We start from the raw sequence: 56,474 nt of genomic DNA, 5'->3' as shown, positions 1-56,474 counted from the left end.
TGCTGGAAGACAAGGGGGCGGCCATCGCGCTGCATTACAGGTCCGTTCCCCATCTGGAAGGCGCGCTGGAGGCTTATCTTGCGCGTGTTCTGACCGGGCTGCCGGATCTGCATGTCCTGCGCGGCAAGATGGTGATGGAAGTCAAACCCGCGACTCATGACAAGGGGCTGGCGCTGCGCCAGTTCATGGAGCAGCCGCCCTTCCGCGGGCGGGTGCCGGTCTTTGCAGGCGATGATGTGACGGATGAGGATGCCATGGCGGCCGCGCTCGCCCTTGGCGGCAGCGCGCTCAAGGTGGGCGAGGGGCCAACCTGTGCTCCGGCACGCTTGCCGGATGTGGCTGCGGTGACGGACTGGCTGGCGCAGCAGGTGCGCCATCTCACGGCTTAACTCCGGTAAACGGCGGTTTCAGGGTGTCTGGAACAGCCATTGCGGGAACTCTTTGCTGCCTTGACTGTTCAGTCAATGGCGTTGTGCGCTGCATAAGTAAGGTCAAGGCGTGATGCGTCAGCATCCCGGAACCTTGGTTTCACTGTGTCTTGAGAGGGCATTTCATCTGCTGCCTGCCTGCTGTCAGGCTTCCGGCACATCAATCAGAGCAAAGGAGGCGAAGGCCATGGGACGGCTTGTTGTGGTATCAAATCGGGTGGGCCCGATGAAGGACACAGGCAAGGCTGGAGGGCTCGCCGTGGCTCTGGTCGATGCGCTCACGAGTTCCGGCGGACTGTGGTTCGGCTGGAGCGGCAAGATCTCCGAGGAAGGCACCTTCGGCCCCTTTCAGCAGCAGAAGACAAAGTCGGTCCAGCTGGTGCAGATCGACATGAACCAGGCCGACCATGACAGTTTCTACGCCGGCTATGCAAACCGGACGCTCTGGCCGGTGCTGCATTACCGGCTTGATCTGGCTGTCTTCGACCGGGCCTTTGAAAATGGCTACCGGCATGTGAACGAGCGCTTTGCCTCCCGGCTGCATCCGCTGCTGCAACAGGATGATTTCGTCTGGGTGCATGACTATCACTTCATGCCGCTGGCCGCGACGCTGCGCCAGATGGAGGTGAAGGTTCCCATCGGCTTCTTCCTGCACATCCCGTTCCCGGCGCCGGAGGTTCTGGCGGCGCTGCCCAATGCGGGCGCGCTCATCCGCACCATGCTGGCCTATGACGTGATCGGCTTCCAGACCTCACGCGATGCCGCCAACTTCCGCCGCTTCGTGGTGGATGAGCTGGGGGGCACCAAGGGTGCGGGCGGAGTGGTGAAACTGCAGGACCGGCAGGTGCTGGTGAAGGCCTATCCCATCGGCATCGACGCGGAGGCCTTCGCTCAGTTCCCCGCGACGCCGGATGCGCAGCGGAACTCCGCCCGCCTTGCCAAGCAGCTGGCCGGGCGGCGCCAGATCGTCGGCGTGGACAGGATCGATTACACCAAGGGCCTGCCGGAGCGCTTCCGTGCCTTTGCCCGGCTGCTGGAGGATTATCCGGAAAATCAGGGGCAGGTGTCGCTGATGCAGGTGGCGCCGCCGTCCCGGGCGGAACTCGATGCCTATATCGATATTCGGCGGGAGCTGGAGGGGCTGACCGGCCATGTCAACAGCCGCTTCTCGCAGCTGGACTGGACGCCGATCCGCTTTCTGGCGCGGGCCTTTCCGCGCCGGGTGCTGGCGGGGCTCTACCGGTCGAGCCATGTCGGGCTGGTCACGCCGCTGCGCGACGGCATGAACCTTGTGGCCAAGGAATATGTGGCGGCGCAGGCGCCGGAGGATCCGGGGGTGCTGGTGCTGTCCCGCTTTGCCGGTGCGGCAGAAGGCATGCCGGAGGCGATCAGCGTCAATCCCTATTCGGATGAGGACGTGGCGCGCGGGCTGCAGCGGGCTCTGACCATGCCGCTGGACGAGCGCCGCGCCCGCTGGCAGCCGATGTTTGACCGGCTGTGCCGCGACGACGCGAAGACCTGGTCTTCTTCCTTTGTCGCAGATCTTATGGCGTCCCGGCGGGAGGTTGGGGCCTCGTTGACGGCGGCCTGATGCCAAGGCGGGTGCCGCCGCCACATCCCTCGTTAAGTTGCGCTGGCCCCGCCACCTTCCGGCAGCGGGGCGCTTGGGCTCAAGTTACTCCGCAGCATCCACCTTGATGACGCCGCGGCGGATCTGGTCTTCCTCGATGGATTCAAACAGGGCGCGGAAGTTGCCCTCGCCGAAGCCTTCATCGCCCTTGCGCTGGATGAATTCGAAGAAGATCGGCCCGATGACGGTCTTGGAGAAGATCTGCAAGAGGATCTTCGTCATGCCGCCGTTCACAACGCCTTCGCCGTCGATCAGGATGCCGTGCTTCTTCATCCGTTCCAGCGGCTCGTCATGGCCGTTCACGCGGGCCTTGGACATCTCGTAATAGGTGTCGGGCGGGGCGGGCATGAACTTCAGGCCGTTGTCCGCCAGAAGGTCGGTGGCGCTGTAGATGTCATCCGTGCCCACCGCGATGTGCTGGATGCCTTCGCCCTTGTACTTGCGCAGATATTCCTCGATCTGGCTGGTGTCGTCCTTGGACTCGTTCAGCGGAATGCGGATCTTGCCGCAGGGCGAGGTGATGGCGCGGCTGACAAGACCGGTGATGCGCCCGTCGATGTCGAAATAGTGGATCTGCCGGAAGCCGAAGAGGTTGCGGTAGAAGTCCCACCACTTGTCCATGTTGCCCCGGTAGACGTTATGGGTCAGGTGGTCGAGGTAATAGAAGCCGACGCCTTGCGGCTTCGGATCCACCGGCCCCAGCCACTCGAACTCCGCTGAATAAGCCGAGCCCTTGGCGCCATACTGATCGATGAAATAGAGCAGCGAGCCGCCGATGCCGATGATGGCCGGCACGTCCAGCGTCTTGCCGTCCCCTTCATAGGGCGTTGCGCCCATCTTCACGGCATGGTCAAACGCCTTTTGTGCATCCACCACGCGCCAGGCCATGGCCGGTGCGCAGGGGCCGTGGGCCTCGACAAAGCGCATGCCGTAGGAACCGGGCTCGGCATTGAGGATGTAGTTCACGTCGCCCTGACGGTAGACGGTGATGTTTTTGGTCCTGTGCTTTGCCACGGGGCTGTAGCCCATGCGGCGGAACAGGGCATCCAGCTTCTCGGGCTCCGGATGGGCAAATTCCACGAACTCGAAGCCGTCGGTGCCTGCCGGGTTGTCAGCCGTGATGGTGGCGGGCGGTGCGTCGTGCGGGAAAGGTCCCATGCTGTCCTCCTCTTGATGGTGAGACAAGCTTGCGCTCTGGCGCGCGCAATGTGTGTGCAAAGGACGTAAAATCCCGTAAGATGATGCAAGTTTTATGCGCTCTTTCCCTATTGGATGCATCATCATGCAGGTTGACAGCTTTGATCTGCGGCTTCTGTCCGCGCTTCAGGAAAATGCCGCTCTCACCAACCAGCAGCTCGGGGAGCGGATCGGGCTCTCTGCCAGCCAGATTTCCCGCCGCCGGCAGGCGCTGGAAGCAGAGGGCATCATCCGCCGCTACCGGGCAGATCTGGCGACCGAACGGCTGGGCTTTTCGGTGACGGCTTTTGTCGGCGTCACTCTTGGTGCCCACAGCCGGGAGAATGCCCGCCGCTTCCGCGCCATGGTGCAGGCCATGCCCGAGGTGCAGGAGGCGCATACGCTGACGGGCGACGTGGATTACATGCTGAAGATCGTGGTGCCGGACCTGAAGGCGCTGAGCCGGGTGATCAATGACGACCTGCTGCCGCATGAGGCCGTGCAGAACGTGCGCTCGTCCATCGCCATGGACACGCTGAAAGATGACAATCTGCTGCCTCTGGACAGTGTTCCCGCCGGGCGCTGACTTGCGGCTTGGCAGGCCAGCCACCATCTCAGGCTGACGCAAGGTTTGCCAAGGAGCTTCCAGAGATGTTCGATGCGAAATCCCTTCTCGATCAGGTGATGGGTGCGGCTTCCCGCTCCGGTCTTGCACAAGGCGGCAAGACGGGCGGTTCCGGTGACCTGATGTCCCGCGGCAAGGATTTCCTGTCGTCGAACGCTGGCGGTCTGGCTGCTGGCGGGCTCGCCGGGCTGCTGCTGGGCAGCAAGTCTGCACGCAAGATCGGCGGCAAGGCGGTCACCTATGGCGGCCTCGCGCTGGTCGCAGGCCTCGCCTACAAGGCCTACCGCGATTATCAGACCGGCCAGCAGAACGGCGGCCAGTCCCCCGGCCCGCAGCAGCGCGCCCCGCTGGAACTGGAAGCCCCGCGCGGCACGGCCTTTGACCCGGAGCGCGCGCCCGGCGGCAGCCAGATCGTGGCCCGGACCCTGCTCAGCGCCATGATCGCCGCTGCCAAGGCAGACGGCCATATCGACGCGGAAGAACAGCGCCGCATCTTCGGCAAGATGGATGAGGCCGGGCTTGATTCCGAATCCAAGGCCTTCCTGATGGACGAGCTGCGCGCGCCGCTCGATCTCGACAAGATCGTCAGGAGCGCCACGTCACCGGAAACCGCCGCCGAAATCTACGCCGCCTCGCGGCTTGCCATTGATCCCGATCACGCGGCGGAAAAAGCCTATCTCCAGATGCTCGCTGCCCGGCTGAACCTCGATCCGGCGCTGGTGGACGAGATCGAGATGGCCGTGCGAGAACAGGAAATGGCGTAATCTCATGCCCGCCCTTTGAGGGTCTTGACCGGACCGCGCCTGCGTGTCTCCTCTTGTTCAAAAGAACACGGGTGGAAACATGCAGGATCTGGGCGAGTGGGACTATGTGATCGTCGGCGCAGGCTCGGCGGGTTGCGTTCTGGCGAACCGGCTGTCGCAGGATCCGGACATCCGGGTGCTGCTGCTGGAAGCGGGCGGGCGTGACAGCTATCACTGGATCCATATCCCCGTCGGCTATCTCTATTGCATGGGCAATCCGCGCACGGACTGGTGCTTCCGCACGGCGGCAGAGCCAGGGCTGAACGGGCGTGCGCTCAACTATCCGCGCGGCAAGGTGCTGGGCGGCTGCTCGTCGATCAACGGCATGATCTACATGCGTGGTCAGGCCCGTGATTATGACGGCTGGCGCCAGCTTGGCCTCACCGGCTGGGGCTGGGAGGATGTGCTGCCGCATTTCCGTGCCTGCGAGGACCACTACCAGTGGAACGATGACCTGCACGGGCAGGGCGGCGGGCTCAGGGTGGAGCAGCAGCGCCTGTCCTGGGACGTGCTGGACAGTTTCCGGGAGGCCTGTGCCGAAACGGGCATTCCCAAGGTGGATGACTTCAACCGGGGCGACAATTTCGGCTCGTCCTATTTTCAGGTGAACCAGAAGCACGGCATCCGCTGGAACACGGCCAAGGGCTTCCTGCGCCCAGCGCTGAAGCGGCCCAATCTGCGCGTGGTGACGCAGGCGGAGGTCACCAGCGTTCTTCTGGATGGCCGCCGTGCCTCCGGCGTTGCGCTGACGGTGAAGGGGGTGCCTGCCACGGCACGGGCACGCGGCGAGGTGATCCTTGCTGCCGGGGCCGTGAAGTCGCCGCATATTCTGGAGCTGTCGGGCATCGGCAATCCGGATGTGCTGGATCGCATCGGCGTCACGGTCCGTCATAGTTTGCCGGAGGTGGGCGAGAACCTTCAGGATCATCTGCAGCTGCGCACCATCTTCAAGGTGCATGGGGCAAAGACGCTGAACCAGATGGCGGGCAATCTCTTCGGCAAGGCGCGTATCGCGTTGGAATATGCGCTGAACCGCTCCGGCCCCATGTCCATGGCGCCCAGCCAGCTGGGCGTCTTTGCCAAGTCTGATCCCTCCTTCGAGACGGCCAACATCGAATATCACGTGCAGCCGCTGTCGCTCGACAAGTTCGGCGAGCCGCTGCATCCCTTCCCGGCGATCACCGCCAGTGTCTGCAATCTGCGGCCCGAGAGCCGGGGCCATGTGCATGCGCTGACGGGCCATGCCAAGGACCAGCCGGAGATCCGCCCCAATTATCTCTCCGCTGCGGCTGACCGGCAGGTGGCGGCGGACAGCATCCGCCTGACCCGGCGGATCATGGAAGCCCCGGCCATGGCCCGCTACCGGCCGGAGGAATATCTGCCCGGCCCCTCGCTGCAGAGCGATGAGGAACTGGCGCGGGCAGCGGGCGATATCGGCACCACCATCTTCCATCCCACCAGCACCTGCCGCATGGGTGCGGATGGGGGCAGCGTCGTGGATGGGCGGCTGCGGGTGCGGGGCATCGAGGGCCTGCGTGTCGTGGACGCTTCCGTCATGCCGCTGATCACCTCCGGCAACACCAACGCCCCCACGGTGATGATCGCGGACAAGGGCGCGGCGATGATCCGGGAGGACCGGCGTCAGGGCGCAGCGGTGGCCGCGGCCTGATCTGCATCCGGGGAGGCTATGCCGCGACCGGCCCCACATAGCGCGAGGCGGGGCGGATGAGGCGGCCAGTGGCGCGCTGCTCGGCCACATGGCCGCACCAGCCGATGGCCCGGCCCACGGCGAACAGGGGCGTGAACAGGCTGCGGTCGATGCCCGCCGCTTCCAGCATCACGGCGGTGTAATACTCCACATTGGTCTGCAGGGGCCGGTCCGGCTTGTGCCGGGCGAGTGCGGCAAGCGCTGCCTGCTCAACCCCTTGCGCCAGGATCAGCCGTCCGGCGTTGGAGGGCAGTTCCGCAAGACCTGCCTTCAGCACATCGGCGCGCGGGTCGCGGGTGCGGTAGATGCGGTGGCCGAAGCCCATCAGCCGCTTGCCGTCTTTCAACGCCCGTTCGATCCAGCGCTCCGCCCGGTCCGAGGTGCCGATGGCATCGAGCATGTCCAGCACCGGTCCCGGCGCGCCGCCATGCAGCGGGCCCTTCAGGGCTCCCATGGCGCCGATGACGGCAGAAGCCATGTCCGCGCCCGTCGAGGCAATGACGCGGGCGGTGAAGGTGGAGGCGTTGAAGCCGTGATCGAGAATGGTCACGAGATAGCGGTCGACCGCTGCCGCCGCCCGTGCATCCGGCGCCTTGCGCGTCAGCATGCGCAGCATGTCTTCCGAGCTGCGCAGGCCAAGATCGGGCATCACCGGGGCAAGGCCCTGGCTGATCCGCCAGCCTGCGGCCAGAAACACCGGCAGGCTGCCGCACAGCACCACGGGATCTTCGTCCGCCCCTTCGCTGGCCAGTGCAGAAAGCCCCAGCCGCATCAGCTCATAGGTGCCGAGCTTCGGCGAGGCGGCCTGCAGCACGGGCAGGGCGCGGGCCGCCGTGGCACGGGCCTCGGCAAAGCGGGCCGTCAGCTCCGCGCCGCGCGGCACGCGCAGGATATCGGCCCAGAAGAAGCTGGCTGCTTCTTCATAGCTGAGCTTTCCGGCGAGGTCTTCGATGGGTCTGCCGCGCAGCACCAGCCGTCCGCCTTCGCCGTCCACTTCACTGAGGATCGTGGCGGCAGCGGTGATGCCATCTAGGCCTTCGGCCTGTGCGCCGGTGAAAACCGGGTTGGGGTAAGCGAGCGTCATGGAAAAACTCCCTCCTTTGCCGTCTGAACGGCATGAAAGGAGGAATGCTTGATGTGGTCAATATTGATAGATACAATCAATATATGAGCCAGCCGCTTTATCTCTCCGCCCGCGAGGCCGTCGCCGAACTCGGCATCCAGCCGGCCACCCTCTATGCCTATGTCAGCCGGGGCCTGATCCGCTCCGTGCCGGGGCCGGGCAAGCAGAAACGCTATGATGCCAGCGACATCCGCAAACTGCTGGTGCAGCGCGACAAGCCCGAGCCGCAGGGCGGGGCAAGGCCGCTGTCCGGGGATCCGGTGCTGGAAACCCGGCTCACCCACATTGGCGAGGATGGGCCCTGGTACCGGGGGCACAGGGCGACCGATCTTGCCAAGAGCCTGACGCTGGAAGCCACTGCGGCTCTGCTCTGGGACTGCGAGGAGGACCCTTTCGCCGGGACGGTCAGCATGCGGCTGCCGCTTTTTCCGGACGGGATGGGTGCAGTGGAAAGGCTGATGACGGCGCTGGCCGCCTGGCCCGTGTCTGATCCTTCCGCCTATACCCGCTCGCCGCAATTGCTGCTGCGCAAGGGGGCCGCTTTCGTGCGGGTTGCTGCGGCGGCGCTGCTGGGCCGGGCGGAGGTTTCGAGCCTGCCGGTGCATGAGCAACTGGCGGAGTGCTGGCTGGTGTCTGGCCGTTCCGGTGCCGGGGGAGTTTCAGCTGCAGACGGCGCGGATCTGATCCGGGCCGCGCTCGTCCTCTCCGCCGATCATGAGCTCAACACCAGCGCCTTCACCGTGCGCTGCGCCGCCTCCACCCGTGCGCCCCTGCATGCGGCGCTGATTGCAGGGGCTGGCGCCTTCACTGGACCCCGGCACGGGGCGGCGTCAGACCGGGTGGGGCTGTGGTTCGATCAGATCCATTCAGCAGCGGATGCAGAAGCAGTGCTGCACGAGCGGCTGATGCTGGGAGAGCCGCTGCATGGGTTCGGCCATTCGGTTTATCGCAGCAAGGATCCGCGCGGAGACATGCTGCTGGACATGCTGAAGGCGAAGAAGGGTGGCGGTCCTGCGGCGGAACTGGCGGCCATCGTCATCGATCTGGCGCGCGATCTGTTCGGTCTGGAGCCGAATATCGATTTTGCCTTCGCCGTGCTGCGCCGCGCCCTCGGTCTGCCGCCGCAGGCAGGCAAGACCATCTTCTGCGCCGGGCGCATGGTGGGCTGGATAGCCCATGCGCTGGAGCAATATGCCGCTCCCGAGCAGATCCGCCCCCGCGCCATCTACACCGGCGAACGCCCGCGCAAATGAGAGCGGCCCCGTCCATGGACGGAGCCGCGCCATGCCGTTTCAGGGTCCGGCTTCAGACGATGCTGCCGAGCTTCATGGCAACGGCCATGTTGCCCTCGACCTTGATCTTGCCGGTCATGAAGGCCATCGTCGGGTTCAGCTCACCAGCCAGAAGATCGGCGAGGTTATCCGACGAGATCTTGATGGTGCAGTCGGCGTCCTTGTCCTCGTTGGTGACGGTCGAGCCGTCGAGGAAGATGACGCCATCGCTGCCGCAATCAAACTTCACGGTGTCGTCGATGCCGCCGCCAGCCACTTTTGCACGTACGGCTTCGGTCAGTTCCTGCAGGCTCATTCGTTCCATCTCCCGTGGCGCAGGGCAAATCTTCGCCCTGCCGTTAAAGTCATGAGGCTTCAATTTCCTCTGCGCTGACCCAAGCATACCGTTTACGTAATCGTCAAGTGGGCAATCGGCCAGCGGAAACGACTATGCCACGGCAATGTTGCAAAAGGCTCAAGGCTTCCAGCGCTTCAGCAGGCCCGCGTTGGTGACAACGGAAACCGAACTGAGCGCCATCGCTGCCCCGGCAAAGGCCGGTGACAGCATGCCAAAGGCCGCCAGCGGAATGCCGATGACATTGTAGGCGAAGGCCCAGAACAGGTTCTGCCGGATCTTCGTAAGCGTTGCCTTGGAAACGCGCACAGCCGCCGCCACCATCAGCGGGTCCGAGCGCATCAGCGTGATGCCGGCAGCCTCCATGGCCACGTCAACGCCCGAACCCATGGCAATGCCGATGTCGGCGGCAGCAAGCGCTGGCGCATCATTCAGCCCGTCGCCCACCATGCCGACGGCGCCGCCAGCTTCCGCACGCAGGGCCTCGATTGCCTTGGCCTTGCCATCCGGGCGCACGCCTGCGCGCACCTCGTCAAGACCGGTTTCAGCGGCCACCTTGCGGGCAACGGTCTCGCTGTCGCCGGTGATCATCACCGTGCGGATGCCCATCTCCCGCAGTTCCTGGATCGCTTGCGCCGAGGTGTCACGCAGCGTGTCGGAAAAGGCGATGACGCCGACGGCACGGCCATCCAGGGCGGCAAGAACGCTGGTCTTGCCTTCGCTCTCCAGCGACTTGCGGATGGAGTCTGCGGTCATGCTCTCCACCTTCAGCCGGTCCATCAGGGTCCGGTTGCCGATCACCAGCGAATGCCCGCCCAGCATGGCGGCAATGCCTTCGCCCGGCACGGCCTCGAACTCATCCGGAGTGGACAGCGGCAGGCCCTTGGCCCTGGCTGCCTCCACCATGGCCCGGGCCAGCGGATGTTCGCTGGCGAGCTGCGCAGAGGCGGCGGCGGCCAGCAGGCCGTCATTGTCCCGGTCAAAGGCGATGACATCGGTGACGGCAGGGGCGCCGCGTGTCAGCGTGCCGGTCTTGTCGAAGGCCACGAGCTTCAGCCGGTGCGCCACTTCCAGCGCTTCGATGTCGCGGATGAGAATGCCGGCCCGCGCCGCAGCGCCTGTTCCAGCCACAAGGGCCGTGGGGGTAGCAAGGCCCAGGGCGCAGGGACAGGCGATGACGAGCACGGCCACACTGGCGCCAATGGCCGCATCAAGGCTGCCGCCCCAGATCATCCATCCGGCAAAGGTGAGAAGGGCGAAGACGATGATCACCGGCACGAAAATCGCCGACACCTTGTCGACAAGCTTCTGCACCGGCGCCTTGCGCCCTTGCGCTGTCTCGACCAGCTTGATGATGCGGGCAAGGACGGTTTCTTCACCCAGCGCCAGCACTTCAACCGTCAGAGCACCGGAGCCGTTGATGGTGCCAGCGGTGACGTGGTCGCCGGCAGAACGGGTCACGGGCAGGCTTTCGCCGGTGATCAGCGTTTCGTCCAGCTCGCTCTTGCCCTTCTCGATCTGGCCGTCCACCGGCACTCTTTCGCCGGGGCGCACCAGCACCCGGTCGCCCAGGCGGATCTCGGTGATGGGAACGGTGGTGACCGTATCGCCGTCAATCTTGTTGGCGGTTTCCGGCCGCAGCGCCATCAGCGCCCGCACGGCGGCAGAGGTGGCGCGGCGGGCGCGGTTTTCCAGCAGCTTGCCGAGCAGAACCAGCGTCAGGATCACCATGGACGCTTCGAAATAAAGATGCTCCACGCCAGAGGGATCCGGCACGAAGACCCGGTAAAGGCTGTAGCCATAGGCGGCGGACGTGCCGAGGGCGACCAGCACATCCATGTTGGCACCGCCCGAAAGCACGGCCTTGAAGGCGCCCCGGTAGAAGCGGGCGCCCAGCAGGATTTGCACCGGGGTTGCCAGCAGCAGCTGCACCAGCCCGGGGATCATCCAGTGGATGCCGAAAGGCATCAGCGCCATGGAAATGACCAGCGGCAGGGAAAACGCAGCACCCATCACGAACAGCAGGAAGGCCTTGCGGTCTTCCGCCCGCGCGGCGGCTTCTGCCTTCTCGCGCTCTGCCCGGGCCTTGGCGGCTTCATCCTCATGCAGGCGGGCAGAAAAACCGGCCTTTTCCACGGCGGCAATCAGGTCCGGCACGGGAATGTCCCGCACCAGCGCCAGCCGGGCATTTTCCAGGGCAAGGTTCACATTGGCTTCCGCCACCCCGTCGACGGCGGACAGGGAGCGCTGCAGGCGCGCGGCACAGCTGCCGCAGGTCATGCCGGAGATGTCGAGCGTCAGTTCGCGGGCGCTCGAAGAGCTTGCGGATCGCATGCCGGTTACTCCTCCCGCAGCCGGGCAGGGAAACCGGCATTTTCCAGCACGGCAACCAGTTCCGGCACGGGCACATTCTTTGTGACCGTTACGGCCGCGCTTTTTGCGGCGAGATCGACGCTCGCCGCCGAGACGCCATCGACGCCGGTCAAGAGCCGCTGCACGCTCGCGGCACAGCCGCCGCAGGTCATGCCGGAAACGTCGAGCATCAGCTGGCGGGGGCTGGAAAGGTCTGCGGATGTCATGGCTGCCTGGTCCTTATGCCTGCACCGGGCCATCGCTTTTGCGGGGCCGGTGTCTTGAATCGCGGGATCTTGCCCAAAATAGGGCTTCCAGCTGCTGGAAGGTCAAGGGTTGTTGCGATGCAGCATATTTCGGCAGGTTGCGAGCCTTTTTGCTCAATATTTCCTCAATTTGAGGCTTTAATTTATTGTGCAACGCGGTAACATCATCTTGTGGAATTTAAGTAGGCTCGGCGTATTTGAGGGCCAGATTTTAGTCCAAGTCATTGAACGGGCGTTAAGTGTTGGGGGGAGGCCATATGCTTCCCCCCTTTTTTCGCGCTGCTGCCGCCTGGCCAAAGTCAGTCCGCAATCAGGCCGCAATCAGGCCGGACAAAGTGCCGCAGGCCGGTTATTGCCGCCGGATGAAGCGGAACAGGAACTGGTCATCGGCCCGCTGCTCCACATGGAACCGGTTTGAGACACCCCAGGCCAGCTTCTGCTGATGCAGCGGGATATAGGCCGCATCCCCGTTGAGCAGGGTGTAGATCTGCGCGGTGATGTCCGCACGCCGGTCCTTGTCTTCCTCGCTGGCAAGCTGGCGGATCAGGGCATCTGCCTGCTCGTTGCAGTAGCCGCCGATGTTGAAGGCGCCTTCGCCCGTGGCCGTATTCCGGCACATGGCAACCGCCTGCAGCAGGCTGAGGCTGTCGAAGTCGGCCGGAGTCCACCCAAACAGATAGAAGGAAGTGTCATAGCCGCCGGTGGGCAGGATGCGCCCGAAGTATTTCGCCTTCGGCTGGATGTCCGCGCGGGTCCTGATGCCAACCTTCGAGAGCATGGCCGCAACAGCCTCACAGATGCTGGCGTCGTTGACATAGCGGTCATTCGGGCAGTCGAGCGTCAGGGCAAAGCCGTCCGGGTAGCCCGCCTCAGCCAGCAGGCGCCGGGAGGCCTCCGGATCGTAGGGCAGGCGCGTAAACTCCCCTGCGCGGGCAAACAGCGCCGGGCTGACGAGAAGGGCGGCAGGTTCGGCTGTGCCGCGCATGATCTTGCTGGTGATGGCGCCAGTGTCGATCGCCTGATAGACGGCCTTGCGCACGCGCACATCCTTGAACGGGTTGCTGCCCTTCACATCGGAGTAAAGCAACTCGTCACGGCTTTGATCGAGGCCCAGAAACAGCGTGCGCAGTTCCGGTCCGCTGAGCACCTGGGTGGACGGGCTCTGGTCCACCCGCGCGATATCCTGCACCGGCACCGGATAGATCATGTCCAGTTCGCCGGAGAGAAGCGCGGCAACGCGGGTGGGGCCGGATGTGACGGCGGAAAACTCCACCCGGTCCGGCAGGCCGTCCGTGGCATCCCACCAGTCGGGGTTCTTGCCGTAGACGGTTTTCAGGCCTGGCTCGTGGCTGATGATCCGGTAGGGGCCGGTGCCGTTGGCCTTGAGGGCAGCAGCGCCCGGCGCCGCGCTGGACGCCGAGGTAACCGGAACGGCGCCGTTTGCCTCCGTCCATTCCTTGTCCATGATGTACCAGGTTTCCCATTCGGCGGGCAGCGCCGGGGCAGGGGACGTGAGATGGAAGTCGATGGTATGGCTGTCAACGGCCACCACTTCCGTGCCTGCGGGCAGCCGTGTGCCCACGTCAGACCCTTGCGACCGGACGCGTGTGGCGGAGAACACCACGTCATCTGCCGTCAGCGTGCCGCCGTCGTGAAAGCGCACATCCTTGCGCAGGTGAAAGCGCCAGTGGACCGGGCTCAGCATCTCCCAGCGTTCGGCGAGCGCGGGCTCCAGCTCCAGCTTCGCGTTCCGCCGCACCAGCCCCTCATAGACATTGCCGAGGGCGGAGAGGGAGAAGGTCTCATTGAGGGAATAGGGATCAAGGCTGTTCAGCCCGCCCTGATAGGCATAGCGGAATGTGACCGGTTCCGCATGGAGAAGAGTTGCAGAGGCGGCTAACAAGCCGCCTGCGAGAAACTGTCTGAAGATCATGGGTGCCCCGCCCGTGTCCTGTTCTGCCTGCCCGTCCCAATGGTCCGGGCCGCAGATAGTCGGGCGGGTCAGCTGGGTCTGGCGGCGTGTGTGCCGGTCATCCTATCATCGCAAGAGTGGTGCAGGCCGTCCAGAGCTAGAAATTTGTATTTCCTCGCTTTTCCTGTCCAGAATCCGGCATTTGACGCATCGGGAGTTTCAGGGCGGGAGGCGCCGGCATCGAAAGGCCCGGGATCAGGCAGCCTTGTTGCCGGCGAGGGCTCTCTGCAGCAGCGCCAGGTTCTCCACGCAGGCCACTTCCAGTGGTTCCTTCCGCCCGCGGATCGGCACCTGATGGAAGGGGCGCAGCGGTTCCAGCCACAGGCCCGAGGCGTCCAGAATGTCGCGCGAGACGGCGCAGGTGGCGTTGTGCTCCTTGGCAACGCCTTCCAGCCGGCTGGCGACATTGACCACATCGCCAAGGGCTGTCAGGCCCGAGGCTACGCCGTTGCGCCCGTCAAGGCCGATACGGCCCAGGATGGCCGGGCCGCCATGCAGGCCGACGGCAATCCGCAAGGGACCACTGAGCTGCGATGCAAGATCCCGGTTCACATGCTTGAGTTCGGCCGACAGGCTGACAATGGCCTGCAGCGCATCCCGTGAGCCCTGCTCAAGGGTGCTTTCAATGCCGAACAGGGCCATGATGCCGTCGCCCATCACCTTGTCGATCATGCCATTGTGGCTGCGGATGACACGCACAACGCTGTCGACATAGCGGTTGAGGATGAAGACCACATCGAAGGGAAGCCTGCCTTCGCTCAAGGCCGTGAAGCCGCGCAGATCGACGAACATCACTGCCACCGGCTGTTCTGTACCCCAGCGGTAGCGGTCCTGCAGGCCTTCGCGGGGAATGGCCCTGCCGCCATGGAGCAGGGGGCGGACGACCAGATCCGTCTCCGGCCGGATCTGGCAGGCGAGACGGACATTCTTGCCCGCGTGTATGCGCTTGAGCACATGCGCCTCAGTCTCCCCGGGCGCATGCAGTTCCGCGTTGCCGGAGACGATGAGCGTGCGGCAGGTGGAACAGCGGGCACGGCCGCCGCAGACGGACATGACCGGTACGCCGCGCATGCGGCTGATCTCGAGCAGGGTTGGACCGGGTCTGGCGCGGACGGTCTTTTCACCCAGATAGTGCACGGTGAAAGCCTTGCGCCCGGCCGGCGCCAGCTGGCGGACCAGCGAGATGATCAGAACCAGCAGCAGAAGCGAAAAGAACACCACACGGCTGATATCGGTATAGACCTGCAGCTGGGCGGTCTGTTCCGCCGTGACCTTGAGCTGGTACTGGCCTTCCAGAACCAGCCGTCTTGCGCCATTGATCCAGCCCGTCAGCGACAGAACCGGGACAACTGCGGCCAGCGTCAGCAGCGTGCCGCTCCAGCGCGGATACCAGGGCTTCAGCCGCAGCCAGAAATGAATGCCGATGCAGCCATGCAGCCAGACGAGCATGAGCAGAAGGCTTTGCGTGACGCCGGCACCGGGCCAGAGCACCGACAGTTCATGCTGATAATCCATATAGGCGTGATAGACCTCGACTGCGCCGCGGGTCATGTAGATGTGCCGGATCAGCAGATAGGGAATGGACAGGCCCAGCAGGATCTGGATTGCCTCCCAGACGGGCATCCGGAAGGTGCGCCGCGCTGCGATGCGCCACAGGGCCAGCCCCACATGCACGGCCAGGGCGCCGTAAAGAGCCACTGTTCCGGGCCATGACCACCAGACGATGAGGCGCAGGTCCTGGCCCTTCTGCATCCAGTCCAGCGATATGTTGCCGAGGGCATGGTTGAGGAAATGGGTGCTGGCAAAGACAAAGAGGATCAGCCCGGAATAAAGCCGCAGCTGCTGCTGAAACGGGCCGTTGCCGGGCGGCGTGCGCATCTGCCGTGGTGCCATGGAACTGTCTCTTGAAACAGGGATTTGAGTAAATACACGTAAGCGGCCGCAGTTTGAGCCTGCGCGGGAAACATGCAAGCGGAATGATGCAAATTGCGGAATGCAGCAGCTGTTGAAGCAGGTCACCCGCATGGGCGCCATAGCCTGATAAATCTGCTATGAGGCCGTCAATGTCCATCAACGTGAAGTGAGGCTCGTATGATCGTCTATGGAATCAAGAACTGCGACACGGTGAAGAAGGCCCGCGCCTTTCTGGATGGGGCCGGTGTGGCCTACACCTTCCATGACTACAAGAAGGACGGCGCGGACGCAGAAAAGCTGACGCAGTTTGTCGAGGCCTTCGGCTGGGAGCAGGTTCTGAACCGCCGCGGCACCACCTGGCGCAAGCTGCCGGATGAGGTGCAGGATGCGGTCAAGGACAATGCCAGCGCCATCGCCCTGATGCTGGAGCACCCTTCCGCGATCAAGCGTCCGATTGCCGAAGCCAAGGGCCGCACCCTGCTCGGCTATGATCCGGTGGCCTGGGAAATGGCGCTGGAAATGGGCGAACTGGGCTGACACGGACGAGGGCTGGGGCTCCTAGGTCCCGGCCTGCTTACCGGTCTGCCTACCATGTCCTGCGGGGGCCGTTGTCGATGTGGTAGAAGCCGCTGGAGTAGCGCTTGTAGCCGCCGACCTCCGGCTGGGCCTTCAGGAAAGCCAGAACCTCTTGCGGGTTGCCGTTGACGCGGAAATCCACGGCGCGGCAATTGAGATGGTAGGAGTTGCTGGCGCCGCCCTTCCACCAGTTCTCCAGCCACCAGCGCTTGGTGGAGATCACCGTCACCCGTCCGAAACGGTCGGACAGGCGGTTGAGGACGCGCTTGAGATCGCGCGGAACGCACCATTTGGTGTCGTTGTAGATGACCTTGTCCGAGGACGGGGTCATCCAGCCAAGCCCGGTGATGCCTGACACCGTGCCGCACCCACTCAAGGACAGAGCGGCGGCAAGAAGGATGGCATGTGTGGACAGTCGGCGGGTCATGAATTCGGCCTTGCTGGGTCAGTGTCCCCTTGCCCCAAGACTCGGCCCCGAAAGTTAAAATTGTCATGAAAAACAAGGTTAACGTTTCATGTAGATGCCGCCGGCTGCATGCGTGCCTGGTGCTTTGCCCATGCAAAAGGCCCGGAAGCTTCAGGCTTCCGGGCCTTTTTCGTAACATCTGTCCGCTTAGGGCAGCTTCGGCTCTTCCACCTCGCCGCCCGTGGCGATCCAGCTCATGATGCCGTCCTGCACATTGGCCACCCTGGTCAGGCCTGCCTGTTCGGAAAGATACTTGGCCAGCATGCCGCTACGGTTGCCGGTGCGGCAGAGCAGGATGACTTCATCGTCCGGCGAATCGATGATCTTCTCCAGTTCCGGCCCGAAATCCGGGTTCACCTGACCGGCGGCGTCGAAGAAGGTGACAAGGTGCGAGCCGGGGATGATGCCGGTTTCGCGCCACTCGTCGGCGGTGCGGATGTCGATCACCGGAATGCCTGCGGCAATGCGGGCCTTCAGGGCGCCATTGTCCAGGTCGGTAAAGCTCTTGGCCTTCACGTCCAGCAGTTCGATCTCGAAGCGCAGGGTGGCATTGGGCGGAATGACGCCACCGGCGCCGCGCGGGCCATAGGCCAGTTCCGGGGGAATGACCAATTCGCGCTTGCCGCCCACTTTCATGCCGACGACGCCCTGCTCCCAGCCCGGGATGACGCGGCGCTCGCCCAGCGTGAAGCTGAAGGGCGTGCCACGGTCGACGCTGCTGTCGAACTTGGTGCCGTCCATCAGCCAGCCGGTGTAATGCACGAAGACCGTGTTGCCCACATCGGCCTCGGCTCCGGTGCCGATCTGAATATCCTTGATCTGCATTTCCTCAGCCTGAGTCTGTGCCGTCAGGGCAAGCATCAGCGAAAAGACTGCGGCCACAAGTGGCTTCAACATGACTGCCTCACGACTAACGCCGGGTCACGATGAACCGGCTCTTGGCCTGAACTGTTCAGACCCCGCCGCTCAAGTCAAGGGCGGGGCGCCTCCTGTGTCCGGCGCAAAGGCCTGCTGCCTCAGTCCTTCAAAGCGTAGTAGCGCCGCGTCAAAGCCCGCTGGCGGGTCAAGGAAAACAGCGCAGCTTTGGCGGGCGGGACATCATACTGGATGCCGGCATTGCAGCCCGACCGCCAGCGCAGGCTTGCGAGCGCCACGGTGTTTTCCAGTTCGTCAAAGAGGACGATTTCCTCCGGCAGGTCCACTTCGGCAGGCAGCTTCAGCCGGGCTCCTGCCGGTGACATGTCGCTGATCAGGCAGTCGCACAGGAACGTGTTGCTGCTGTCGGCAACCCGGCCCGCCCTGAGGCGTGTTCTCTGACGCTTGTGCCGGCGCGGTTCCGCCGGTTTGCTGAGCTGACGCAAGGGCTCATCTCCTCATGGCTCTTCTTCCCAGATGCAGGAGCGGCCTTGCGTCAGCCTTGCAGGCCGGGCTGGCCGCACCGGGCTGGCCGGGCCGCGCCGGCCGTTCAGGTCCGGGGAAACGGCGTTTCGGCGACCGGGGTCACCGGTTTGCCGGTGCTGAACCAGCTCTTGAGATTGTCGACCACAAGCTGTCCCATGGCATCGCGTGTGGCGACGGAGGCCGAGCCCACATGCGGCAGAAGCACAGCGTTCGGCAGATCCTGGAGGGCCTGCGGCACATGCGGCTCATGCTCGAACACGTCGAGGCCGGCCGCCATGATGGTGCCCTTCTTCAGCGCCTCGATCAGGGCCGTCTCATTGACCACCGAGCCGCGGCCGATGTTGATGAGAACGCCGTCCGGCCCCAGCACCTCCAGCACGCGCTCGCCCACCATATGCTGGGTTTCCGGGCCGCCGGGGGCGACGATCATCAGCGTGTCCACGGCTTCGGCCAGTGACACAAGGCTGGGATGGTATGTGTAGTCCACGCCCGCCTGCTGGGTGCGGCCGTGGTAATGCACGCTCATGCCGAAGGCCTCGGCGCGGGTGGCAATGGCCTTGCCGATGCGGCCAAGGCCGAAGATGCCAAGGGTGCGGCCGCGCAGGGTACCGGGCGTCAGGCGGTAGGCGCCTTTCTTCTCCCAGTTGCCATCCCGGAGCCAGCGCTCGGCGGCTGACAATTCGCGGATGGTCATGATCATCAGGCCGATGGCCGTGTCGGCGACTTCCTCGCTCAGCACGTCCGGCGTGTTGGTGACGATGATGCGGCGCGTGCCGCAGTGGCGTGCGTCCACCTTGTCATAGCCGACGCCGAAGTTGGAGACGATCTCCAGATTCGGGAAGCGGTCGATGAAGGGCTGGTCCACGTTGAAGAAGCTGACGGCAATGCCCCGGATGATGGCTTCGCGCTCCTTCAGGAACGCTTCCGCATCTTCGGCTTCATAAAGCTTGTGCAGGGTGAAATGCGGCTCGAGGCCGTCGATGATCATGTCCCGGAGCGGGGAGGGGATGAGAATGTCGGGCTTGCTCATGGCGTTTCCTTGGGCGTTTCCTTGGACGTTTTCCGTTGTTCTGCTGTTTGGGGCGTCAGGCGCTCATGCGCCGGCAGACCAGAGGCGGGAGAGATCGAAGGCATGAATGTCCTTCAGCAGCTCCACGAAGCCTGCCGCGGCATGGTCCAGCGAGGCCTTGCCCTTTTCCGCCGTGGCGCGGGCGGCATTGCCGACGGCGCCTGCCGGATTGAGATCCTGCGCCTTCCAGCCGAACTGCTGCTGGCCATGGCCGCGCAGATACTTGAACTCCTTGATGAAGTCCTGCTGGGTGGAGGGGAAATCGATGGCTTTGTCCATGCGCACCAGGCCGGGCTGCAGGTGCAGCATGATCGAGGTTTCGATGTCGCCGCCGTGGATGCCATAGGTGAATTCATCCGCAGGGAACAGGCCCTCCGGCTGGCCGAAGCGGGACCAGGCGGTGGCGGTGACCAGCATCTCGTGGCTGATGCGCAGCTCACGCGCCACGATGTCGATGATGGGCACGTTGCCGCCGTGGGAGTTGATCAGCACCAGCTTGCGGATGCCGGCGCGGGCGACGCTTTCGCCAATGTCGATCCAGGCGCGGGTCAGCGTGTCCCAGGAAATCGTCAGCGTGCCGGGCGAGGAAATATGCTCGTTCGACTTGCCGATCTGCTGCACGGGCAGGAAGGTGACCGGCAGGTCCTCGGGCAGAAGCTCCAGCGTGCGGGCGATCTGGCCCTCGGCAATTGCCGTGTCGGTCCATACCGGCAGATGCGGGCCATGCTGCTCGATGGCCGCCACCGGCAGGACGGCTATCCAGTTGCGTGTGTCGGAGCCGGAAAATTCGGCCGTGGTCATCTCATGCCAGAAACGGCGCGGCAGGGCGGGCATGTTGTGAAACCTTCTGAAGGAACGATCAGGACAGGATGGGCAGACTAGCCGGGCTGAAGCCCGCCGTCATGCCCCTTGTTGCGGCACGCGCAGGCTTGCCGATGCTCCGCCTCACGCAAATCTGATCAAATGACTTAACGCCCGTTAAGAAACCGGCAATCGGGGCGCGGTACCTTTTGCGGTATGGTGAGTGTGCTTGCAGGACTTTCCGCCGGCATTGGCTCCCGTGCCGATCCGGTGTCTGCTGCCATACGGGACGCCGCCCCTCAAGGTGAACGCGAGGGGCGGGACGATGCTGCACGCCGGAGTGCGGCCAGTACACAGGCCACGGCCGCTCTTTCGGGCGCCGCCCCGACGCTCCGCGCGGATGCGGTTCAGTTTCTTCAAGGATTGAACGAGGACGGCAGCAGCCTGCGCGATGTCCGCCGCAGCCGCAGCGCAGAGGGTGAAGAACCGCAGGCCCAATCTGCAACAGGCGCTCGCAGCGGCTCTGCCGGCGAAGAGGATACAGTTTCTGCCGGGGCGCAGCAGCGTGACGGGAGCGTCAGCGCTCAAGCTCCCCCTCCTGCCGGTGGTTCGCCCGCCGCGGAGGAGGGGGAAGGCACCGGCAGCGGCGGCACGGCCGGAGCGTCCGAGCTGACCGAGGAAGAGCAGAAGCAGGTCAAGGAGCTTCAGGCCCGCGACCGGGAAGTCCGGGCGCATGAGCAGGCCCATGCCCGGGTGGGCGGCGCCTATGCCGGTGCGCCCAGCTACACCTTCCAGCAGGGGCCGGACAAGAAGCGCTATGCCGTTGGCGGCGAGGTGCAGATCGACACTTCGAAGGAGCGCACGCCGGAAGCAACCGCCCGCAAGATGCAGATCGTCATCCGTGCTGCCCTGGCACCTGCCGAACCGTCTTCGCAGGATCTGCGCGTTGCCCAGCAGGCCCGCGCCAGCCTGCAGGAGGCCCAGGCTGAGATGCGGGCGCAGGCTGCAGAAGAACTGCGCGGCGGCGATGAGGCCGAAGGATCCGGCGATGCCGCACCGGCGGATGAACGGCGCCCTGCCAGAGTAGAAGCCCGTGAGGCGCCGCGTGAGGAAGACAGCCGCCGCGCCGACCGGGCTTCGGCCCGCACGGCCTATGAACAGGCCCGTTCCCTCTTTGGCGGTGGCGGCTCCAGTGCTCCGCCGGGGCTTGTGGCCTGAGCCGCGTCACCATATCTTCACTTGCAAGCGTCTGCCCGGTTGCCTAGTTAGCGGGCACCTCTATGCCGCTCCATTGCTGGCGGCTCCCTTTCAGGATCAGTTCCGATGTCTGCTATCCGCCGTGCGCGCCATGCTGTTGGCGTGGTTTTTTTCGTCATTGGCACCATGATCGGTGTGTGGGCTTCGCGTATCCCGGATATCAAGATCATCCTTGGCGTTGACGAGAGCGGCTTCGGCATGGTGCTGCTGGTGATGGCCTCGGGCGCCTTCATTTCCCTGCCGGTGACGGGCCGCATGGTCGATGTGTGGGGTGGCGCCCGCATGGCGAAGGTGGCTGTCGCCGTCACGCTGGCCCTGTTCGCCAGCCTTGCCTTCGGCACCTCCGTTGTGGTGATTGCGCCCCTTGCCTTCCTCTTCGGATTCTCGATGGGCTGCCTCGACGTGTCGATGAATGCCTGGGGCGTCGAGGTGGAACAGGCGCTGGGCCGCCCGGTCATGTCCTCCTATCACGGGCTTTACAGCCTCGGTGCGGGCGTTGGTGCCGGAGTGGGGGCGGTTGCCCTCAAGCTGGATCTGACGGTGCCGCAGCATTTTCTGGGCTGGAGCGTGCTGCTGCTGGCCGTGGTCCTGTGGGTCCACCGCACGCCATGGGTATCCGAGCGGGCGGCAAAGGGCAGCGAAAAGGCGCCGCTCTTCGCCATTCCGCGTGGCGCGCTGTTCTTTGCCGGCATCATGGCGCTGGTGGCGGCGCTGGCCGAAGGCGCCATCACCGACTGGGCCGCGCTCTATCAGATCCAGGAACTGGGCTTTGACAGTTCGACGGCTGCGGTCGGCTTTGCCGTGTTCTCCGTGGCCATGGTGGTGATGCGCCTGTCCGGTGATCAGCTGATCGCCCGCTTCGGCCCGGTGCCGGTGGCGCGGATCAGCGGCCTTGCGGCGGTGAGTGGCGCTGCGCTTCTGGTCATGGGTGGACCTGTCTGGGTGATCTGGACCGCATGCCTGATCATGGGTCTCGGCAATGCGGTCATCTTCCCGCTTGCCATGTCGCGCGCTGCGGCAGAACCCGGCACCTCCAAGGGGGCGGCGCTGGCCTCCGTCGCCACGCTCGGCTATGGCGCCTTTCTCTTCGGCCCGCCGGTGCTGGGCTTCATCGGCCATGCCCTGTCGCTGCGCACATCCTTCCTTGTGGTGGCCCTGCTGGCCCTGCTGATCCCGCTTCTGGCTGGAACGCTGAAGGTCAACCGCGAGGCCTAAAGGACTGCGCACGGCGGTGCCATTCCCGAGGCCGTCACCCCGGCCTTCGAGCCGGGGTCTACTCGCTACGCTTCGCCCGGGGCGACGCCGAGGCAAGGGGCGGAGCCCGTTACAAGCGCGGCGTTGCGCCTATGCCTTACAAGCCTTCCAGAAACCGCTTTGCCGCCTCGCCGTGCTCGTGGCGCAGGCGGGCGGTGTCGACGCCGTGCGGCTGGCCGTCCGTCACCTGCCATGTGCCGCCCACCATCACCCGGTCGGCGGCATGGGCGCCGCAGAGGATGAGGGCGGCCAGCGGATCGCCGGCGCCGGAAAAGCGCAGCTCATCCAGCGTGTAGAAGGCAAGGTCGGCCATCAGCCCCACCTTGATGGCGCCGATGTCATCGCGGCCAAGGCAGCGGGCGGAGCCTTCCGTTGCCCAGCGGAACACGTCGTGATGGGTGACCGAGGCCGCATCATAGGTGAGGCGGTTGATCATCAGCGCGTGACGCAGGCCTTCCATCAGGTTGGAATTGTCGTTGGAGGCCGAGCCATCGACGCCAAGGCCAACGGGTGACCCGGCCGCTTCCAGCTCCTTCGTGCGGCACTGGCCGGAGGCCAGCACCATGTTGGAGGTGGGGCAGTGGCACACGCCGACACAGGCATGGCCGAGGCGCTTCACCTCGTCATCGGTGAAGTGGATGCCGTGGGCCAGCCACACCCGGTCCGTCAGCCAGCCGCAGTCCTCCAGATAATCCACCGGGCGGCAGCTGAATTTCTCGACGCAATAGCTGTTCTCGTCGTGGGTCTCGCCCAGATGGGTGTGCAGGCGGCAGTCGAAACGCTCGGCGAGCGCCGTGCTTTCGCGCATCAACTCCCGCGTCACCGAGAAGGGCGAGCAGGGCGACAGCGCCACCTGCAGCATCGAGCCCTTCGAGCGGTCGTGGAACTTTGACAGCACCCGCTCGCAGTCGGCGAGGATCTCGTCCTGATCCTGCACCACGCTGTCCGGCGGCAGGCCGCCGTCCTTCTGGCTGAGGTTCATGGAGCCACGCGTGAGCGTCATGCGGATGCCGAGGCGTTCGGCCTCTTCGGCCTGTATGTCCATCGCCGCCTCAAGGCCTGTGGGGTAGACATAATGGTGGTCGGAGGCCGTGGTGCAGCCGGACATCAGAAGCTCCGTCAGCGCCAGCCGGGTGCCAAGGCGGAAGGTTTCCGGCGTCACATTGCGCGCCCAGATGGGGTAGAGCGCCTGCAGCCAGGGAAAAAGTTCCTTGTTGATCGCCTGCGGATGGGCGCGGGTCAGCGTCTGGTAGAAGTGGTGATGGGTGTTGATGAGGCCGGGGATGACCACGTGCCGCGAGGCATCAAAGGTGGCCTGAACCGGCAGCATGGGCTCGCGGCCCCGGCCCACCAGTTCCACGATAATGCCGTCTTCCACGACGATGCCCCGTTCCGCCCCTTCGGAGAGAATGGCAATCGGGTCCTTGATCCACAAACGCATGTCCGGTCTGGTCCTTCTGAAGCTGGACCTGCGGGCTTGGATGGCAGGCACTGACCCGCCCGAGTTCCGCACAGGATTTCACCGGGGACGCATCCTGTCACTGCAGGCCTTTGGTGTTACAGGCAGTCCTGAATGCGCGCGCGGGTTTCTGGCACAGCTTCAAGGCTTCTGTCGAGGCGTTCGCGCCATTTGGGGCCATTGCCCCGTGCGTCTTCCCAGGCCTCTGCCAGATCATCGGGCCTGTCTTCGGCCAGCGCCTCGATCAGAAACGCGGCCTGCAGCCGGTCCTTGCGCGCCTTCAGGCTTCCCGGCCCTTCGCGGCGCCGGTCTGCCACGATCAGCTTGTGAATGGCAAAGCGCTCCGGCCTGGGGATCTGCACCAGCACGCCGGAGCGGTAAAGCACGGCAGCGGGAATAGGCGCGGCAATGAGGTAATTCAGGAAATGCAGCGACTGCGCGCTGACGCCAAGCGCTTCCAGCGGGCGCAGATCCTCCTCCGGGCGGAAGGAGGGGGTGAGAAATTCCACCTGAGTGTCGTTGCGGGTCTGCCGCCAGCGCCAGACCCGGCCCGGATCAAGGCTCGGCACCGGATCAAAGGCAAAGCCGGAAAGCACGTCCTGCATGGAGGTGGATACCTGCTCATCCTGCGACAGGGAGAGGGAAAGCCGCTCGAAGCTGGCAATGTCCATGTCCTGCGTCATGGCCGTCTGGTCGAAACGGTAGCGGACGCCGAGTTCCCCTTCATAAAGCCGGAAGGCATGGGTGCCGATAACCGTGCCACCCAGCCGGAACACCCCGGCACCGGCCATGGCCGCCAGCAGGCTGCCGGTTGCGCCATCCGTGCCGAGAAAACCTTCTGCCCGCAGCAGGCGGATCAGGCGCGACCGCTCCTTCCGGCGCGCTTCCGCCTCTTCCTTGAGCGCCTCATGACGGGCAATGCGGGCCTGAAGTGCCTCACTGTCCTCGCCGATATAGTGTTTGCGCACATCCGTGCCGACCCGGTAGGTGTCATACCAATAGGCCTTGCCATTGCGGGTGACGCGCGTCGGCGTGCCCCTCAGTCCGGCGACTGCCTCATCGAGCAGGGAGCGCAGGAGATCGTGATAGGCTGCGTGACTGACCGGAGAATGCCTTTGCATGGGCTCATGTTCAACGAATGGAAATTTTGTTGAGCATAGCATTTTCAAAAATGTTCAACAAAAATAATTTTTGTTGAACATCGGTATCCCGTGCAGCTCAGTCCGCCTTTGCGGCGATCACTTCCACTTCCACCACAAATTCCTCCCGGGTGAAGCCGCCGACGATCATCAGGGTGGAGGCCGGGGGCGGGGTGGCGGTGAATTCGTCGCGGGTCTTCATGTAGCCGGGCATGTGCTCGCGCCCTGTGACGAAGGCGTTGATGCGCACGATGTCGGCAAGGCTCATGCCGGCGGCTGCGAGGATTTCGCGGATGTTTCCGAAGCAAAGCCGCGTCTGCGCCTCGACGCCGGGCGGGATCACGTCATCCGGCCCGATGCCGAGCTGGCCGGAGGTGAAGACCAGCCTGTGGCCGGCGGGCACCTCAATGCCGTGGCTGTAGCGGGCAAAGGGCGGGCGGATGGTGGCGGGTGTGACGGGATTTGACATGAGGCTTTGGGCAGTCCTGCTGGAAAGTCGGCGTATTTATGCAAGCCAGAGTGCAGCCGGTTTTGCAGTTGCGCAAGGGTTGTGCATGCTGAACCGAGTGGCAAATGCCTGCTGTTTGTGCAAGCTTACGCCTGTCGGGCCAGGGTCCGGAGGGGGCGGGGCTGCCTGCGCGGCAGGCGAATGACGGGAAACCGCCGCCGGGGGCGCCGGTCAAGGCGTTGAAGCGGCTGGCATGGGGTTTGCACCATCAGTTCAGCGTGATTGCCTGAACCGCTCCAAGGGCCTGAGGAGGCACAGCGGCAGAGCTTTAAAAAGCAATACGGAGGCGGAAGACAACATGCGCTTTTTGACTTCTCTTGGCGGGGCTGCGGCCCTTGGCCTCGTGCTGTCCAGTCAGGCCTTTGCTCTGGATGAAATCAAGTTCGCCACCAACTGGCTGGCCCAGGCGGAACATGGCGGCTTCTATCAGGCGGTCGCGGACGGCACTTATGAAAAATATGGCCTGAAGGTCGAGATTGTGCAGGGCGGCCCGCAAGCGGCCAGCCGGGCACTGATGCTGGCTGGAAAGGTCGAGTTCTACATGGCCGGCAACATGCTGCAGCCGCTCAATGCGCTGGCAGAGGATATTCCGGTCGTTGAAGTGGCCGCCATCTTCCAGAAGGACCCTCAGGTTCTGATCACCCATCCCGATGCCGGGCTGGAGAAATTTGAAGACCTGGCCAAGCTCCCCACGATCTTCATGGGCACAGATGGCTTTGCCTCCTTCTTCCAGTGGATGAAGTCGGCCTATCCGGGTTTCAAGGATGAGCAGTACAAGCCCTATGCCTTCAACCCCGGCCCGTTCCTGGCCGACAAGCAGTCGGCGCAGCAGGGCTATATCACGTCCGAACCCTTCGCCATCGAGACGGAAGGCGGCTTCAAGCCGAAGCTGTTCCTGCTGGCGGATTATGGCTTCGAGACCTATTCCACCCTCATCGAGGGCCGCAAGGATTACGTCGAGGCCAACAAGGACCTGACCCAGCGCTTCGTCGATGCCACCATCGAGGGCTGGTACAATTATCTCTACGGCGACAATGCAGCCGCCAATGAGCTGATCAAGAAAGACAACCCGGAGATGACCGACGACCAGATCGCCTTCTCTATCGAAACCATGAAGTCCTTTGGCCTCGTGGAATCGGGCGAGGCGCTGGAAAAAGGCATCGGCTGCATGACCGATGAAAAGCAGCAGGCCTTCTACGAGAGCATGGTCAAGGCCGGTGTGGTGAAGGACGGGATCGACATCAAGTCGATCTACACCACGGAATTCGTCTGCAAGGGCGTGGGCATGAACCTGAAGAAGTGACAAGCTGCTCCGGCGGGCGGCATTCGCGTGCCGCCTGCTGCCAGCCGCCGCTCATGTGATGCAGTCAATGCGTCCGTGAGTCGGCGTCCTGTTGTCCATCTGTCAGGGAGCCTGTGTCAGGGCATGTCCGAATTGTCTCATTCTGCCGCTTTGGCTGCAGCCGCGCCCCATGCTGCCTCTTCCCGTCCGCTGGTCCGTCTCAACCGCATTTCCAAGGTCTTTTCCAGCGGCACCGTGGCGCTGAAGGACATGACGCTGGACGTGGGGCAGGGGGAGTTCATCAGCCTTCTCGGCCCCTCCGGCTGCGGCAAGTCCACGGCGCTGCGCATCATTGCAGGCCTTGGCGACACGTCTTCCGGCACGCTGGAATGGCCGACCTCGGATCATGACGCGCTCGGCAAGGCCCATCCGGAAATCAGCTTCGTCTTCCAGGAACCGACGCTGATGCCCTGGGCGACCGTCTTTGCCAATGTCTGGCTGCCCTTGCGGCTCAAGGGCATTTCGAAGGAGGCCGCACGCGAGCGGGTGAGCGAAGCACTGGAGATGGTCGGGCTCGGCCAGTTTCACGAGGCTTTCCCGCGTGAACTCTCCGGCGGCATGAAGATGCGCGTCTCCATTGCCCGCGCGCTGGTGACGAGGCCCAAGCTGCTGCTGATGGACGAGCCTTTCGCGGCGCTGGATGAAATCACCCGCTTCAAGCTGAACAATGATCTCCTGCGCCTGTGGCAGAGGTTCGGCTGGACGGTCATCTTCGTTACGCACTCGGTCTACGAAAGCGTCTATCTGTCGAACCGCATCGTTGTCATGGCGGCCCGGCCGGGCCGGGTGGTGAGTGATCTGGTGGTGGATGCACCCTATCCGAGGGACGAGGAGTTCCGCACGTCATCCGTCTACAACGACTACTGCCGCCAGACCTCTGCGGCCCTGCATGCGGCCATGGATGTGAGGGACCATCTATGACAGTGGTTGAAAAAGAGGCCGCGGCGCCCGTTGCATCTGCGCAGACTGCGGCGCTTTCGCCCGTCTCCGGCGGGCCGGATCTGACGGGGCGGCTGCTGCGCATTGGCATTCCGGTGCTGATGCTGGGGCTGCTGGTGCTGGCCTGGGCCTGGTATGTCAACGCCTATAACGTGCCGCATTACATCCTGCCCAGCCCCGCCCGGGTGGCGCAGTCGCTCTACACTGACTGGGGCACCCTGTCCGGTGCGCTCTGGGTCACAGTGAAGATCACCCTCACTGCCCTGCTGCTGGCTCTGGTGGGCGGCGTGGGGCTGGCCGTGCTGATGACGCAGTCGCGCTGGATCGAGCTGGCGATCTACCCTTACGCGGTGATCCTGCAGGTGACGCCGATCGTCGCCATTGCGCCCCTCATTCTCATCTATGCGCCGACCACGCAGACCGCGCTGCTGATCTGCGCCTTCATCGTCGCCTTTTTTCCGGTGCTGTCCAACACGACGCAGGGGCTGAAGTCGACGGATCATAATCTCCTGAACCTGTTCGAGCTTTATGGCGCGAGCCGCTGGCAGACGCTGCTTTACCTGAAGCTTCCAGCGGCTTTGCCCTACTTTCTCGCAGGCCTTCGCATTGCGGGCGGGCTGGCGCTGATTGCCGCCGTGGTCGCCGAGTTTGCCGCAGGCTCCGCCGGGGCGCAGTCCGGCCTTGCCTACCGCCTGCTGGAGAGCCAGTTCCGGCTCAACATTCCGCGGCTTTTTGCGGCCTTGATCCTCCTGTCCCTCACGGGTGTAGTGATCTTCGCGGCGACCAGCCTTGTTTCGCATCTGTTGCTGCGGCGCTGGCACGAAAGCGCCATCCGCAGGGAGAACTGACATGACCTGGCTGCTGAAGGCCCCGGTGCGCGGCACGGCCCGTTTCCAGCGCGCAAGAGTGCCCGCCTCCCTCCTGCCTGAGCATGTTGCAGGCAACGATCCTGCCGCGCTGGTGCAGGTGGATATCGAGGTGCGCGATGGCCGTATCGAGATGATCCGCCCCTCCGGCGGCCTTCCGGCGGCGCCCTGCGGCGACTGCCATGATCTCGATGACGGCATGGTTCTGCCGGGCCTCATCGACATGCACACCCACCTCGACAAGGGCCACATCACCCCGCGCCGTCCCAACCCGGATGGCACCTTCATGGGGGCGCTGATGGCGGTGGGAGAGGACCGCATGGCCAACTGGACGACGGCGGATGTGCGGGCGCGCATGGAGTTTTCGCTGCGCTGCGCCTATGCGCAGGGCACGGTGCTGATCCGCACCCATCTCGACAGCCTGCCGCCGCAGGAGACGATTTCCTGGCCGGTGTTCCAGGAGGTGCGCGAGGACTGGGCGGGCCGGATCGAGCTGCAGGCGGCCTGCCTCTTCGGCATCGACCGGCTGGATGCGGATGACGGCTATCTGACGTCCATGGCGGACCGGGTCTCCCGCGCCGGGGGCGTGCTCGGGGCGGTCACCTACATGATCCCGCGTCTCGACGAGCATCTGGACGCGATGTTCCGCGCCGCTGCCGAACGGGACCTGCCGCTCGACTTTCATGCGGATGAAACCGGCGACACGGGCGCCCGCACCCTGCGCCACATTGCCGAAGCGGCCCTCCGCAACGGCTTCAAGGGGCAGGTGGTGGTGGGGCATTGCTGCTCCCTGGCGCTGCAGGAGCCGGACGAAATTGACCGCACGCTGGATCTGGTGGCGCAGGCCGGGCTCGGCATCGTCTCCCTGCCCATGTGCAACATGTATCTGCAGGACCGGCAGGCCGGGCGCACGCCGCGCTGGCGCGGTGTCACGCTGCTGCATGAGATGAAGGCGCGCGGCATTCCGGTGGCCGTTGCCTCCGACAACACCCGTGATCCCTTCTATGCCTATGGCGACATGAACCTGATCGAGGTCTACACCCAGGCAACGCGCATCCTGCAACTGGACCATCCTTTCGGCGACTGGATCAACACGGTTACGCGGACACCGGCGCAGCTGCTGGGCCGGTCTGATCTCGGCCGTCTGAGAGAAGGCGCGCCTGCCGACATGGTGCTGCTGCGGGCCCGCAATTGGGGTGAGCTGCTCTCCCGCCCGCATGGGCTGAAGGCGGTTTTGCGTCATGGCCGGACCATCGACATGACCTTGCCGGATTACCGCGAACTCGACCCATTGATGACCAATGCCGTGACACTTGAACGGGGAGCTGCAGAATGAGTGCGCTCGAAAAGCTGAAGTCGGACCTTGCCGGGATTGCCATGGAGGACAATCCGCAGATCGTGAAACAGAAGAGCCGCGATTTCTTCTGGTACTCGCCGGTGCTGAAGCAGCAGCTGGATCACGTGACCGGCGATCTGGTGGTAACGCCGAAATCCGAGGCGGAGGTGATCGAGGTCCTGAAGGCCTGCTATGCGCAGGACGTGCCGGTGACGGTGCGCGGCGCAGGGACCGGCAACTACGGTCAGGCCATGCCGCTGTCCGGCGGCGTCATCCTCAATCTGGCCGAAATGAACAAGGTAAAGTCCATCCGCCCCGGCGTTGTGGTGGTGGAGCCGGGCGCCATCATTTCGAAGATCGATGACGAGACCCGAGCCCATTCGGGACAGGAGCTGCGGCTGCATCCCTCCACCTACCGCACGGCGACGATCGGCGGTTTCATTGCCGGCGGCTCCGGCGGCGTCGGTTCCATCAACTGGGGTGGGCTGCGCGATCTCGGCAACGTGCTGCGCCTGCGCGTCATCACCATGGAAGCCGAGCCGCAGGTGCTGGAAATGACCGGCCATGACCTGCACAAGGTCATGCATGCCTATGGCACCAACGGCGTCATCACCGAAGTGGAGATGCCGCTGACGGCCGCCTATGACTGGGTGGATGTGGTCGTCGGCTTCGATGCCTTCATGGACGGCGTGCGCTTTGCCGATGCGCTGGGCAATCAGGATGGCCTGCTGGTCAAGGAAATCGCCCCCATCGCCGCGCCGGTGCCGCATGACTATTTCCTGCGGCATCAGAAATACATCCGACGCGACCAGTCGGTGGTGGTGGTCATGGTGGCCTCCTTCGCCATGGATGCCTTTGCCGGCTTCACCGCCGCTGACCGGCGCGCCTCGATCCTCTACCGCTCCGATCTGGCCGATGAGGCGACGCGCAAGGCCCTGCCGCCGGCCTATGAACTTGCCTGGAACCACACCACGCTGCGCGGGCTTCGGGTTGATCCATCGATCACCTATCTTCAGGTGCTCTATCCCTTCCCCGATCACGTGGAGAAGGTGCGCCGCATGTGCGACCTCTTCGGCGACGAGGTGCCGGGGCATCTGGAATTCGTGCGGTTTGACGGCAAGATCACCTGCTTCGGCCTGCCCATCGTGCGCTACACCTCCGAAGAGCGGCTGAACGAGATCATCCGCCTGCATGAGGAGGGCGGCTGCCCGATCTTCAACCCGCACCGCTACACGCTGGAAGAGGGCGGCATGAAGCAGACCGATGAGGTGCAACTGGCCTTCAAGCGGCAGGCAGATCCCAAGGGTCTGCTCAATCCGGGCAAGATGATCGCCTGGGAAGACCCGTCCTATGATTTCCGCAGTGGCAAGGTCTTCCTCTTCCCGGGCCTTGCCCGCGCCTGAGGCAAAAAACTCCGTCCGGGCCGTTGCAAGGCGGCCCGGGTGCCGGTCTGCCGGGCAGGCCGCTTTGAAGTCCGGTTTTCTCTTTTGCAGCCCCGCCCGTTTGGCCGCCCTTCCTCAATAAACAGGAAGGGCCGTCCCTTCCGGCTGTCCGGCGCAACAGGCAGGAGGTGTGAGACAGTCCGATGCGTGTTCTGGTGCTCTTCGCTCATCCGGTTGAGGACAGCTTTTCCGCAGCCCTGCATGCAACTGTGCTAGAGGGGCTTCAGGCTGCCGGGCATGAGGTCGATGATCTTGATCTCTACAAGGAAGACTTCGATCCCCGCCTCAGCCGGGAAGAACGGCTGACCTATCATGACCTTGATGTGAACCGGCAGGCCGTCGCGCCCTATGTCGACAGGCTGCTGGCGGCCGAGGCGCTGGTGATCGTGCATCCGGTGTGGAACTTCGGCTATCCGGCGATCCTGAAAGGCTTCTTCGACCGGGTGTTCCTGCCCGGCGTCTCCTTTGGCCTGCGCAATGGCAAGGTCGTGCCCATCCTGCACAATATCCGCAGGCTTTCCGTTGTCACGACCTATGGCGGCTCGCGCCTCAGGGCGCTGCTGGTGGGCGATCCGCCGCGCAAGGTGGGCACACGGGTGCTGCGCGCCGTGATCAAGCCGGGGGCAAGGGTGGATTATCTGGCGCTTTATGACATGAACCGCGCAGACGGTGCGCAGCGCGGCGGATTTCTCGGCAGGGTCCGCAAGGTGATGGAGGCATACAGGTGAAGGCACTCGTCGTTTATTCGCATCCCGTCCCGGAAAGCTTCAACGCCTCCATGCGCGATCACGTTGTCTCGGTGCTGAAGCAGGCCGGACATGAGGTGCGGCTGCTCGATCTTTATGCCGAGGGCTTTCAGCCGGCGATGAGCGCGGACGAGCGGCGCGGCTATCACGATGTGGACAGCAACGTGCTGCCGGTAAAGGCGCATGTGGAAGCGATCCTGTGGTGCGACATGATGGTGTTTGTCTATCCGACCTGGTGGTTCGGGCTTCCGGCCATGCTCAAGGGCTGGTTTGACCGGGTCTGGGTGCCGCATGTCACCTTCGAGATGCCGTCCGAACACACGGGAATGCGGCCGAAAATGCAGCATATCCGCAAGATCGCCATCGTCACCACCTGCGGGGCAAGCTGGTTTGTTTCCAAGCTGATGGGCGAACCGGGGCGCAAGACCATCATGCGGGGCCTGCGCGCTCTTTGCGCGCCACGCTGCAAGACGCTTTACCTCGCGCATTACAGGATGGACAGTTCCACGCAGGAAAGCCGTGACCGTTATGTAAAAAAAGTTGCAAGAAGGCTCGCAAAATTCTGAGCCGGGGTGCCGGGTGTCATTTGACGGTTAAACAACGCGGCTAGGGTTCCGGCGAATCGGCGTCCGGCTTTGGGTGCCGTGCCTGCCATTTCCACTGCGGAGCGAGCGATCATGGCATTCAGTTACAAGAAGAGCGTCACCTTCCGCCTGCTGCAGGCGGCCAAGGCCCAGCGGGCACGCGCCGGCACCCATCTGATGCGCGCCGGACTGCATCCGGGGCAGGAGCTGGTGCTGAAAGTGCTGGCCGACAGTGACGGCCGCACCATGAGCCAGCTGGCTCTGGCGCTGGGCGTGCAGCCGCCCACCGTGACCAAGATGGTCACCCGCCTGTCCGCACAGGGGCTCGTCCGCCGCCAGATCTCCGACACCGACGGTCGCCTTGCCCGCGTGTTCCTCACCGATGAGGGACGTGACCGGATCGAGGCCGTCGACAAGGCCTGGAAGCGGCTCGAAAAGGAAGCCATCGCCGGTCTTGACGACAAGGACCGCAAGCGCCTGAAGAAGCTGCTGCGCCAGATCGAGAAGAACCTCTCCCTGTCTCTCGATGACGATGAAGGCGACGAAGAGCTGCTGGAGCCGGATGAGGACGATGCGCCGAAGGCCGCCGTGATCGCTCTGGCAACCGCGGAAAGCTGAGACCCTTCCCGGTGAGCCTTCCCTCATCGGGATCTGGCCCGTCCGCCCGGTTTGCACGCTCAGGAGCCGCTGATCGCCGGCAGCGGCTCCCTGCAAGGCTGCCATACCCAAAGGGCAGGGCGAACCGTACCGTTCGGTCTGTTTGTGGGCTTCCGTTCGCCGGGCACTCACTCTAAGGTGTGAGTGCCGCGCCGGTTCTGGCGCGGGCGTTTCTGGAAGAAAATCCATGACCAGCACTCCGGATGGATCCGGCCCGGGGCAGCGTGAGGAGTCGCGCAGCCAGCTTATCGGTATCGGCATGCTCCTGCTTGCCTGCTTCCTTTTTGCAGGCCTTGATGCCACGGCGAAATATCTGGTCCGTGACCTGCCGGCGTTTCAGGTCGTCTGGGTGCGCTTCGTCACGCACATGGTGCTGGCCTTCTTCCTGTTCCGCATCTGGGCGCATCCGGAATATTTCCGCACGGACCGGCCGGTGCTGATGATCCTGCGCGGCTTCTGCTTGCTCGGGAACACCTCCTTCAACTTCCTTGCCGTGCGGCATCTGCAGCTGGCCGAAACCATGTCGATCATGTTTGCCGGGACCATTCTGGTGACGGCGCTGGCCGTGCCGATGTTGGGCGAAAAGGTTGGCCCGCGGCGCTGGGCGGCGGTCTTCGTCGGCTTCATCGGTGTTCTCGTCATCGTGCAGCCCGGTTCCGGCCCGCTCAACTGGGCGGTGATCTATTCGCTGCTGTCGATGGTCTGCTACGCGCTTTATACGCTGCTGACGCGCATGCTCTCGGCCACTGATTCCACCCTCAGCATGCTGATCATTCCGGCAGCCGTGGCGTCTCTGGCGATGGCACCGGGCGGCATTTCCGTGTGGCAGGCGCCGCCCAGCCTGTTCCACTGGGGGCTGCTGCTGTCCACCGGTGTTCTGGGCGGATTGGGCCACTGGATCCTGATCGGCGCCTACCGCCGTGCGCCTGCCTCGGTGCTGGCGCCTTTCACCTATGTGCAGATCATCTGGATGATCAGCCTCGGCTACCTTGTCTTCGCCGACCTGCCGGGCAGTTCCACCCTGATCGGCGCGTCCATCGTCGTCAGCTCCGGGCTCTACATTCTCTACCGCGAGCAGATCGTCAAAAAGCGTTAGGCTTCCGCTTGCCGGATCTCCCCAGTCTTTTCCATTGACGCCCCGCGGCAGGGATGCTCTGAAACTCCTGCAAGGGGTTGGCGAAGATCGGGGGATTTTTCGTGCGGGGATGGGGCTTATCAGGACTGCGGGCACTGCTGCTCGCCATGCCGCTGGCCGGTTGCGCGGGGCTTGGCCTGACGGATGGGCAGGCACCGGCAACACCGGCGGAAGCCGCCGGGTTTCAGCCGGGCAGCGAGGAAGAGTTCATGCTGAATGCGGGCCGCCGCATTCATTTTGCCGAAGGCTCGGCGGCCATTGATCCAGAGGCCGAAGCCATCCTGATCCGGCAGGCCGCCTGGCTCAATATTTATCCGCAGTGGCTTGCCAAGGTGCAGGGCCACGCCGATGACCCCGGCGGAGAGGCGGCCAACAAGCGCTTGTCCGAACAGCGGGCGAAGGCTGTCTTTGACAAGCTGGTGGCGCTGGGTGTGGATCCGCAGCGGTTGTGGTTCAAGGGCTATGGCATCGAGCGGCCGGAGACCGACTGTGATCCGCAGGACTGCGCCCGTCTCAGCCGTCAGGTCACGGTCAACCTGCGCAACGAGTTCGACGACAGTGCGCCGCAGTTCAAACGGTTTGGCCGGTAAGTGCGCCGCATGGCTTGCGCTTCGCGCCTGCGCCCCGCATGCTCGATAGAACTTGCGATTCAGGGCCTTGCCGGTCTATCAGCCTTTTGTCTGGCTGGTTCCCCGCAAGTGGGCCGGAACTGCTTTGGCGCATGTGAGGGACGGCACGTATGGGTGCAGACACGCCCCGTGACGAAATGGGTGGCGACGGTGACGACACGCCGCGCGGCAAACGGCTGACACTCAGCGACATTGCCGACAGGCTTGGTGTGTCCACGGCCACGGTGTCGCTTGCTCTGCGCGATTCGCCGCTGGTGGCCTCGGCCACGCGCGACAAGATCAAGGAAATGGCCCGCCAGGTCGGTTATATCTACAACCGCTCGGCCGCTTCCCTGCGCACGGCCAAGACGCAGATCGTCGGCGTTGCGGTGCATGACATCATCAATCCCTATTTCGCCGAAATCTTCCGCTCGCTGGAAGACGTGCTGGAAGCGCAGGGGCAGATGGTCTTCATCTGCAACCACCGGGACAATGTGGAGCGCCAGCGCGCCTTTGTGGACGCGCTGATGCAGCACCGCGCCGATGGGCTGATCCTGTGTTCTTCCGTCGGCACCACGGCGGACGAGATCAACCGGCTGACCGATCAGGGCATCCCGGTCACGCTCATGTGCCGTGATGTGGAAGGCGCCAGGGCGCCGGCCGTGCGCGGCGACGATGAGCTGGGCGGGGAAATGATCACCCGGCATCTGATCGCGCAGGGACACCGCCATATCGCCATGGCGGGCGGGCGGCGCGGCAGCTCTACCGGGCGCGACCGCAATGCGGGCTGGCGCAAGGCGCTGGCGGAGGCGGGCATCGACCCGGACACGCAGATCGATATTCCCGAACTGATGACCCAGGCCGATGGCCGTGAGGCTGCCCCGCGCATTCTCTCCACCGGCGAGCGCCCGACCGCCGTCATGTGCTTCAATGATCTGGTGGCGCTCGGCATGATGCCGGCTCTGCGGCGGGCCGGTGTGGAGCCGGGGCCGGATATCGCCGTCACCGGTTACGACGACGTGGATGGCGCGGCCTCACGCACGCCCTCGCTCACCACCATCGCCAGCCACCCGGATGAAATCGGCCGCCGGGCCGCCGACCTCATCCTGCGCCAGATCGGCGGCGAGCGCGTGCCCAACACGCTGCATCTGATCCCGCCGGACCTGAAGATCCGCGACAGCTCCCCGCCCCCTGGCGTCCGGCTGGGCAGCAAGCTTTAGGAGGGCTCTCTGCTGTCATCCCCACGAAGGTGGTGATCCAGTACGCCCTGCGTTGCGCTTCATCAGCACTGTGAGTACTAGATCCCGGTCTTGCCGCACTGCGGCAAACCGGAATGACACCCGGTGACAGGATTCCCTCACTCCGGCTTCTCGCTCTCCAGAAACTCCCGGATCCGCTCCAGCGCCAGACTGATGTTTTCGCGGGAGTTGGCGTAGGAAAGGCGGATGTAGCCCTCGCCCAGAATGCCGAAATCCGGGCCGCCGATGGTGGCAACGCCTGCCTTTTCCAGCAGCGCGGAGGCCAAAGGCTTCGCCTTCCAACCCGTCGCCTTGATGTTGGGGAAAGCATAGAAGGCGCCCAGCGGCGTGCGGGCGGAAATGCCGGGCAGCGCATTCAGCCCCTCGACCACCAGCTTGCGGCGGGCATCGAACTCCGCGACCATCGCCGCCACCGCATCCTGCGGGCCTGTGAGGGCGGCAAGGCCGCCGAACTGGGCCGGGGAATTGACGCAGGACCAGCAGTTGACGGCGAGCTTGCGTGCCTTGGTGATCAGGGCATCGGGCCACACCGCATAGCCCATGCGCCAGCCAGTCATGGCATAGGTCTTGGACCAGCCGTCGAGCAGGATCACCCGGTCGCGGATTGCCTCGAACGCCAGCAGCGATACGTGCTCCTGCCCGTCATAGGTCATCTGGCCGTAGATCTCGTCCGAGAGAATTGCGATGTCCGGCCGCTCCGTCAGGCCCTGCACCAGCTTTTCGATCTGGTCACGTCCGGTGATGCCGCCGGTCGGGTTGGCGGGGGAATTGAGGATGACGAGCCGCGTCTGCGGCGTCAGCAGCGAGAGGGTTTCCTCTGCCGAGAAGCCGAAGCCGTTCTCCTCGCGGATCGGCACCGGCACGGGCCGGGCGCCGGTGAATTCGATCATCGAGCGGTAGATGGGAAATCCCGGATCGGGATAGAGAATGTCGACGCCCGGCGCACCGAACATCAGGATGGCCATGAACATGGTGACCTTGCCGCCCGGCACGATGACCACATTGTCCGGATTGACGGAAACACCCACCCGCTTGTGAATGTCCGCACTCACCGCCTCGCGCAGGGGCAGGATGCCGGTGGCGCCGGTGTAGCCATGCTCGCCGTCGCGCAGCGCCTTGATGGCCGCCTCCACGATATGCTCCGGCGTCCTGAAATCCGGCTGGCCGATGCCCAGATTGATGATGCTGCGCCCCTGCTGTGCCAGTTCATTGGCGCGGGCAAGCACCGCAAAGGCGTTTTCCTCTCCAATCCGGTCAAAGGCGTCGATGGTTCTGAGCATGTCCTCTCCCTTGCTTCAGCGGTGCCGTTCCTCCCCGCCTGTTGTTGCGCAGGATCGCGGCGGGGCGGGCGCTGCGCAAGGGCGGAAGCGCGTCATTGTGTTCCGCATTTACATTGAAGTGGTGATCTTTGCCTTTGGACTACCTATATTGCCGCCAAACGCATCACCTCTTATGGTTCGCCGCTGCTGCGCCAGTTGCCGCTGGCAGCCGCGATCCGCTTCAGGAAACAGGACTTCACGCCATGAGCACCGATGCCAGCACCGCGTCCAAGCAGATCCCCGTTACCGTTCTCACCGGGTATCTTGGCGCCGGCAAGACGACGCTTCTCAACCGCATTCTGTCGGAGAATCACGGCCAGAAATATGCGGTGATCGTCAATGAGTTCGGCGAGATCGGCATCGACAACGACCTGCTGGTCGAGTCGGATGAAGAAATCTTCGAAATGAACAACGGCTGCATCTGTTGCACCGTGCGCGGCGATCTGATCCGCACCGTGCAGAACCTGATGAAGCGCCGCGGCAGCTTCGATGCCATCATCGTCGAGACGACCGGCGTGGCCGATCCGGCCCCGGTGGCGCAGACCTTCTTCATGGATGACGATGTGCGCGCCGCCTCTCGCCTGGATGCGGTGGTGGCCGTGGTTGACGCCCGCCATGTGCTGCAGCGCCTCGCCGACACCTCCGAGGCGGAAGACCAGATCGCCTTTGCCGATGTCGTCCTGATCAACAAGACCGATCTGGTGACGCCTGAAGAGCTGGCCGCCGTCGAGGCGCGCATTCACAAGATCAACCCCTATGCGGTGCGTCACAAGACCGAGCGCTGCAGCATCGACATTGGCAAGGTGCTGGACCGGGGCGCTTTCGATCTCGATCGCATCCTGACGCTGGACCCGCAGTTCCTCAACACGGGCCACGGTCATCATCACCATCATGACCACCACCATGATCATGATCACGAGTGCGGCCCCGATTGCGGTCATGATCACCACCACGATCATCACCACGATCACGCGCATGACCATGACCATGACCACGGCCATGATCACGTTTGCGGCCCGGACTGCGATCATGATCACCACCACCATGATCATGATGATCCGCATTCGGTGCGCAGCATTTCGCTTCGCGCCGGCGAGCTGGACCCGCATGTCTTTTTCTCCTGGATCAACCGGGTCACCCAGACCGATGGTGCGAAGATCCTGCGTCTCAAGGGCATTCTGGCCTTCAAGGACGATCCGCAGCGCTATGTCATTCAGGGCGTGCACATGATCGTCGAGGGCGATCACCAGCGCGACTGGAAGGATGGCGAGCCGCGCGAAAGCCGCCTCGTCTTCATCGGCCGCGAGCTGGATTTCGACGCCCTGAAGCAGAGCTTCGACGCCTGCGCCGCCTGACGGACAGCCACGAGAGCCATTGAAGGACTGACCGTGCCGACACTTGCAGCGACTGAACTCTCCGGCTTTGCCGTCAAGGCCGGGTTCCTGAAGGATATTCCCTATTTCGCCCTCGGCAGCGGCGAAGTGGTGCTGGTGGAAGGCGGGCAGAAGACCATCCGCCTGCACTCCGGCGGCCTGCTGGCGGCCGACGAGCGGGTGGAGGCGTCTGGCCACGCCACGGCGCTTGTCACCGGCGGTGACGACGGGCGGGTGATGGAACTGAGTGCTTCGGGCGAGGTGCGCCAGCTTTCCGAGCGGCCGCGCAAGTGGATCGATCTGGTGGCTTGCGGCCCTTCGGGGGCGACGGCCTTCGCCAGCGGCCGCACCGCCTGGGTGCGGCTGGCCGATGGCTCCGAAAAGGAATTCCCGCATGAGCGGGCGGTGGGCGGCCTCGCCTTTGCGCCCAAGGGTCTGCGCCTTGCCGTCGCCCGCTATGACGGGGCGACCCTGTGGTGGGTGAACACGCAAGGCCAGCCGCAGATGCTGGAGTGGAAGGGCGCGCATCTGGCCGCCAGCTTCTCGCCGGACGGCAAATATCTCGTCACCTCCATGCAGGAGGCCGCGCTGCACTGCTGGCGTCTCACCGATGCGCAGGACATGCGCATGACCGGCTATCCGTCCAAGGTAAAGTCGATGAGCTGGTCCGCGAAGGGCCGCTATCTGGCCACCTCCGGCGCCAATGCCGCGATTGTCTGGCCCTTCTCCGGCAAGACCGGCCCCATGGGGCAGGCGCCCCTGCAGCTTGGCACCCGCAGTGATGCGCTGGTGACCTCCGTTGCCTGCCATCCGAAGGAGGATGTGGCGGCGGTCGGTTATCAGGATGGCATGATCCTTCTGTGCCGCTTCGAGGACAATGCGGAGGTGCTGCTGCGCCGTGCCGCGAAGTCACCCGTCTCCACCATGGCCTGGGACCGGGTAGGCGTCCGGCTTGCTTTCGGGACGGAAGATGGCGAGGGTGGTGTCATCGCATTGGAATGACAGGGAGACAGGTGATGATGCTGGCGAGACCCGTTGCTCTGGCGTTCGGTCTGCTTGCAGGCATTACTGCCTCACAGCTGCCGGAGTTTGCTCAGCAGTACCGCCAGCGGCTCGGCGGGGCGATTGATGCCCTGCAGACGGTCATGCTGCAGGCGGCCGAGGATGCGCAACGTTCCGGCCTTGATGTGGATGGCGCGATTGCCAGGCTCAAGGCCAGCGGTGACCAGCTTGTCGCCGCTCAGGGCCGCAGCCTGGAGGAGATCGGCGACCGGCTGGCCAATATGCGGGCCGAGCGCGAGGCCTATGCCGAGGCGGATGAATTCGGCCGCCTGCTGGTGTTCCTCACCAGTGCCGACCGGGAATTGGCAAGGCGCACCTATGACGACTTCGAGCCTGCGGTGCCGGTGACGGCGGAGGGCATTCTGACGGGCATCCTGGGCCTGTTTGCGGGCCTTGGCTCCTTGCGGATTTCCGGGGCCTTTCTGCGCGGCCTGTGGAGGGTGTTCGGCCCGCGCCGGTCCGCCGCACGCTGATCAAGCTGACAGGAGAGAACATGGACACCGTAACCTCGTCCGGCGGCATGGTCGTTGCGCCTCACATGGCGGCAGCAGAAGCGGGCGCGGAGATCCTGCGCGAAGGCGGTTCGGCGATCGAGGCGATGATTGCAGCGGCGGCCGCCATCGCCGTTGTCTATCCGCACATGAACGCCATTGGCGGGGATGGCTTCTGGCTGATCGCCGAGCCGGGGCAGGACCCGAAGGTGATTTCCGCCTGCGGCCCGGCCGGATCGGGCGCGACGATTGCCGCCTATAACCGCGCCGGGCATGGCACCGTGCCAGCGCGCGGCCCTCTGGCGGCGCTGACGGTTGCCGGCACTGTGGGCGGCTGGCAGAAGGCCTTCGAGGCAGCGGCAAGCCTTGGCGGGCGCATGCCCCGGCGCGAGCTTCTGATGAATGCCATCCGTCACGCCAAGGAAGGCTGTGCCGTTTCCGCCAGCCAGCAAAAGCTGACGGAAGAAAAGCTCGCCGAGCTCAAGGATCAGCCCGGCTTTGCCAGCGTCTTCCTGAAGGATGGCAAGCCGCTGGAAGCGGGCAGTCTGATGCGGCAGGAGCGGCTGGCCGACACGCTGGACCAGCTGGCCGCTGCCGGGTTCGATGATTTCTACCGGGGCGATGTGGGCGCGGAAATCGCGGCCGATCTGGAGCGCATCGGCGCGCCGGTCACCAAGGCGGATCTGCAGCGCTATGAAGCGCGCATCCGCAAGCCGCTGAAGGTGACGACCAAGGCCGGAACCCTCTTCAATGCCCCGCCGCCAACGCAAGGTCTTGCCTCGCTGCTGATCCTCGGCCTGCAGGACCGGCTTCCGGCGGCGCCGCCGGAGAGCTTTGCCATGGTGCATGGGCTGGTGGAGGCGACCAAGCGGGCCTTCCTCGTGCGCGACCGGGTGGTGACCGACCCGGACCGCCTGCCGGAGCCGGTATCGCCTTTCCTTGAAGAGGCCTGGCTGGACCGCACAGCCTCCGAAATCAGCGCTGCCCGCGCGCTGGACTGGCCGGTGAAATCCTCCCTCGGCGACACCATCTGGATGGGTGCGATCGACGCCAGGGGCTGTGCCGTTTCCTTCATCCAGTCGGTCTATTGGGAGTTTGGGTCAGGCTGCGTGCTGCCGCGCACCGGCATCACCTGGCAGAACCGCGGAGCAAGTTTTTCGCTGCATCCGGAGGCCTTGAATGCGCTGGAGCCGGGGCGGCTGCCGTTCCACACGCTCAACCCGGCCATGGCACGGCTTTCCGATGGGCGGCTTGTCACCTATGGCACCATGGGCGGCGAAGGCCAGCCGCAGACGCAGGCAGCGATTTTCGTGCGCCATGTGCTGAACGGCATGCCGGTGGGTGAGGCCATCGATGCGCCGCGCTGGCTGCTGGGCCGCACCTGGGGCGATGCCAACACCTCGCTCCGGCTCGAATCACGCTTTGACCCGGATCTGGCCGAAGCGCTGAAACGGGCGGGTCATGACGTGGTTGTGATGAATGCGGCCTATTCCGATACCATGGGCCATGCGGGCATGATCGTGCGCGGCTTGCGCGGCGGCCTTGAGGGGGCGCATGATCCGCGCTCGGACGGCGGGGCGGCGGCGGCCTAGGGCGCGCACCGGAAGGAGAGACGACATATGGATGCCATCACGCGCATGCGCTGCTTCATTCAGGTGGTGGACAGCAACGGCTTTTCCGCTGCTGCCCGCGAAATGGGCCGCTCCAAGGCGCTGGTGTCCAAATATATCGGCGAGCTGGAAGACGAACTGGGCGTCCGGCTGCTCAACCGGACCACACGGCAGATCTCGCTGACCGAAGTGGGCGAGGCCTATTACAAGGAAGCCAGCGACATCCTGCAGCGGATTGACGATCTGCAGGCTTCTGTCCAGTCCACCCATCACGAGGCGCGCGGGCGCCTGCGCGTGTCGGCACCGCGCTCCATGGGCGATGGCTTCATCAATCAGGCGATCATGGAATTTCTGGTGGCAGAACCGGCCATCACCATCGACCTGCGGCTGGATGACCGGTTTGTCGATCTGGTGGAAGAAGGCTTCGACCTCGCCATCCGGGTGACGGATCTGGAGGATTCCAGCCTGATCGCCCGCAAGATCTCCCCCTTCCGCACGGTGGTCTGTGCAACGCCGAAGGTGCTGGCTGACCATGGCACGCCGAAGCACCCTTCAGAACTCTCCAACATGCCCTGCATCGTGGACACGAATTACCGGTTCAAGTCGAACTGGATCTTCATGGACAAGGGCGACCGGGTGACGGTGCCGGTGAAGGGCCGGATCGAGGTCAACAGCGCCTCTGCCGCCCGCGATGCCGCCATGTGCCATCTGGGCTTTCTGCGCACGCCGATGATGTTCGTCTACAACGACATCAAGGCAGGCGGATTGCAGATCGTGCTGGAAGACTACGAGCATGACGGCCCGGCGATCTATGCCGTCTATCCCCACCGCCGCCATCTCTCCGGCAAGGTGCGCTCCTTCGTCGATTTCCTCACCCAGTGGTTCGCCAACATGCGCAAGGCGGGCAAAAGCTGCTGAAAGGCAGCGCGGAGGTTATCGTCTCCCTGCTGCCCCAGCCTCTCACTTGCCTGCAGCCGCGAGCCGTTCTTCGGCGAGGCGGTCTGCGACGGTTTCCGGGGTCAGGCCTTCGGCATCGGCGCGCTGGAAGATGCGGGTGAGGGTGGTGCCGATGGCGAGTGTCTTTTCCCGCACCAGAGCATCATCACCGCCGGGCGTTGCCAGTGCGATGGAAATGACACCGCCTGCGTTGATGGCATAGTCCGGCGCATAGAGAATGCCGCGGTCCTTCAGCGCCTGGCCGTCTGCGGGGGTGGCGAGCTGGTTGTTGGCGGCACCGGCGACGATCTTTGCCTTGATCTGCGGAATGGTGACGGCATTCAGCACTGCGCCAAGGGCGCAAGGGGCATAGACATCGGCCTTCACCGCATGGGCCTCTGCCGGAGAGACGGCCACGGCCTCCAGTTCCGCGACGGCCCGGTCCACGGCCGGCTGGTGAATGTCGGAGACGATCAGCCGGGCGCCGGCGGCCTTCAGCTGGCGCGCCACATCGAAGCCCACATGGCCGAGGCCCTGAACCGAAACGGTGCAGCCGCTCAGGCTGTCCGTGCCGTTGACATGGGCGAGGGCGGCGCGGATGCCGGCGAAGACGCCGAGCGCCGTATAGGGAGACGGATCGCCAAGCCCGGTGGCACGGGTGCCGCGCACATGCGCCGTCTCGCGGGCCACGTCCTCCATGTCCTCAGCCGAAACGCCCACATCTTCTGCCGTGATGTAGGAACCGTTCATGCGGGCGACGTGGCGGCCGAAGGCGCGCATCAGGGCTGGCGTCTTGTCCTTGCGCGGATCGGCGATGATCACCGCCTTGCCGCCGCCCAGATCAAGCCCGGCGAGGGCATTCTTGTAGGTCATGCCGCGCGACAGGCGCAGGGCATCGCGCAGGGCGTCCTCCGTTGTGGCATAGGGCCAGATGCGGCAGCCGCCAAGGGCGGGACCGAGGCGGCTGTCGTGAACGCAGAGAATGGCGCGCAGGCCGGTTTCCCGGTCATGAGCAAACACCACCTGCTCGTGGCCGGAAAACTCGGGATGGTCGAAAGCTGTCATCCCTTGCGTGGAAAAGGGAGCGGTGCGGGACGGGGCGTTCATGGTCCTCTCTCTCATGCCAAGTCTTGCGATGCCGGCGCATCAGGCCGTTCGATGGAAAGTTGATGAGGGAGAAAATGTCTGATCTGCATGAAAATTTGTGATCGATCTTGCGCTATAAGTCGACTGACGAGGAAATTTCTCTCAAAAATGAATTCTGGAAGGATGAAAAACGCCAATTCCCTTTCTGCGACGCAAAAGACGCTTGCGGAAGGTCACCTTCCTGCCCCCTTCTCAGGGCAATGAGCCGTGCCGGAATCACGCCCCAACGAGAATGGAATCACCACGAATGTCTGCCGCTGTGAGCCCCACCGTCTTTCTGCACCGGGCCTTTGTGCTGCTGTGCTGTGCGGCCATGCTGATTTCCATGTGGCTGCTTGCGGGCGGGACTGCATCCGCGCATCCGCATGTGTTCGTGGAAGCGCGGACCAAACTGGTGGTGAATGATGATGGCCTTGCCACGGCGGTGGACCAGGTTTTCCGCTTTGATGATGCCTATACGGCCTTCGCCATCCAGGGTTTCGACACCAACCGTGACGGCATCTTCAGCCGGGAGGAACTGGCGGAGCTGGCCAAGGTAAATGTGGAAAGCATGGAGGAATTCGGCTTCTTCACCTTCGGTGACAACACCAGGGTGGAACTGGATTTCACCATGCCGGAAGTCTACTGGCTGGAGGTGGTGGAGGTTCCCCTTACCGAATACTGGGCGATGAAGCAGGAAGATATCGCGGCTATCAAGGAAGATGCCGAACGCACCGGCAGGCCGATGATGACCACGGTGAAGCTGCTGGAACTGCACTTCCTGTTGCCGCTGAAAGAGCCCACGGACCTCGCCAATACGATCACCCTCGATGTCTATGACCCGACCTATTACGTCGATTTCCGTTTTGCCAAGGACCCCGATGCCACGGGACTGATCAATGCTCCGGCCTCCTGCACGGTCACCCGCAAGGAGCCGCCTCCGCTTGATCCTGCCGTCGCATTGGCCCTTGCTCAGGTCGGGGCCGATCAGCGGGAGCTGCCGCCGGAACTGGCGGACGTTGCTGCCGGCCTCGTCAATCAGATGATCGTCAATTGCGGGCCGGGAGAGGCAGCAGCCACTGCGTCCAAGCCGCCGTTCCCGCCGGTGACGCCGCTAAATGGCCAAAATCAGGGCCAGGGCCAGGGCCAGACGGCGGGCACGGACACCGCAGGCGCTCTGTCTTCGGACCGTCAGGCGGAGGCTGCCTCCCAGATGCCGCCTGCGCCCATGGAGGGCGTTCCCTCGGCGGCGCTGAAGAGCAATGCGCTGGTCGGCAGCTTCTTTGCGCAAATCGCCCGCTATCAGACCGAATTCTACCAGAAGCTCATTTCCGCGCTGCGCAGTTTCCGCAACAGCCCGGATGCGGGCTGGCTGCTGGCGTTCCTCTCCTTCGCCTATGGCATTTTCCATGCGGCAGGTCCGGGCCATGGCAAGGCGGTGATCTCGTCCTATGTGCTGGCCAGCGAAGACACGCTGAAGAAGGGCATCCTGCTCTCCTTCGCCTCGGCCTTTGCGCAGGCCCTGACCGCCATACTGATCGTCTGCGGCGTTGCCGTGGTCTTCAACCTCACCTCCATTGCCATGCAGCAGACTGCCCGCTGGCTGGAGATCGCCTCCTATGTGATGGTGACGGCGATGGGCGCCTGGCTGCTCTGGGTCAAGGCTTTCCGCCCGATGCTGCTGGGGGCACCTGCCGGGCATGATCATGTGCATCTGCCGGGCGAGGATGGCGCCTGCGGCACCTGTGGCCACGTGCATGCGCCCACCGCGGAGATGGCCGCCGGGCGGCTGACGCCGGGCCGTGCGCTGTCGATCATTCTGGCGATCGGTCTCAGGCCCTGTTCGGGCGCGCTGATCGTGCTGGTCTTCGCCCTGTCGCAGGGCATGATCCTGGCCGGCATTGCCTCGACGCTGGCCATGGCCGTTGGCACGGGCATCACCGTGTCGCTGCTGGCCACCCTGGCCGTCGGGGCCAAGGGGCTGGCCGCGCGCCTTGCCGGGTCCGATGGGGTGTGGGCCTACCGGGTGCACCGGGGCATCGAGATTGCCGCCGCCGCTGCCGTGTTCCTGCTGGGGCTCACCCTGCTGATTGCCATGATCGGCTGGGGTTCCGTCCCGGCCTGATCAGGCTGATGTAAGCCTTCAGCTATCGCCGCGCTTGCGGCGGTAGGCTTCCACGGCTTCGCCAAAGGCTGCGAACAGCTTCTGCGAAGGCGTGTCGCAGCTGACCCAGTATTCCGGGTGCCACTGGGTGCCGATGGCAAAGTTCTGCGCGCCCTCCACCGAGACCGCCTCGATGGTGCCATCCTCAGCCGTGGCTTCCACCACCAGCGACTGACCCAGCGCGCCAAGGCCCTGCCGGTGCAGGGAGTTGACCTTGAACTGTGCCGTGCCGATGGCCGCTTCAAGCTGTCCGCCTGTGCGCGCGTCAACGGTATGGGCGAGTGCGAAGCGCTCTTCCTGCTTTTCGGATACGGGTGCGCGGTGGTCGTTGCGCCCGTCAAGCTCCTGGATCTCGGTGAGCAGGGTGCCGCCAAAGGCGACATTCAGCTCCTGCATGCCGCGGCAGATGGCAAAGACCGGCAGGCCCTTTTCCAGAGCCCGGCGCAGCAGCGGCAGGGAGGTGGCGTCACGGTCCGGGTCATAAGGCCCGTTTTCTTCCGTCGCCTCGCCGCCATAAAGATCCGGATTGACGTTGGAGCGCGAGCCGGTGGCCAGCACCCCGTCCACCCGGTCCAGCACCGCGTCAATGTCGAGAGCGCTGCCGAGGGAGGGCAGGATCAGGGGAATGGCGCCAGCGCCATTCAGTACGGCCTCCAGATAGGTGGAGGGCGCTGCATGCCAGCGGTAGCCATCAACGGGCTTCACATCGGCGGTGACAAGAACAATCGGCTTGGACATTCGAGGCTTTGGACCCTTTGGCCGCTAAACGGGATGGGCTGCAAGGTTTGCACGAAGACCACACCGCCGCCAAGGGGGCAGTATCACACCAGCCGCAGTTCCTGGGCGATGCGGTAGAGATGAGCGGCGTTGCCGCTGCCGACCTTGTCGCGGATGTTGAGCCGGTGCGATTCGACCGTGCGCACGCTGATGCCCAGATGCACCGCGATTTCCTTGTTGGCCTGTCCGCGGGCGACCCCTTGCAGCACTTCGCGCTCGCGCTCCGTCAGGCCATAGGGGTTGGTTGGCGAAGGCGAGGGCTTGTTCTCCATCAGCGCCGGTCCGACGCGGGAGGAGAAGTAATAGCCGCCGTCTGCCACGGCGAGAATGGCGTTGATCATCTCCTTCGCGGAGATGTCCTTGAGCAGATAGCCCCTGGCCCCGGACTGCATCACCCCGCGCACATATTCCGGGTTGTCATAGATCGACAGGACCAGAACGCTGATCATCGGATGCTTGCGGCGGATGGTTTCGGTTGCTTCCAGCCCGTTGAGGCCCGGCATGGAAATATCCATCAGGATGATGTCGGGCCTCAGCGTTTCGGCCAGCTGCACGGCCATGCGCCCGTCGGTGGCCTCGCCCACGATCTCGAAGGGGGCGACGCCTTCCAGCCGGGCCCTGATGCCGGCGCGCACCAGCTCATGATCATCCGCCAGCAGCACGCGCACCTTGCGCGGCAGGTCGTCCTTGCGGGCTTGCGGGCTGGTCATGCACTGTGTCTCCTCATCTGCCGGGCGTGGTTCACGCCGCTGTCCGGCTCTCCTCCGGCAGCATGGGCATGGTCACCCGGATCATGGTGCCCTGGGCACCCACCCGCGACATTACCATGGTGCCGCCATGTGTCTCTATCCGTTCACGCATGTTGCGGATACCCAGTCCTCCAAGCTGCGGCAGAGGCAGGGGAATGCCCACGCCGTCATCCTGGATCGTCAGGGTCAGCGCCCGCTCTCCCGCCACCAGCCGGATGCTGACATATGCCGCGGCCGAGTGCCGGGCCACATTGGTCAGCGCCTCCTGCACCACCCGGTACAGTGCGGTCTTGGCCGAATCCGGCAGTCGGCTGCGGCAGCGGTCGGCGGAAATCTCGACAGTGATGCCGGACTGCGCCTCGAAATCCTTGGCAAGGCTTGTGAGGGCTGCGGACAGGCCCATGTCGTCGAGAATGCTCGGGCGCAGATCCTTGGAGATGCGTCGCACCTCGCCAATCGCCTCATCCAGAATGCGCAGGCAGCGCTCGGCCTGGGTCTGCATTTCGCCGCTGCCGGGGCTGCGGGAATGCAGCATCTCGATGCCATAGCGCATGGAGACGAGCAGCTGGGAGATGCTGTCATGCAGCTCGCTCGACACGCGCTTGCGCTCCTGCTCCTGCACATCGACGATCCGGTGGGTCAACTCCTTCAGCTTGCCATCGGCAAACTTCTGCTCCGAGAAGCTGACCGTGGCCACAGCGGTCAGGCTCAGGAGGATGGCGACCATGGTGATGAGGAAGATCACCAGCACCGTCTGCTGCACGTTGGCGGTGAAATCGGCACGGACGAGGGCCACTTCCCGGGCGATGTCGTCAATGTAGAGGCCGGTGCCGACCATCCAGCCCCACTTGTCCAGCATCACGGCATAGCCGAGCTTTTCGGCATTCATGCCGGCGCTCGGCTTGTCCCAGACATAGCGGTGAAAGCCGCCGCCGGCCTCAGCTGCGGCCATGAGATTGCGGATGACGTAATTGCCTTCCGGGTCCTGCAGATCCCACCATTTGCCGCCGACAAGATTGGCCAGTTTGGGATGGACGATGTTGGTGCCATCGCGCAGATAGACGAAGAAATAGCCGTCTTCGCCGAAGGTGATGTCGTTGAGGATGCGTTTTGCTTCCGTTTGCGCCGCCTCGCGCCCGCCATGCTCCTCCTCATAGAGCTTCTGGATGGAGGTCAGGGCAAGGGATATGGCGTTCTGCACCTCCTGCCGCTTGCTGGACAGGATACGCTCCTCGACGGCATGGGTCTGGGCCTCGATCAGGCGCGAGGCCTGAAAGAAGGTGATGCCGCCAATCAGCCCCGAGACAGCTACAAGGGGCAGGATGGTGATGAGGAGCAGTTTTGTTTTGAATGTCACCGGTGGCCCCCTGCATTCCGAAAGTGATCCGCTTCCGGCAATAAAATTGCCGGAAAGCAGCGTCTTTTCAGTAGTACTACGGAAAAGATGCGCAGAAACACGACTAGCGCCTCATTCAAAGGATCACCTAGACACAGACAGGTGTCAGTGCAAGGCTTCAAAGTGGCTGAGCACTCGCCATATCTGGGAGGATATCGTTATGGATCGTCGTTCGTTTATCAAGAAGGCTGGCATTGGTGCTGGCGGTATTGCCGCTGCAACCACGCTTGCCGCTCCGGCAATTGCGCAGTCCCGCACCGACATGGTGATCGTTTCCACCTGGCCGCGCGACATGCCGGGCCTTGGTGTTTCCGCGCAGCGCCTGGCGGCCCGTATCGCCGAACTGACCGAAGGCCGCATCAACGTTCAGTATTTCGCCGCCGGTGAGCGCGTCGGTGCATTCGATGCCTTCGACGAAGTGGCTTCGGGCAACGCACAGGCCTATATCGGCGCCGACTATTACTGGAAGGGCAAGCACCCGGCCTGGTCCTACTTCACGGCTGTTCCCTTCGGCCTGACCTATGCCGAAATCGACGCCTGGATCAAGGTTGGCGGCGGCCAGGAACTGTGGGACGAACTGGCTGACCAGTTTGGCCTGAAGAACTTCAACGCCGGCAACACCGGTGTGCAGATGGGTGGCTGGTTCAACAAGGAAATTGAAACCGCCGACGACCTCAAGGGCCTGAAGATGCGCATTCCGGGCCTTGGCGGCGACGTCATGGCCAAGCTGGGTGCCTCGCCGGTGTCCCTGCCGGGCGGCCAGATCTATGAAAACCTCGTCTCCGGCGCTGTCGATGCCACCGAGTGGGTCGGCCCGTGGAACGACTATTTCATGAAGTTCTACGAAGCCGCCAAGTACTACTACTATCCGGGCATGCATGAGCCGGGCTCCATGCTGGCGCTGGGCTGCAACAAGTCCTGGTTCTCCAAGCTGTCGAAGATCGACCAGATGATCGTCGAAGCGGCCTGCAACGAGGAAAACGCTTTCTCGATGGCAGAAGCCAACGGCTTCAACGGCGCCTATCTCGACAAGCTCATCAATGAGCATGGTGTCGTGCTGCGCCAGTTCTCGGACGAAGTCTATGACGCCTTTGGCGATGCATCGGCTGAAGTGTTCGAGGAAACCATCCAGCACGGCGACCTGACCAAGCGCGTTCACGAGAGCTTCGTGAAGGCCCGTTCGGAAGTGGGCCGCTGGATGCTTCTGGCTGACACCGGCTACACGGTGCAGCGCAACCGCGTGCTCGGCATCAAGGTCTGACCGCCACTGGCGTCCACCTGACCGGGGGGCGGGGCTAGCCCCGCCCCCTTCCTGGTTCAAACCTTTTTTGACGAGGCGTTTGACGATGACGGCCTTGAACCCGGTTCAAGGCGCCGCTGCTGAGACTGCGCGTGCGCTGGAATCCCGGACCGGTGGTGTTCTTGCCATCCGGCTGTTCGGTTGGATCAATCTGGCAGTCATGACTGCCTTCCTGATCAACAACTACCTCACCTACTGGCAGGGTTTTCCTGGACCTGGAACCGGATCGGCCGGCGCGCAGATGCAGACCGGCCTCTATGCCGTGCTGGCGCTTCTGGCCGCAGCTTATGTGCTTTATCCTGGCTCACCTGGACTGCGCGCCGACAGCGAGCGGATCAACAGGCTGAACGCCTTCCTGATCCGCTGGGCTTTCTGGGCGGTGGTCATCGTCGGGGTCGCCGACGCAACGATTTCTTTCCTGCGTGTCGAAGGCGTGCTGGAAGCGGTGTTCGGCCGGCAGCTGGCGAGCGATCTCGGGCGGGCGCAATTCCGCGGTGGCTATGTGCACATGCCGCTCATCGCACTGTCGGTCCTGCTCGCGGCGGTCACGCGGACCCTCGGCTTCTACTGGCTGGCTCTTCTGGTGGTGGTATCCCAGCTTCTGATCGTGCTGGGCCGCTTCGTCTTTTCCTACGAACAGGCGTTCCTGTCTGACCTCGTGCGCTTCTGGTATGCGGCGCTGTTCCTGTTTGCCTCCGCCTACACGCTCCTTGAAGAGGGGCATGTGCGTGTGGATGTGCTCTATGCCAGCTTCGGCGAGACGGCGAAGGGCTTTGCCAATGCCTTCGGTGCCATCGCCTTCGGCATGGTGTTCTGCTGGACCATTCTCTACTTCGGTCTGGGGTCAAGGCAGTCGATCATCAACAGCCCCATGCTCTCCTATGAGACGACACAGGCAGGTTTCGGCCTTTATGTGAAGTATCTGATGGCGGGCTTCCTTGGCGTTTTCGCCGTGAGCATGATGATCCAGTTTGTCAGCTACCTGTTTGCCGCCGTGGCAGACATGCGCGGCGAACCAGGTGGCCGCGAGCTCACCGGCTCCATCAAGCACTGACCCAGCAGGATTTGCACCTATGGAACTGTTTTTCCTTATTCTGCTGATCGTCCTGATGGCGGCGGCGCTTGGCTCGGGCTTTCCCGTCGCCTTTGCCCTGCCGGGATCGGCAATCATCTCCATCGGCCTGGCTGCCGGCGCTGGCTATCTGTTCGCCGGCCACACCGACGCCTATTTCTCCCATGGCGGCCCCACCCAGTGGCTGAGCGCCGGGGTGACCAACTTCCGTGGCATTTACTGGGAGGCGGAGCGCGACACGCTCATCGCCATTCCGCTGTTCATCTTCATGGGCATCATGCTGCAGCGGTCCAAGATCGCCGAGGATCTGCTCATCACCATGGCACGGCTTTTCGGGCCGGTTCCGGGCGGTCTGGGCATTTCGGTCATCCTGGTGGGGGCGCTGCTCGCCGCCACCACCGGCATTGTCGGCGCCACCGTTGTGGCCATGGGCCTCATCTCGCTGCCCGCGATGATGCGCAACAACTATTCGGTGCCGCTGGCCACCGGCACGATCGCTGCTTCCGGCACGCTGGGCCAGATCATTCCGCCCTCCATCGTGCTGATCATTCTGGCCGACCAGCTGTCCTCCAGCGTCGATCAGGCCGGCAACCTGCGCCAGGCTCTCTTCCGCGATGCCAATGGCCCCGGCCAGATGCCGTCCGATCTAGCCATTGCCTCCACCAGCGCGGGCGAGCTGTTCCTCGGCGCCATCCTGCCCGGCATGCTGCTGGTTGGTCTTTATGTGCTGTTCATGCTCGGCTTTGCCCTCATCAACCCCAAGGCTGCACCGGCTGTGCGCGGTCAGGGCAAGATGGACCGGCAGTTCCTGTTCCAGGTGTTCATCACGCTGGTGCCGCCGCTCGCCCTGATCGTGCTGGTGCTCGGCTCGATCATGGCCGGCATCGCCACGGTCAACCAGGCCGGCGCTGTCGGTGCCATCGGTGCCATGATCATGGCCGGCTACCGGCTGCAGGACGGCAAGGGCAAGGGCGTCTATACGCCCGCAATCATTGCCATTCTGGCTCTTCTGGGCATTGCCGTTGCCGTCAGCTTCTATGACACCAACATCAAGCGCGTTCTTTCGAATGGCGATATGACAGGCATCGTCCTCGGTGCCATCGCCGTTTCGATGCTGGTCTTTGCCGTGATCTGGAGCGGCTGGCGCACGATGGTGACGGACAACACCTTGCGCGAAGTGATGATCGAGACGGCCAAGGGCTCGTGCCTCGTGTTCATCATCCTGATTGGCGCGGCCATGCTGACATCGGCTTTCCGCGCCTTTGGCGGTGAGGATCTGGTCAAGGACTTCCTGCAAGGCCTGCCCGGCGGTTTCTGGGCCCAGTTCCTCATGGTCATGCTGGTGATCTTCATCCTTGGCTTCTTCCTCGATTTCATCGAGATTGCCGTGGTGGTGGTGCCGATTGTTGCGCCGATCCTGCTGGCTGATCCGTCCGCCAACGTGACGGCAGTTTGGCTGGGCGTGATGTTCGGCCTCAACCTGCAGACCTCCTTCCTCACCCCGCCCTTCGGCTTCGCGCTCTTCTATCTGCGCGGCGTGGCTCCGGCGGTGGTGAAGACGCTGCAGATTTACAAGGGCGTGATCGCCTTCATCGGCATCCAGCTGGTCGCGCTGGCGATTGTTGGCTTCAATCCGCAGATCGTGAACTATCTGCCGAACCGGTCCTCGCTGCTGTCCGAGACCGCGCCGCCGCCGAAGAACCCGCGTCTGCAATATTGCATCGAGACCTACACCAGCCAGCAGTTCCGCCAGAACGGCGCCGCGATCACCGCTGCCATCAGCCAGCTCAAGGGAACGGATGTCAGCTATCTGCCGTCCGATCTGCAGCAGGAGCTGAAGTCCGGGCTGCAGAACGCTGAAAAGGCCATTCCGCAGATGGCGGAGATCGATGCTGCCGTTGCCGCCGTCACGCAGGCCGCAGTGACCTACCGTCCGTTGCAGGTTCAGGTGCGGGCGATCGAGCGGGATGCGCGCAAGATCGAGCGTGAAATCAAGGAACTGGAGGTGATCATTTCGCGCTCCGGTCCGACCGGCATCTATTCCGCGGAGCGGGGAGAGGACGCAAAGGCGGAAATGGCGGAGCTGCAGGCCGCGCATGATGCGCTGCTGGCGAAGATCCCGGCCAGCTGGGAAGACGTCCATACCGGCTTTGCCAAGGTGCAGGATGCGGAGAACAAGGCACGCCTCGCCTACCGCCGCCTCGCGGACAATGCCTCCGAGCCTGTGATGAAGGTGACAGCCGCGCTTCAGGCCGCACCTGCCCTGCAGGAGATGGAGGAGAAGTTCTCGGCCCTGCAGGATGCGGTCATCTCCAAGCCTCTGCCCAAGGTGCTGGAGCAGATCGACCTGCTGCGCAGTGAGGTCTCCGCCCTTGAAGGCACGGCCGAGATCCGCAAGGGGATCAACGAGGCCCGCAAGATCATGCGCTCCAATGCACCCGATCCGCAGGCCGCTGTGGCCGAGCTGGACAACTCCATCGCCGCGCTCAAGCAAGATCTCGCGTGGCGCCAGCGCGCCTTCGACGAGTTGCTGCCGAAGATCAGCGCCTATGATGCTGCCACCAGCGGCACCATCGGCCTGCGCCAACTGCCGCGCCTGCCGCGTGATGTGGCGGTGGCGCTGGCGCCGTGCCTGTCGAAACACCGGGATGTGTCGCTGAATTTCTGACAGCTGGCTATTGACGAAAGCAGGGCGGGGATGGCTGATGGTCTTCCCCGCCCTTTGCTTTTCCGAAAAGGTTCCGCGATGTTCCGCACCGCTCAGGTGATCACGTCTCTCAATTCGGCGATTGGCCGCGCCGTGTCCTGGCTGATGCTGGGCATTGTGCTGGTGCAGTTTGCGGTGGTCATCCTGCGGTATGTGTTCGGGGCAGGTTCGGTCTGGGTGCAGGAAAGCATCCTCTACATGCATGGCTTCCTGTTCCTGCTGTCTGCCGCCTACGCGCTGGCCATTGATGCCCATGTGCGGGTGGATGTGTTCTACCGGGACGCCAGCTCCGCCCGCAAAGCGCTGGTGGATCTGGCCGGGTCCGCCCTGTTCCTTATGCCCATGTGTGCCGTCATCCTCTGGCACGCCTGGCCCTTCGTCCAGATCTCCTGGATTATCCGGGAAGGCTCGCGCGAGACGTCGGGTATTCCGGCGCTTTATGTGCTGAAGACAGCGATCCTCGTCTATGCCGGGCTGCTGGCGCTGCAGGGCCTTGCCCTGATGCTGCGCGCTGCCGCCGCCCTGTCGGGCAACGCCCCGGCACTTGAAACATTCGCCCGGAAAGAGGGCTGAGACATTCCATGGACCTGATTTCCATCCTCGACATTCTCATGTTTGCCACGGCCGTCATCTGCCTGATGGCCGGTTTCCCGGTGGCCTTCACGCTGGCAGGTGTTGCTCTCGTCTTTGCGCTGCTGGGGCATTTCTCAGGTGCCTCCTTGTCGCTCGGCGCCATTCCGCTGCGCATCTTCGGCATCATGACGAACGAGACGCTGATTGCCGTGCCGCTCTTCATCTTCATGGGCGTCATGCTGGAGCGCTCCAAGGTGGCGGAAGACCTGCTGGAGGCCATGGGCCGGCTCTTCGGCAAGATGCCTGGCGGGCTGGGGCTGTCTGTTTCCATCGTCGGCGCGCTGCTGGCCGCCTCCACCGGCATCGTCGGGGCGACGGTGGTGACCATGGGGCTCCTGTCCCTGCCCACCATGCTGCGCAATGGCTACAGCCCGCGCCTTGCCACCGGTTCGATTGCAGCTGCCGGAACGCTGGGCCAGATCATTCCGCCGTCCATCGTGCTGGTGTTCCTCGCCGACCAGCTTTCCAGCGCCTATCAGACGGCGCAGCGCAATCTCGGCAACTGGTCGCCGGATCCGTTCTCGGTGGGGGATCTGTTTGCTGCCGCGCTCATTCCCGGCCTCTGCCTCGTCGGGCTCTATATTGCCTATCAGATGACGGTCGCCTTTCTGTCGCCCCACAAGGCGCCGCCCATGCGCGGAACAGATGGCGGCGCGCCGCAGAAGGTGAGCCTGAAGGAGCTGGTCAGCGTGCTGGTGCCGCCGCTGGCCCTGATCATCGCCGTGCTCGGCTCAATTCTGGCCGGTGTGGCAACGCCGACGGAAGCTGCTGCAGTCGGTGCCGTGGGTGCGCTGCTTCTGGCGGGCTTCCGGGCCGATGTGTCCCGGCCCCTGCCGGTTTATGCCGGAGCGGTCTGCCTGCTGGCGGCCCTTGCCCTGTCGCGGGTGGTGGATCTTCGCATCACCCGGCTGGAAATCGGGCCGCTGGAATGGGCTGGCATCAGCCTTGCGGCGCTTCTGTGCCTTGGCGGGGCCTGGGGTATTGCGGTCTGCCTTGCCCGTGTGATGCGCTCAGGTGTTCTGGCGCCGGTCATTCAGTCCTCGACGCAGATCACCGCCATGGTCTTTACAATCATGATCGGCGCGACGTTCTTCTCGCTGGTGTTCCGGGATCTGGGCGGCGACGAGCTGGTGCATTCGCTGCTGAAAGACCTGCCGGGCGGTGCACTCGGCGCCATGCTGGCGGTCATGCTCGTCATGTTCGTGATGGGCTTCTTCCTCGACTTCCTGGAAATCGTCTTCGTCGTGGTGCCGCTGGTCGCCCCTGTGCTGCTGCAGCTGCCCATGCCCGACG

General features: G+C 64.1%; 51 protein-coding genes (2 of these 51 only partly in view). 31 read left to right on the top strand and 20 right to left on the bottom strand.

The features are described from left to right. Window positions 1–389, top strand: partial view of a trehalose-phosphatase gene (otsB, locus tag AC0CMF_RS19145; RefSeq protein ID WP_123195202.1) — the 3' portion only. It extends 349 nt beyond the left edge of the window; only the last 389 of its 738 coding nucleotides appear in the window; the start codon falls outside the window, past its left edge; the stop codon is at window positions 387–389. Between the two features lie 226 nt (window positions 390–615). Further along, window positions 616–2,019, top strand: a complete 1,404-nt coding sequence (locus AC0CMF_RS19140) for an alpha,alpha-trehalose-phosphate synthase (UDP-forming) (RefSeq protein WP_374629534.1) — start codon at window positions 616–618, stop codon at window positions 2,017–2,019. An 84-nt stretch (window positions 2,020–2,103) separates the two neighbouring features. Here AC0CMF_RS19140 and hppD read toward each other — a convergent pair whose 3' ends face one another. After that, entirely contained in the window at window positions 2,104–3,216 is a 1,113-nt protein-coding gene (hppD, locus tag AC0CMF_RS19135) for a 4-hydroxyphenylpyruvate dioxygenase (RefSeq protein WP_374629533.1), read from the bottom strand. Window positions 3,217–3,340: 124 nt separating this feature from the next. On the opposite strand from hppD, the gene AC0CMF_RS19130 reads away from it, so the two are divergent. The 3 genes from AC0CMF_RS19130 to AC0CMF_RS19120 all read left to right on the top strand — a co-directional run bounded on the left by AC0CMF_RS19130 (window position 3,341) and on the right by AC0CMF_RS19120 (window position 6,331). Further along, window positions 3,341–3,820 (top strand): Lrp/AsnC family transcriptional regulator, encoded by a 480-nt coding sequence (locus tag AC0CMF_RS19130; RefSeq protein ID WP_174235483.1) that lies wholly within the window; start codon window positions 3,341–3,343, stop codon window positions 3,818–3,820. Window positions 3,821–3,885: 65 nt separating this feature from the next. Then, a complete protein-coding gene (locus tag AC0CMF_RS19125; protein WP_374629532.1) occupies window positions 3,886–4,623 on the top strand; it encodes a tellurite resistance TerB family protein in 738 nt (245 codons plus the stop codon). Window positions 4,624–4,702: 79 nt separating this feature from the next. Then, entirely contained in the window at window positions 4,703–6,331 is a 1,629-nt protein-coding gene (locus tag AC0CMF_RS19120; RefSeq protein WP_374629531.1) for a GMC family oxidoreductase, read from the top strand. 16 nt (window positions 6,332–6,347) lie between these two features. Here AC0CMF_RS19120 and AC0CMF_RS19115 read toward each other — a convergent pair whose 3' ends face one another. Beyond that, entirely contained in the window at window positions 6,348–7,454 is a 1,107-nt protein-coding gene (locus AC0CMF_RS19115) for a citrate synthase (RefSeq protein WP_374629530.1), read from the bottom strand. 83 nt (window positions 7,455–7,537) lie between these two features. Here AC0CMF_RS19115 and AC0CMF_RS19110 point away from each other — a divergent pair, with 83 nt between their 5' ends. Continuing rightward, a complete protein-coding gene (locus AC0CMF_RS19110) occupies window positions 7,538–8,746 on the top strand; it encodes a citrate/2-methylcitrate synthase (protein ID WP_374629529.1) in 1,209 nt (402 codons plus the stop codon). Window positions 8,747–8,798: 52 nt separating this feature from the next. On the opposite strand, the gene AC0CMF_RS19105 is transcribed toward AC0CMF_RS19110, so the two are convergent. The 5 genes from AC0CMF_RS19105 to AC0CMF_RS19085 all read right to left on the bottom strand — a co-directional run bounded on the left by AC0CMF_RS19105 (window position 8,799) and on the right by AC0CMF_RS19085 (window position 15,602). Next, on the bottom strand, window positions 8,799–9,080 hold the full coding sequence (locus AC0CMF_RS19105) for an SCP2 sterol-binding domain-containing protein (protein WP_019964911.1): 282 nt from the start codon (window positions 9,078–9,080) through the stop codon (window positions 8,799–8,801). 159 nt (window positions 9,081–9,239) lie between these two features. Continuing rightward, on the bottom strand, window positions 9,240–11,453 hold the full coding sequence (locus AC0CMF_RS19100; RefSeq protein ID WP_374629528.1) for a heavy metal translocating P-type ATPase: 2,214 nt from the start codon (window positions 11,451–11,453) through the stop codon (window positions 9,240–9,242). A 5-nt stretch (window positions 11,454–11,458) separates the two neighbouring features. Then, complete coding sequence (locus AC0CMF_RS19095; protein WP_026355779.1) at window positions 11,459–11,698, bottom strand: heavy-metal-associated domain-containing protein; 240 nt, start codon at window positions 11,696–11,698, stop codon at window positions 11,459–11,461. 388 nt (window positions 11,699–12,086) lie between these two features. Continuing rightward, window positions 12,087–13,670, bottom strand: a complete 1,584-nt coding sequence (locus AC0CMF_RS19090) for an ABC transporter substrate-binding protein (protein ID WP_374629527.1) — start codon at window positions 13,668–13,670, stop codon at window positions 12,087–12,089. 234 nt (window positions 13,671–13,904) lie between these two features. Continuing rightward, window positions 13,905–15,602: an adenylate/guanylate cyclase domain-containing protein gene (locus AC0CMF_RS19085; RefSeq protein ID WP_374629526.1), complete on the bottom strand. Its 1,698-nt coding sequence runs from the start codon at window positions 15,600–15,602 to the stop codon at window positions 13,905–13,907. Between the two features lie 198 nt (window positions 15,603–15,800). Between AC0CMF_RS19085 and AC0CMF_RS19080 the strand changes: the two genes are divergently transcribed. Further along, window positions 15,801–16,160, top strand: a complete 360-nt coding sequence (locus AC0CMF_RS19080; protein WP_050472363.1) for an ArsC family reductase — start codon at window positions 15,801–15,803, stop codon at window positions 16,158–16,160. A 49-nt stretch (window positions 16,161–16,209) separates the two neighbouring features. Here the strand turns inward: AC0CMF_RS19080 and AC0CMF_RS19075 are convergent, their stop codons facing one another. From AC0CMF_RS19075 to AC0CMF_RS19055, 5 genes are all read right to left on the bottom strand, one after another. Then, entirely contained in the window at window positions 16,210–16,626 is a 417-nt protein-coding gene (locus AC0CMF_RS19075; protein WP_050472364.1) for a YcbK family protein, read from the bottom strand. A gap of 186 nt (window positions 16,627–16,812) precedes the next feature. Beyond that, a complete protein-coding gene (locus AC0CMF_RS19070) occupies window positions 16,813–17,562 on the bottom strand; it encodes an FKBP-type peptidyl-prolyl cis-trans isomerase (RefSeq protein ID WP_058898711.1) in 750 nt (249 codons plus the stop codon). 119 nt (window positions 17,563–17,681) lie between these two features. After that, a complete protein-coding gene (locus AC0CMF_RS19065) occupies window positions 17,682–18,026 on the bottom strand; it encodes a pilus assembly protein PilZ (protein ID WP_050472366.1) in 345 nt (114 codons plus the stop codon). Between the two features lie 104 nt (window positions 18,027–18,130). Beyond that, entirely contained in the window at window positions 18,131–19,096 is a 966-nt protein-coding gene (locus AC0CMF_RS19060) for a 2-hydroxyacid dehydrogenase (RefSeq protein ID WP_374629524.1), read from the bottom strand. A 63-nt stretch (window positions 19,097–19,159) separates the two neighbouring features. Then, window positions 19,160–19,969, bottom strand: coding sequence for a creatininase family protein (locus tag AC0CMF_RS19055; RefSeq protein ID WP_058898713.1), 810 nt, complete (start codon window positions 19,967–19,969; stop codon window positions 19,160–19,162). Window positions 19,970–20,152: 183 nt separating this feature from the next. Here AC0CMF_RS19055 and AC0CMF_RS19050 point away from each other — a divergent pair, with 183 nt between their 5' ends. Together AC0CMF_RS19050 and AC0CMF_RS19045 are read left to right on the top strand one after the other, a co-directional pair. Continuing rightward, the gene (locus tag AC0CMF_RS19050; protein WP_374629523.1) at window positions 20,153–21,154 is read left to right on the top strand and encodes a putative metalloprotease CJM1_0395 family protein; all 1,002 of its coding nucleotides are present in this window, start codon (window positions 20,153–20,155) and stop codon (window positions 21,152–21,154) included. Window positions 21,155–21,259: 105 nt separating this feature from the next. Beyond that, window positions 21,260–22,408 (top strand): MFS transporter, encoded by a 1,149-nt coding sequence (locus AC0CMF_RS19045; RefSeq protein WP_050472370.1) that lies wholly within the window; start codon window positions 21,260–21,262, stop codon window positions 22,406–22,408. 136 nt (window positions 22,409–22,544) lie between these two features. Here AC0CMF_RS19045 and AC0CMF_RS19040 read toward each other — a convergent pair whose 3' ends face one another. The 3 genes from AC0CMF_RS19040 to AC0CMF_RS19030 all read right to left on the bottom strand — a co-directional run bounded on the left by AC0CMF_RS19040 (window position 22,545) and on the right by AC0CMF_RS19030 (window position 25,514). Next, entirely contained in the window at window positions 22,545–23,888 is a 1,344-nt protein-coding gene (locus AC0CMF_RS19040) for an 8-oxoguanine deaminase (protein WP_374629522.1), read from the bottom strand. 116 nt (window positions 23,889–24,004) lie between these two features. After that, window positions 24,005–25,027, bottom strand: a complete 1,023-nt coding sequence (locus tag AC0CMF_RS19035; RefSeq protein ID WP_374629521.1) for a nucleotidyltransferase family protein — start codon at window positions 25,025–25,027, stop codon at window positions 24,005–24,007. Between the two features lie 97 nt (window positions 25,028–25,124). Further along, window positions 25,125–25,514 (bottom strand): RidA family protein, encoded by a 390-nt coding sequence (locus AC0CMF_RS19030; protein WP_374629520.1) that lies wholly within the window; start codon window positions 25,512–25,514, stop codon window positions 25,125–25,127. A 337-nt stretch (window positions 25,515–25,851) separates the two neighbouring features. Here AC0CMF_RS19030 and AC0CMF_RS19025 point away from each other — a divergent pair, with 337 nt between their 5' ends. From AC0CMF_RS19025 to AC0CMF_RS18975, 11 genes are all read left to right on the top strand, one after another. Further along, window positions 25,852–26,856 (top strand): ABC transporter substrate-binding protein, encoded by a 1,005-nt coding sequence (locus AC0CMF_RS19025; protein ID WP_122522110.1) that lies wholly within the window; start codon window positions 25,852–25,854, stop codon window positions 26,854–26,856. A gap of 123 nt (window positions 26,857–26,979) precedes the next feature. Then, complete coding sequence (locus tag AC0CMF_RS19020) at window positions 26,980–27,816, top strand: ABC transporter ATP-binding protein (protein ID WP_374629519.1); 837 nt, start codon at window positions 26,980–26,982, stop codon at window positions 27,814–27,816. Further along, on the top strand, window positions 27,813–28,682 hold the full coding sequence (locus tag AC0CMF_RS19015) for an ABC transporter permease (RefSeq protein ID WP_374629518.1): 870 nt from the start codon (window positions 27,813–27,815) through the stop codon (window positions 28,680–28,682). The genes AC0CMF_RS19020 and AC0CMF_RS19015 overlap by 4 nt, the downstream gene beginning before the upstream one ends. 1 nt (window position 28,683) lies before the next feature. After that, window positions 28,684–30,036: a cytosine deaminase gene (locus tag AC0CMF_RS19010; RefSeq protein ID WP_374629517.1), complete on the top strand. Its 1,353-nt coding sequence runs from the start codon at window positions 28,684–28,686 to the stop codon at window positions 30,034–30,036. Continuing rightward, the gene (locus AC0CMF_RS19005) at window positions 30,033–31,439 is read left to right on the top strand and encodes an FAD-binding oxidoreductase (RefSeq protein ID WP_374629516.1); all 1,407 of its coding nucleotides are present in this window, start codon (window positions 30,033–30,035) and stop codon (window positions 31,437–31,439) included. Before AC0CMF_RS19010 ends, AC0CMF_RS19005 begins: the two co-directional genes overlap by 4 nt. A 182-nt stretch (window positions 31,440–31,621) precedes the next feature. Continuing rightward, entirely contained in the window at window positions 31,622–32,206 is a 585-nt protein-coding gene (locus AC0CMF_RS19000) for an NAD(P)H-dependent oxidoreductase (RefSeq protein WP_374629515.1), read from the top strand. Further along, window positions 32,203–32,790, top strand: a complete 588-nt coding sequence (locus AC0CMF_RS18995; protein WP_050472379.1) for an NAD(P)H-dependent oxidoreductase — start codon at window positions 32,203–32,205, stop codon at window positions 32,788–32,790. Before AC0CMF_RS19000 ends, AC0CMF_RS18995 begins: the two co-directional genes overlap by 4 nt. 111 nt (window positions 32,791–32,901) lie before the next feature. Beyond that, on the top strand, window positions 32,902–33,426 hold the full coding sequence (locus AC0CMF_RS18990) for a MarR family winged helix-turn-helix transcriptional regulator (protein ID WP_050472380.1): 525 nt from the start codon (window positions 32,902–32,904) through the stop codon (window positions 33,424–33,426). Window positions 33,427–33,652: 226 nt separating this feature from the next. Beyond that, window positions 33,653–34,561 (top strand): DMT family transporter, encoded by a 909-nt coding sequence (locus tag AC0CMF_RS18985; RefSeq protein ID WP_058898725.1) that lies wholly within the window; start codon window positions 33,653–33,655, stop codon window positions 34,559–34,561. Between the two features lie 101 nt (window positions 34,562–34,662). Next, window positions 34,663–35,190, top strand: coding sequence for an OmpA family protein (locus AC0CMF_RS18980; protein ID WP_082205894.1), 528 nt, complete (start codon window positions 34,663–34,665; stop codon window positions 35,188–35,190). A gap of 149 nt (window positions 35,191–35,339) precedes the next feature. After that, window positions 35,340–36,428, top strand: a complete 1,089-nt coding sequence (locus tag AC0CMF_RS18975; protein WP_082205876.1) for a LacI family DNA-binding transcriptional regulator — start codon at window positions 35,340–35,342, stop codon at window positions 36,426–36,428. Window positions 36,429–36,565: 137 nt separating this feature from the next. On the opposite strand, the gene AC0CMF_RS18970 is transcribed toward AC0CMF_RS18975, so the two are convergent. Beyond that, window positions 36,566–37,747, bottom strand: a complete 1,182-nt coding sequence (locus AC0CMF_RS18970; protein WP_374629513.1) for a pyridoxal phosphate-dependent aminotransferase — start codon at window positions 37,745–37,747, stop codon at window positions 36,566–36,568. 242 nt (window positions 37,748–37,989) lie between these two features. On the opposite strand from AC0CMF_RS18970, the gene AC0CMF_RS18965 reads away from it, so the two are divergent. Genes AC0CMF_RS18965 through AC0CMF_RS18945 form a run of 5 tightly spaced genes read left to right on the top strand, consistent with a single transcriptional unit; the run spans window position 37,990 to window position 43,240 of the window. Beyond that, window positions 37,990–39,141 carry a CobW family GTP-binding protein gene (locus AC0CMF_RS18965; protein WP_374629512.1) on the top strand — a complete coding sequence of 384 codons (1,152 nt, stop codon included), beginning with the start codon at window positions 37,990–37,992 and terminating at the stop codon, window positions 39,139–39,141. A 33-nt stretch (window positions 39,142–39,174) separates the two neighbouring features. Next, window positions 39,175–40,161, top strand: a complete 987-nt coding sequence (locus AC0CMF_RS18960) for a WD40 repeat domain-containing protein (protein WP_374629510.1) — start codon at window positions 39,175–39,177, stop codon at window positions 40,159–40,161. 14 nt (window positions 40,162–40,175) lie between these two features. Continuing rightward, window positions 40,176–40,694: a DUF2937 family protein gene (locus AC0CMF_RS18955; RefSeq protein WP_050472386.1), complete on the top strand. Its 519-nt coding sequence runs from the start codon at window positions 40,176–40,178 to the stop codon at window positions 40,692–40,694. Between the two features lie 20 nt (window positions 40,695–40,714). Continuing rightward, on the top strand, window positions 40,715–42,304 hold the full coding sequence (locus AC0CMF_RS18950; RefSeq protein WP_374629509.1) for a gamma-glutamyltransferase family protein: 1,590 nt from the start codon (window positions 40,715–40,717) through the stop codon (window positions 42,302–42,304). Between the two features lie 27 nt (window positions 42,305–42,331). Next, window positions 42,332–43,240, top strand: coding sequence for a LysR family transcriptional regulator (locus AC0CMF_RS18945; RefSeq protein ID WP_050472387.1), 909 nt, complete (start codon window positions 42,332–42,334; stop codon window positions 43,238–43,240). 42 nt (window positions 43,241–43,282) lie between these two features. On the opposite strand, the gene AC0CMF_RS18940 is transcribed toward AC0CMF_RS18945, so the two are convergent. Beyond that, a complete protein-coding gene (locus AC0CMF_RS18940) occupies window positions 43,283–44,365 on the bottom strand; it encodes a Glu/Leu/Phe/Val dehydrogenase dimerization domain-containing protein (protein ID WP_374629508.1) in 1,083 nt (360 codons plus the stop codon). A 286-nt stretch (window positions 44,366–44,651) separates the two neighbouring features. Between AC0CMF_RS18940 and AC0CMF_RS18935 the strand changes: the two genes are divergently transcribed. Next, window positions 44,652–46,508, top strand: coding sequence for a HoxN/HupN/NixA family nickel/cobalt transporter (locus AC0CMF_RS18935; protein ID WP_374629507.1), 1,857 nt, complete (start codon window positions 44,652–44,654; stop codon window positions 46,506–46,508). Between the two features lie 18 nt (window positions 46,509–46,526). On the opposite strand, the gene AC0CMF_RS18930 is transcribed toward AC0CMF_RS18935, so the two are convergent. The 3 genes from AC0CMF_RS18930 to AC0CMF_RS18920 form a co-directional block, all read right to left on the bottom strand. Continuing rightward, on the bottom strand, window positions 46,527–47,285 hold the full coding sequence (locus AC0CMF_RS18930) for a gamma-glutamyl-gamma-aminobutyrate hydrolase family protein (RefSeq protein ID WP_374629506.1): 759 nt from the start codon (window positions 47,283–47,285) through the stop codon (window positions 46,527–46,529). Between the two features lie 83 nt (window positions 47,286–47,368). Beyond that, a complete protein-coding gene (locus AC0CMF_RS18925; protein WP_050472391.1) occupies window positions 47,369–48,034 on the bottom strand; it encodes a response regulator transcription factor in 666 nt (221 codons plus the stop codon). A 31-nt stretch (window positions 48,035–48,065) separates the two neighbouring features. Beyond that, window positions 48,066–49,430, bottom strand: coding sequence for a cache domain-containing protein (locus AC0CMF_RS18920; RefSeq protein WP_472482421.1), 1,365 nt, complete (start codon window positions 49,428–49,430; stop codon window positions 48,066–48,068). A 199-nt stretch (window positions 49,431–49,629) separates the two neighbouring features. Between AC0CMF_RS18920 and AC0CMF_RS18915 the strand changes: the two genes are divergently transcribed. The 5 genes from AC0CMF_RS18915 to AC0CMF_RS18895 form a co-directional block, all read left to right on the top strand. Then, window positions 49,630–50,730 (top strand): TRAP transporter substrate-binding protein, encoded by a 1,101-nt coding sequence (locus tag AC0CMF_RS18915; RefSeq protein WP_050472393.1) that lies wholly within the window; start codon window positions 49,630–49,632, stop codon window positions 50,728–50,730. Window positions 50,731–50,815: 85 nt separating this feature from the next. Then, a complete protein-coding gene (locus tag AC0CMF_RS18910; protein WP_374629505.1) occupies window positions 50,816–51,823 on the top strand; it encodes a TRAP transporter small permease subunit in 1,008 nt (335 codons plus the stop codon). Window positions 51,824–51,842: 19 nt separating this feature from the next. Beyond that, window positions 51,843–54,509, top strand: a complete 2,667-nt coding sequence (locus tag AC0CMF_RS18905; RefSeq protein WP_472482420.1) for a TRAP transporter large permease — start codon at window positions 51,843–51,845, stop codon at window positions 54,507–54,509. Window positions 54,510–54,587: 78 nt separating this feature from the next. Then, window positions 54,588–55,121, top strand: a complete 534-nt coding sequence (locus AC0CMF_RS18900; RefSeq protein WP_374629503.1) for a TRAP transporter small permease subunit — start codon at window positions 54,588–54,590, stop codon at window positions 55,119–55,121. Window positions 55,122–55,129: 8 nt separating this feature from the next. Next, a protein-coding gene (locus AC0CMF_RS18895) for a TRAP transporter large permease (RefSeq protein WP_374629501.1) crosses the window boundary here: on the top strand, window positions 55,130–56,474 show its 5' portion. Its footprint extends 242 nt past the window's final position; 1,345 of the gene's 1,587 nt are visible here — the first part of the coding sequence; it begins with the start codon at window positions 55,130–55,132; its stop codon lies beyond the right edge, outside the window.

The organism is Pannonibacter sp. CBAS1226 (assembly GCF_055685825.1).
The sequence above is the reverse complement of the archived record's forward strand: the minus strand, read 5'-3'. Positions and strand labels throughout refer to the sequence as shown.

Bases quoted from the DNA above. Each gene is read 5' to 3' on its own strand.
- hppD (WP_374629533.1), bottom strand. From the start codon at position 3,216: ATGGGACCTTTCCCGCACGACGCACCGCCCGCCACCATCACGGCTGAC.
- AC0CMF_RS19125 (WP_374629532.1), top strand. From the start codon at position 3,886: ATGTTCGATGCGAAATCCCTTCTCGATCAGGTGATGGGTGCGGCTTCC.
- AC0CMF_RS18905 (WP_472482420.1), top strand. From the start codon at position 51,843: ATGGAACTGTTTTTCCTTATTCTGCTGATCGTCCTGATGGCGGCGGCG.
- AC0CMF_RS19100 (WP_374629528.1), bottom strand. From the start codon at position 11,453: ATGCGATCCGCAAGCTCTTCGAGCGCCCGCGAACTGACGCTCGACATC.
- AC0CMF_RS18985 (WP_058898725.1), top strand. From the start codon at position 33,653: ATGACCAGCACTCCGGATGGATCCGGCCCGGGGCAGCGTGAGGAGTCG.
- AC0CMF_RS19055 (WP_058898713.1), bottom strand. From the start codon at position 19,969: ATGCCCGCCCTGCCGCGCCGTTTCTGGCATGAGATGACCACGGCCGAA.
- AC0CMF_RS19020 (WP_374629519.1), top strand. From the start codon at position 26,980: ATGTCCGAATTGTCTCATTCTGCCGCTTTGGCTGCAGCCGCGCCCCAT.
- AC0CMF_RS19115 (WP_374629530.1), bottom strand. From the start codon at position 7,454: ATGACGCTCGCTTACCCCAACCCGGTTTTCACCGGCGCACAGGCCGAA.
- AC0CMF_RS18935 (WP_374629507.1), top strand. From the start codon at position 44,652: ATGTCTGCCGCTGTGAGCCCCACCGTCTTTCTGCACCGGGCCTTTGTG.
- AC0CMF_RS19090 (WP_374629527.1), bottom strand. From the start codon at position 13,670: ATGATCTTCAGACAGTTTCTCGCAGGCGGCTTGTTAGCCGCCTCTGCA.
- AC0CMF_RS19140 (WP_374629534.1), top strand. From the start codon at position 616: ATGGGACGGCTTGTTGTGGTATCAAATCGGGTGGGCCCGATGAAGGAC.
- AC0CMF_RS19025 (WP_122522110.1), top strand. From the start codon at position 25,852: ATGCGCTTTTTGACTTCTCTTGGCGGGGCTGCGGCCCTTGGCCTCGTG.
- AC0CMF_RS19080 (WP_050472363.1), top strand. From the start codon at position 15,801: ATGATCGTCTATGGAATCAAGAACTGCGACACGGTGAAGAAGGCCCGC.
- AC0CMF_RS19045 (WP_050472370.1), top strand. From the start codon at position 21,260: ATGTCTGCTATCCGCCGTGCGCGCCATGCTGTTGGCGTGGTTTTTTTC.
- AC0CMF_RS19105 (WP_019964911.1), bottom strand. From the start codon at position 9,080: ATGAGCCTGCAGGAACTGACCGAAGCCGTACGTGCAAAAGTGGCTGGC.
- AC0CMF_RS18925 (WP_050472391.1), bottom strand. From the start codon at position 48,034: ATGACCAGCCCGCAAGCCCGCAAGGACGACCTGCCGCGCAAGGTGCGC.
- AC0CMF_RS18915 (WP_050472393.1), top strand. From the start codon at position 49,630: ATGGATCGTCGTTCGTTTATCAAGAAGGCTGGCATTGGTGCTGGCGGT.
- AC0CMF_RS18990 (WP_050472380.1), top strand. From the start codon at position 32,902: ATGGCATTCAGTTACAAGAAGAGCGTCACCTTCCGCCTGCTGCAGGCG.
- AC0CMF_RS19030 (WP_374629520.1), bottom strand. From the start codon at position 25,514: ATGTCAAATCCCGTCACACCCGCCACCATCCGCCCGCCCTTTGCCCGC.
- AC0CMF_RS18950 (WP_374629509.1), top strand. From the start codon at position 40,715: ATGGACACCGTAACCTCGTCCGGCGGCATGGTCGTTGCGCCTCACATG.
- AC0CMF_RS19060 (WP_374629524.1), bottom strand. From the start codon at position 19,096: ATGAGCAAGCCCGACATTCTCATCCCCTCCCCGCTCCGGGACATGATC.
- AC0CMF_RS19075 (WP_050472364.1), bottom strand. From the start codon at position 16,626: ATGACCCGCCGACTGTCCACACATGCCATCCTTCTTGCCGCCGCTCTG.
- AC0CMF_RS19010 (WP_374629517.1), top strand. From the start codon at position 28,684: ATGACCTGGCTGCTGAAGGCCCCGGTGCGCGGCACGGCCCGTTTCCAG.
- AC0CMF_RS19120 (WP_374629531.1), top strand. From the start codon at position 4,703: ATGCAGGATCTGGGCGAGTGGGACTATGTGATCGTCGGCGCAGGCTCG.
- AC0CMF_RS18970 (WP_374629513.1), bottom strand. From the start codon at position 37,747: ATGCTCAGAACCATCGACGCCTTTGACCGGATTGGAGAGGAAAACGCC.
- AC0CMF_RS18930 (WP_374629506.1), bottom strand. From the start codon at position 47,285: ATGTCCAAGCCGATTGTTCTTGTCACCGCCGATGTGAAGCCCGTTGAT.
- AC0CMF_RS18900 (WP_374629503.1), top strand. From the start codon at position 54,588: ATGTTCCGCACCGCTCAGGTGATCACGTCTCTCAATTCGGCGATTGGC.
- AC0CMF_RS19095 (WP_026355779.1), bottom strand. From the start codon at position 11,698: ATGACATCCGCAGACCTTTCCAGCCCCCGCCAGCTGATGCTCGACGTT.
- AC0CMF_RS18975 (WP_082205876.1), top strand. From the start codon at position 35,340: ATGGGTGCAGACACGCCCCGTGACGAAATGGGTGGCGACGGTGACGAC.
- AC0CMF_RS19110 (WP_374629529.1), top strand. From the start codon at position 7,538: ATGAGCCAGCCGCTTTATCTCTCCGCCCGCGAGGCCGTCGCCGAACTC.
- AC0CMF_RS19050 (WP_374629523.1), top strand. From the start codon at position 20,153: ATGGTGAGTGTGCTTGCAGGACTTTCCGCCGGCATTGGCTCCCGTGCC.
- AC0CMF_RS18910 (WP_374629505.1), top strand. From the start codon at position 50,816: ATGACGGCCTTGAACCCGGTTCAAGGCGCCGCTGCTGAGACTGCGCGT.
- AC0CMF_RS19005 (WP_374629516.1), top strand. From the start codon at position 30,033: ATGAGTGCGCTCGAAAAGCTGAAGTCGGACCTTGCCGGGATTGCCATG.
- AC0CMF_RS18940 (WP_374629508.1), bottom strand. From the start codon at position 44,365: ATGAACGCCCCGTCCCGCACCGCTCCCTTTTCCACGCAAGGGATGACA.
- AC0CMF_RS19035 (WP_374629521.1), bottom strand. From the start codon at position 25,027: ATGCAAAGGCATTCTCCGGTCAGTCACGCAGCCTATCACGATCTCCTG.
- AC0CMF_RS19070 (WP_058898711.1), bottom strand. From the start codon at position 17,562: ATGTTGAAGCCACTTGTGGCCGCAGTCTTTTCGCTGATGCTTGCCCTG.
- AC0CMF_RS19130 (WP_174235483.1), top strand. From the start codon at position 3,341: ATGCAGGTTGACAGCTTTGATCTGCGGCTTCTGTCCGCGCTTCAGGAA.
- AC0CMF_RS18965 (WP_374629512.1), top strand. From the start codon at position 37,990: ATGAGCACCGATGCCAGCACCGCGTCCAAGCAGATCCCCGTTACCGTT.
- AC0CMF_RS19015 (WP_374629518.1), top strand. From the start codon at position 27,813: ATGACAGTGGTTGAAAAAGAGGCCGCGGCGCCCGTTGCATCTGCGCAG.
- AC0CMF_RS18955 (WP_050472386.1), top strand. From the start codon at position 40,176: ATGATGCTGGCGAGACCCGTTGCTCTGGCGTTCGGTCTGCTTGCAGGC.
- AC0CMF_RS18945 (WP_050472387.1), top strand. From the start codon at position 42,332: ATGGATGCCATCACGCGCATGCGCTGCTTCATTCAGGTGGTGGACAGC.
- AC0CMF_RS19000 (WP_374629515.1), top strand. From the start codon at position 31,622: ATGCGTGTTCTGGTGCTCTTCGCTCATCCGGTTGAGGACAGCTTTTCC.
- AC0CMF_RS19040 (WP_374629522.1), bottom strand. From the start codon at position 23,888: ATGCGTTTGTGGATCAAGGACCCGATTGCCATTCTCTCCGAAGGGGCG.
- AC0CMF_RS19085 (WP_374629526.1), bottom strand. From the start codon at position 15,602: ATGGCACCACGGCAGATGCGCACGCCGCCCGGCAACGGCCCGTTTCAG.